The 47,132-nt window shown below is 42.6% G+C and carries 51 protein-coding genes and 1 rRNA gene; 35 read left to right on the top strand and 17 right to left on the bottom strand.

The window, feature by feature from the left end:
• Window positions 1–453 precede the first annotated feature (453 nt).
• From BMZ06_RS15485 to BMZ06_RS15460, 6 genes are all read left to right on the top strand, one after another.
• Window positions 454–1,641, top strand: a complete 1,188-nt coding sequence (locus BMZ06_RS15485) for a DEAD/DEAH box helicase (RefSeq protein WP_089753292.1) — start codon at window positions 454–456, stop codon at window positions 1,639–1,641.
• Window positions 1,642–1,798: 157 nt separating this feature from the next.
• Window positions 1,799–2,440 carry a methyltransferase domain-containing protein gene (locus BMZ06_RS15480; RefSeq protein WP_089753291.1) on the top strand — a complete coding sequence of 214 codons (642 nt, stop codon included), beginning with the start codon at window positions 1,799–1,801 and terminating at the stop codon, window positions 2,438–2,440.
• A 3-nt stretch (window positions 2,441–2,443) separates the two neighbouring features.
• Window positions 2,444–2,902, top strand: coding sequence for an S-ribosylhomocysteine lyase (locus BMZ06_RS15475; protein WP_089753288.1), 459 nt, complete (start codon window positions 2,444–2,446; stop codon window positions 2,900–2,902).
• Between the two features lie 21 nt (window positions 2,903–2,923).
• Window positions 2,924–3,841: a PLP-dependent cysteine synthase family protein gene (locus BMZ06_RS15470; RefSeq protein WP_089753286.1), complete on the top strand. Its 918-nt coding sequence runs from the start codon at window positions 2,924–2,926 to the stop codon at window positions 3,839–3,841.
• A 4-nt stretch (window positions 3,842–3,845) separates the two neighbouring features.
• Window positions 3,846–4,982 (top strand): bifunctional cystathionine gamma-lyase/homocysteine desulfhydrase, encoded by a 1,137-nt coding sequence (locus tag BMZ06_RS15465; RefSeq protein ID WP_089753284.1) that lies wholly within the window; start codon window positions 3,846–3,848, stop codon window positions 4,980–4,982.
• 205 nt (window positions 4,983–5,187) lie between these two features.
• Window positions 5,188–5,871 carry a TraR/DksA C4-type zinc finger protein gene (locus BMZ06_RS15460; protein ID WP_089753282.1) on the top strand — a complete coding sequence of 228 codons (684 nt, stop codon included), beginning with the start codon at window positions 5,188–5,190 and terminating at the stop codon, window positions 5,869–5,871.
• A 365-nt stretch (window positions 5,872–6,236) separates the two neighbouring features.
• Here BMZ06_RS15460 and BMZ06_RS15455 read toward each other — a convergent pair whose 3' ends face one another.
• Complete coding sequence (locus BMZ06_RS15455) at window positions 6,237–6,596, bottom strand: Lin0512 family protein (protein WP_089753280.1); 360 nt, start codon at window positions 6,594–6,596, stop codon at window positions 6,237–6,239.
• Window positions 6,597–6,814: 218 nt separating this feature from the next.
• On the opposite strand from BMZ06_RS15455, the gene BMZ06_RS15450 reads away from it, so the two are divergent.
• From BMZ06_RS15450 to BMZ06_RS15410, 9 genes are all read left to right on the top strand, one after another.
• Window positions 6,815–7,603, top strand: a complete 789-nt coding sequence (locus BMZ06_RS15450; RefSeq protein ID WP_089753279.1) for an ABC transporter ATP-binding protein — start codon at window positions 6,815–6,817, stop codon at window positions 7,601–7,603.
• Complete coding sequence (locus BMZ06_RS15445) at window positions 7,587–8,345, top strand: ABC transporter permease (protein ID WP_089753277.1); 759 nt, start codon at window positions 7,587–7,589, stop codon at window positions 8,343–8,345. Before BMZ06_RS15450 ends, BMZ06_RS15445 begins: the two co-directional genes overlap by 17 nt.
• A 21-nt stretch (window positions 8,346–8,366) precedes the next feature.
• On the top strand, window positions 8,367–9,374 hold the full coding sequence (locus BMZ06_RS15440; protein ID WP_089753275.1) for an aliphatic sulfonate ABC transporter substrate-binding protein: 1,008 nt from the start codon (window positions 8,367–8,369) through the stop codon (window positions 9,372–9,374).
• A 135-nt stretch (window positions 9,375–9,509) separates the two neighbouring features.
• Window positions 9,510–10,874: a sigma-54 interaction domain-containing protein gene (locus BMZ06_RS15435; protein ID WP_089753273.1), complete on the top strand. Its 1,365-nt coding sequence runs from the start codon at window positions 9,510–9,512 to the stop codon at window positions 10,872–10,874.
• A 229-nt stretch (window positions 10,875–11,103) separates the two neighbouring features.
• The gene (locus BMZ06_RS15430) at window positions 11,104–11,799 is read left to right on the top strand and encodes a CoA transferase subunit A (RefSeq protein WP_089753296.1); all 696 of its coding nucleotides are present in this window, start codon (window positions 11,104–11,106) and stop codon (window positions 11,797–11,799) included.
• Between the two features lie 14 nt (window positions 11,800–11,813).
• On the top strand, window positions 11,814–12,476 hold the full coding sequence (locus tag BMZ06_RS15425; protein WP_089753271.1) for a 3-oxoacid CoA-transferase subunit B: 663 nt from the start codon (window positions 11,814–11,816) through the stop codon (window positions 12,474–12,476).
• Between the two features lie 27 nt (window positions 12,477–12,503).
• On the top strand, window positions 12,504–13,280 hold the full coding sequence (locus BMZ06_RS15420) for a 3-hydroxybutyrate dehydrogenase (RefSeq protein WP_089753269.1): 777 nt from the start codon (window positions 12,504–12,506) through the stop codon (window positions 13,278–13,280).
• A gap of 22 nt (window positions 13,281–13,302) precedes the next feature.
• Window positions 13,303–14,481 (top strand): thiolase family protein, encoded by a 1,179-nt coding sequence (locus BMZ06_RS15415; RefSeq protein ID WP_089753294.1) that lies wholly within the window; start codon window positions 13,303–13,305, stop codon window positions 14,479–14,481.
• 30 nt (window positions 14,482–14,511) lie between these two features.
• Window positions 14,512–15,798, top strand: a complete 1,287-nt coding sequence (locus tag BMZ06_RS15410) for a GntP family permease (protein WP_089753267.1) — start codon at window positions 14,512–14,514, stop codon at window positions 15,796–15,798.
• A gap of 197 nt (window positions 15,799–15,995) precedes the next feature.
• Here BMZ06_RS15410 and BMZ06_RS15405 read toward each other — a convergent pair whose 3' ends face one another.
• On the bottom strand, window positions 15,996–16,808 hold the full coding sequence (locus tag BMZ06_RS15405; RefSeq protein WP_089753265.1) for a GNAT family N-acetyltransferase: 813 nt from the start codon (window positions 16,806–16,808) through the stop codon (window positions 15,996–15,998).
• Window positions 16,809–16,985: 177 nt separating this feature from the next.
• On the opposite strand from BMZ06_RS15405, the gene BMZ06_RS15400 reads away from it, so the two are divergent.
• Window positions 16,986–17,693, top strand: a complete 708-nt coding sequence (locus BMZ06_RS15400; protein WP_089753264.1) for an RsiV family protein — start codon at window positions 16,986–16,988, stop codon at window positions 17,691–17,693.
• 62 nt (window positions 17,694–17,755) lie between these two features.
• Here the strand turns inward: BMZ06_RS15400 and BMZ06_RS15395 are convergent, their stop codons facing one another.
• From BMZ06_RS15395 to BMZ06_RS15375, 5 genes are all read right to left on the bottom strand, one after another.
• Window positions 17,756–18,307, bottom strand: coding sequence for a GNAT family N-acetyltransferase (locus tag BMZ06_RS15395; RefSeq protein ID WP_089753262.1), 552 nt, complete (start codon window positions 18,305–18,307; stop codon window positions 17,756–17,758).
• Between the two features lie 249 nt (window positions 18,308–18,556).
• Window positions 18,557–19,261, bottom strand: coding sequence for a class F sortase (locus BMZ06_RS15390; protein WP_089753260.1), 705 nt, complete (start codon window positions 19,259–19,261; stop codon window positions 18,557–18,559).
• Between the two features lie 2 nt (window positions 19,262–19,263).
• Window positions 19,264–20,064, bottom strand: a complete 801-nt coding sequence (locus BMZ06_RS15385) for a DUF4397 domain-containing protein (RefSeq protein WP_089753258.1) — start codon at window positions 20,062–20,064, stop codon at window positions 19,264–19,266.
• Window positions 20,065–20,339: 275 nt separating this feature from the next.
• Complete coding sequence (locus tag BMZ06_RS15380; RefSeq protein WP_089753255.1) at window positions 20,340–21,461, bottom strand: amidohydrolase; 1,122 nt, start codon at window positions 21,459–21,461, stop codon at window positions 20,340–20,342.
• Between the two features lie 106 nt (window positions 21,462–21,567).
• Entirely contained in the window at window positions 21,568–22,473 is a 906-nt protein-coding gene (locus BMZ06_RS15375) for a TIGR01777 family oxidoreductase (protein WP_089753253.1), read from the bottom strand.
• 122 nt (window positions 22,474–22,595) lie between these two features.
• Here BMZ06_RS15375 and recX point away from each other — a divergent pair, with 122 nt between their 5' ends.
• Window positions 22,596–23,408, top strand: a complete 813-nt coding sequence (gene recX, locus BMZ06_RS15370; protein ID WP_089753251.1) for a recombination regulator RecX — start codon at window positions 22,596–22,598, stop codon at window positions 23,406–23,408.
• A gap of 852 nt (window positions 23,409–24,260) precedes the next feature.
• Window positions 24,261–25,022: an NUDIX domain-containing protein gene (locus BMZ06_RS15365; RefSeq protein WP_089753249.1), complete on the top strand. Its 762-nt coding sequence runs from the start codon at window positions 24,261–24,263 to the stop codon at window positions 25,020–25,022.
• Between the two features lie 41 nt (window positions 25,023–25,063).
• Here the strand turns inward: BMZ06_RS15365 and BMZ06_RS15360 are convergent, their stop codons facing one another.
• On the bottom strand, window positions 25,064–25,855 hold the full coding sequence (locus BMZ06_RS15360; RefSeq protein ID WP_089753247.1) for an HAD family hydrolase: 792 nt from the start codon (window positions 25,853–25,855) through the stop codon (window positions 25,064–25,066).
• Window positions 25,856–26,064: 209 nt separating this feature from the next.
• On the opposite strand from BMZ06_RS15360, the gene glcT reads away from it, so the two are divergent.
• From glcT to BMZ06_RS15345, 3 genes are all read left to right on the top strand, one after another.
• Window positions 26,065–26,907: a glucose PTS transporter transcription antiterminator GlcT gene (glcT, locus tag BMZ06_RS15355; protein ID WP_089753245.1), complete on the top strand. Its 843-nt coding sequence runs from the start codon at window positions 26,065–26,067 to the stop codon at window positions 26,905–26,907.
• A 240-nt stretch (window positions 26,908–27,147) separates the two neighbouring features.
• Window positions 27,148–29,184, top strand: a complete 2,037-nt coding sequence (gene ptsG, locus BMZ06_RS15350; protein ID WP_089753243.1) for a glucose-specific PTS transporter subunit IIBC — start codon at window positions 27,148–27,150, stop codon at window positions 29,182–29,184.
• Between the two features lie 24 nt (window positions 29,185–29,208).
• Complete coding sequence (locus BMZ06_RS15345) at window positions 29,209–29,475, top strand: phosphocarrier protein HPr (RefSeq protein ID WP_014642312.1); 267 nt, start codon at window positions 29,209–29,211, stop codon at window positions 29,473–29,475.
• A 389-nt stretch (window positions 29,476–29,864) separates the two neighbouring features.
• Here the strand turns inward: BMZ06_RS15345 and BMZ06_RS15340 are convergent, their stop codons facing one another.
• Entirely contained in the window at window positions 29,865–30,524 is a 660-nt protein-coding gene (locus tag BMZ06_RS15340) for an SDR family NAD(P)-dependent oxidoreductase (RefSeq protein WP_089753241.1), read from the bottom strand.
• A gap of 117 nt (window positions 30,525–30,641) precedes the next feature.
• On the opposite strand from BMZ06_RS15340, the gene BMZ06_RS15335 reads away from it, so the two are divergent.
• On the top strand, window positions 30,642–30,983 hold the full coding sequence (locus BMZ06_RS15335) for a YfhH family protein (RefSeq protein WP_089753238.1): 342 nt from the start codon (window positions 30,642–30,644) through the stop codon (window positions 30,981–30,983).
• Window positions 30,984–31,019: 36 nt separating this feature from the next.
• Here BMZ06_RS15335 and BMZ06_RS20795 read toward each other — a convergent pair whose 3' ends face one another.
• Together BMZ06_RS20795 and sspK are read right to left on the bottom strand one after the other, a co-directional pair.
• A complete protein-coding gene (locus BMZ06_RS20795) occupies window positions 31,020–31,163 on the bottom strand; it encodes a YpzG family protein (protein WP_158512348.1) in 144 nt (47 codons plus the stop codon).
• Window positions 31,156–31,329: a small acid-soluble spore protein K gene (gene sspK / locus BMZ06_RS15330; protein ID WP_089753236.1), complete on the bottom strand. Its 174-nt coding sequence runs from the start codon at window positions 31,327–31,329 to the stop codon at window positions 31,156–31,158. The genes BMZ06_RS20795 and sspK overlap by 8 nt, the downstream gene beginning before the upstream one ends.
• A 114-nt stretch (window positions 31,330–31,443) precedes the next feature.
• On the opposite strand from sspK, the gene BMZ06_RS15325 reads away from it, so the two are divergent.
• Window positions 31,444–31,710, top strand: coding sequence for a YfhJ family protein (locus BMZ06_RS15325; protein ID WP_089753234.1), 267 nt, complete (start codon window positions 31,444–31,446; stop codon window positions 31,708–31,710).
• A 46-nt stretch (window positions 31,711–31,756) separates the two neighbouring features.
• Here the strand turns inward: BMZ06_RS15325 and BMZ06_RS15320 are convergent, their stop codons facing one another.
• Window positions 31,757–32,764 (bottom strand): metal-dependent hydrolase, encoded by a 1,008-nt coding sequence (locus tag BMZ06_RS15320; RefSeq protein WP_089753232.1) that lies wholly within the window; start codon window positions 32,762–32,764, stop codon window positions 31,757–31,759.
• 60 nt (window positions 32,765–32,824) lie between these two features.
• Between BMZ06_RS15320 and mutY the strand changes: the two genes are divergently transcribed.
• Entirely contained in the window at window positions 32,825–33,913 is a 1,089-nt protein-coding gene (gene mutY / locus BMZ06_RS15315) for an A/G-specific adenine glycosylase (protein ID WP_089753230.1), read from the top strand.
• On the opposite strand, the gene BMZ06_RS15310 is transcribed toward mutY, so the two are convergent.
• On the bottom strand, window positions 33,903–34,127 hold the full coding sequence (locus tag BMZ06_RS15310) for a cytosolic protein (protein WP_089753228.1): 225 nt from the start codon (window positions 34,125–34,127) through the stop codon (window positions 33,903–33,905). The genes mutY and BMZ06_RS15310 overlap by 11 nt on opposite strands.
• Window positions 34,128–34,397: 270 nt before the next feature.
• On the opposite strand from BMZ06_RS15310, the gene BMZ06_RS15305 reads away from it, so the two are divergent.
• The 4 genes from BMZ06_RS15305 to BMZ06_RS15290 all read left to right on the top strand — a co-directional run bounded on the left by BMZ06_RS15305 (window position 34,398) and on the right by BMZ06_RS15290 (window position 38,127).
• Window positions 34,398–35,243, top strand: a complete 846-nt coding sequence (locus tag BMZ06_RS15305) for a C40 family peptidase (protein WP_089753226.1) — start codon at window positions 34,398–34,400, stop codon at window positions 35,241–35,243.
• Between the two features lie 126 nt (window positions 35,244–35,369).
• Window positions 35,370–35,552, top strand: a complete 183-nt coding sequence (locus BMZ06_RS15300) for a gamma-type small acid-soluble spore protein (protein ID WP_089753224.1) — start codon at window positions 35,370–35,372, stop codon at window positions 35,550–35,552.
• A 194-nt stretch (window positions 35,553–35,746) separates the two neighbouring features.
• The gene (ntdP, locus tag BMZ06_RS15295) at window positions 35,747–36,274 is read left to right on the top strand and encodes a nucleoside tri-diphosphate phosphatase (RefSeq protein WP_014642322.1); all 528 of its coding nucleotides are present in this window, start codon (window positions 35,747–35,749) and stop codon (window positions 36,272–36,274) included.
• Window positions 36,275–36,348: 74 nt separating this feature from the next.
• The gene (locus BMZ06_RS15290) at window positions 36,349–38,127 is read left to right on the top strand and encodes an ABC transporter ATP-binding protein (protein ID WP_089753222.1); all 1,779 of its coding nucleotides are present in this window, start codon (window positions 36,349–36,351) and stop codon (window positions 38,125–38,127) included.
• A 765-nt stretch (window positions 38,128–38,892) separates the two neighbouring features.
• On the opposite strand, the gene BMZ06_RS15285 is transcribed toward BMZ06_RS15290, so the two are convergent.
• The 3 genes from BMZ06_RS15285 to BMZ06_RS15275 form a co-directional block, all read right to left on the bottom strand.
• Entirely contained in the window at window positions 38,893–39,960 is a 1,068-nt protein-coding gene (locus tag BMZ06_RS15285) for an FUSC family protein (RefSeq protein ID WP_089753221.1), read from the bottom strand.
• A 327-nt stretch (window positions 39,961–40,287) separates the two neighbouring features.
• A complete protein-coding gene (locus BMZ06_RS15280) occupies window positions 40,288–41,583 on the bottom strand; it encodes a glutamate-1-semialdehyde 2,1-aminomutase (RefSeq protein ID WP_089753219.1) in 1,296 nt (431 codons plus the stop codon).
• A 203-nt stretch (window positions 41,584–41,786) separates the two neighbouring features.
• The gene (locus BMZ06_RS15275; protein WP_079478425.1) at window positions 41,787–41,873 is read right to left on the bottom strand and encodes a YjcZ family sporulation protein; all 87 of its coding nucleotides are present in this window, start codon (window positions 41,871–41,873) and stop codon (window positions 41,787–41,789) included.
• Window positions 41,874–42,127: 254 nt separating this feature from the next.
• Between BMZ06_RS15275 and BMZ06_RS15270 the strand changes: the two genes are divergently transcribed.
• From BMZ06_RS15270 to perR, 5 genes are all read left to right on the top strand, one after another.
• Entirely contained in the window at window positions 42,128–42,538 is a 411-nt protein-coding gene (locus tag BMZ06_RS15270; protein ID WP_089753218.1) for a potassium channel family protein, read from the top strand.
• A gap of 62 nt (window positions 42,539–42,600) precedes the next feature.
• Window positions 42,601–43,071, top strand: coding sequence for a thioredoxin-dependent thiol peroxidase (gene bcp / locus BMZ06_RS15265; protein WP_089753216.1), 471 nt, complete (start codon window positions 42,601–42,603; stop codon window positions 43,069–43,071).
• Between the two features lie 118 nt (window positions 43,072–43,189).
• The gene (locus BMZ06_RS15260; RefSeq protein WP_089753214.1) at window positions 43,190–44,143 is read left to right on the top strand and encodes a D-2-hydroxyacid dehydrogenase; all 954 of its coding nucleotides are present in this window, start codon (window positions 43,190–43,192) and stop codon (window positions 44,141–44,143) included.
• 3 nt (window positions 44,144–44,146) lie between these two features.
• The gene (locus tag BMZ06_RS15255) at window positions 44,147–44,704 is read left to right on the top strand and encodes a cob(I)yrinic acid a,c-diamide adenosyltransferase (RefSeq protein ID WP_089753211.1); all 558 of its coding nucleotides are present in this window, start codon (window positions 44,147–44,149) and stop codon (window positions 44,702–44,704) included.
• A 122-nt stretch (window positions 44,705–44,826) separates the two neighbouring features.
• A complete protein-coding gene (gene perR / locus BMZ06_RS15250) occupies window positions 44,827–45,270 on the top strand; it encodes a peroxide-responsive transcriptional repressor PerR (RefSeq protein ID WP_089753209.1) in 444 nt (147 codons plus the stop codon).
• Window positions 45,271–45,341: 71 nt separating this feature from the next.
• Here the strand turns inward: perR and BMZ06_RS15245 are convergent, their stop codons facing one another.
• Window positions 45,342–45,719, bottom strand: coding sequence for a YgzB family protein (locus BMZ06_RS15245; RefSeq protein ID WP_089753207.1), 378 nt, complete (start codon window positions 45,717–45,719; stop codon window positions 45,342–45,344).
• 130 nt (window positions 45,720–45,849) lie between these two features.
• Here BMZ06_RS15245 and BMZ06_RS15240 point away from each other — a divergent pair, with 130 nt between their 5' ends.
• Both BMZ06_RS15240 and BMZ06_RS15235 read left to right on the top strand, forming a co-directional pair.
• Entirely contained in the window at window positions 45,850–46,716 is an 867-nt protein-coding gene (locus tag BMZ06_RS15240) for a nucleotidyltransferase-like protein (RefSeq protein ID WP_089753205.1), read from the top strand.
• A gap of 349 nt (window positions 46,717–47,065) precedes the next feature.
• Window positions 47,066–47,132 (top strand): 16S ribosomal RNA (locus tag BMZ06_RS15235); the annotation flags it as partial.

The following is a 47,132-nucleotide window of genomic DNA, read 5'->3' as shown; positions in this document are numbered from 1 at the left end:
ACAGGACTTTTTCATCGTTATAGAATGATCATTATCCCAAGATTTTTTGTCATCAAGCTGACGATATCTTAAGTGATTTCGAGCTCCATATATCGCAAGGTCCGGAGGGGGACGATGTAGACTCCTGCGGGATGAACATGATCGGTGAGATCCCGCAGGGCTGTTAAGCCCGAGGAAGCTCAGCACAGAAGAGGTTCGACTAAGAACGCCACCTCGTGTGGCAACGTCGAACGACCCTGCGTCGTGCAGGGCCGGAAAGCGAAATCGTCCCCCGGAGGACCTAATTCTCACAAATGTCTCGAAATCAAGTCTTCAAGTAACGGGAGCTTAAACGTAATACTAACATTAAGTTTAAACAGAGCTTTTTAAAGAGAATTTCATTAAAAGGGCTCATAAATTATAGGTTTCAGGTACAATAATAGAAGAAGGTTATAATAGGAAGAAGTGATCGTAATGAAGGAAACATTTGAACAACTAGGGGTACGGAAAGATTTTATTGATAAATTGACGCAAGAAGGCATTGGGGCTCCCACTCCTATCCAGCAAGAAGCGATTCCCTCTTTAATGGATGGACGCGACGTGATTGCTCAAGCGCAGACAGGAACAGGGAAAACCTTTGCGTTTTTATTGCCAATTTTACAGAACATTCGTGTAGACGATGCGTCTGTACAGGCTGTGATCGTCACGCCCACACGGGAGCTTGCGCTTCAGATTACGGAAGAAGTACGAAAGTTAAAGACAGAGGATATGCATGTGCTGGCTGTTTATGGCGGTCAGGATGTAGCCAAACAGGCTCATAAGCTGGATGGACAAGCTCATATTGTCATTGCGACGCCCGGGAGAATGCTTGACCATTTACGTCGGGGAACGATTTCCCTTGAAGCGGTAAAATATATGGTCCTGGATGAAGCGGACCAGATGCTTGAAGCAGGCTTTCTTCCAGATGTACAGGATATCTTAAGCCAGACTCCTGAAGTGAAACAAACGATGCTGTTCTCAGCGACCATCACGACTCAGGTCAATCAGCTGGGCAAGAAAATCCTCAAGGATCCAAGAAGAATTACTGTACAGGAAAAGACCGTAACGTTAGAGGGGATTAAGCAGCTGGTCTATGAAACAACCGACCGTGCCAAACAGGATACCTTGATTCAGATTATGCAGGAACACCGCCCCTTCCTTGCATTGATTTTCTGCCGGACTAAACGCAGAGCAAGGAAGCTGAATGATGCCTTGTTAAGTCATGGGTTTGAAGCAGATGAACTTCATGGAGATTTATCACAGGCGAAACGGGAGAAAGTTATGAAGCGGTTCCGTGATGCTAAGATTCAATATCTAGTTGCAACCGATGTAGCCGCCCGCGGTCTTGATGTGGAAGGGATCACTCACGTATTCAATTACGACATCCCGCAGGATCCTGAGAGTTATATTCACCGCATCGGCCGTACAGGTAGAGCTGGAGGGAAGGGACTAGCGATTACGTTTGCTGCTCCAAAGGATCGCCAGGCTCTGCAATCGATTGAAAAAAGCATTAAACAGAAAATAGAACGTCGTTCTATTGCCAATTTATCCCCAGGTAAGGAAAAAGAATCTAAATCAGAACCACCAAAGAAAAAAACAAAACGCTCTCAAAGACGAAGATAACAGGAGATCCGCTCTTTCTACAGGAGGAGCGGATCTTTTTTGTCAAAAATAGGTCTTAAGACTATTCCGTTGAGCATCCCTCTGAAATATGATACATTAAATGTGTAATTCCGAGTTTGTTTATAGGGATTATGAAGATTAAGGGGATGGAAGAAAGATGGGCGTAGAATTTGTCGACCTATTTAACCAATGGGCGAGTTCATATGATGATACAGTGTCTGGAAATGATCCAGAATATAAAGAGGTTTTTGAGGGGTATGAGGATATGCTGGAACTTCTGGCCGGCCTTTCCATTTCTCCGGTTATGGAATTCGGTGTAGGGACAGCTAACTTGACTCGTAAAATGATCCGTCAGAATAAAGTTGTGATCGGTATTGAACCATCTTCTGAAATGCGGAGGATTGCCAACTTAAAGTGTCCAGAAGCAGCCATGTATGATGGAGATTTTCTTAATTATCCTCAGTTGATGACACCTATTCAGTCCATTGTCAGTTCTTTTGCCTTTCACCATTTAACGACCAGTGAAAAAATAGAAGCAATTCAGAAATTTGATGATAAACTGGAAAGTGAAGGTCAGATTATTTTTATTGATACGCTTTTTAAGGATGAAGCTCATAAACAAGCTTTAATCAAAGATGCGGAAAAATCCGGTCACTTGAATCTAGCGCAGGATCTACAGGAAGAGTATTACGGATATCTCGATGAACTGAAGGAAATGTTTTCTAATCAGGGATTTGAGGTATCATTTAAGCAAATGAATAAATACGCCTGGTTGATCCAGGCCAAAAAAGGAGAATGATTTATGACACAGATGAACGTAGAAAGCTTTAACCTGGATCATACGAAAGTGAAAGCTCCTTATATCCGCCTTGTCGGTGTAACCGAAGGAGATAAAGGTGACAAGATCTACAAATATGATATCCGTGTGAAACAGCCTAATCAGGAGCATATGGATATGCCGGCTCTTCATTCCCTTGAACACTTGATGGCTGAAAACAGCCGTAATCATCACGACCGTATTATCGATATCGGTCCAATGGGCTGCCAGACAGGATTTTATCTTGCTGTACTAAATGATGACAGTTATGAAAATATCCTTCAGGTGGTTGAAAACACGCTGAAAGACGTACTGGAAGCTAAAGAAGTGCCTGCCTGCAATGAAGTGCAATGCGGATTCGCAGCGAGCCACAGTTTAGAAGGTGCACAAGAGCTTGCCCGTGAACTGCTTAACAAACGTGATGAATGGACAGAAGTCTTTTAATAAACGAAGGGTGAGAGTGCGATGAGTTATGTCAGGAATGTTCAATCGTTAATCGGTCACACACCGATGATCGAGCTTACTCACTCGGACATCCCGAATCAAGCCCGTATTTTTGCTAAGCTTGAATTCATGAACCCAGGCGGTAGCATTAAAGACCGTCTGGGTTTAAAACTGATTGAGGATGCCTTGAATAAAGGAATGCTTAAACCAGGCGGCACGATTATTGAAGCCACCGCAGGTAACACTGGCATTGGAGTTGCCCTTGCTGCCGTAGGAAAAGGATACCGCGTTGTGTTTGTCACTCCTGAAAAGTTTAGTCAGGAGAAGCAGACACTTATGAGAGCTCTCGGCGCAGAAGTGATTAACACTCCCACAGAAGAAGGGATGCGCGGAGCCATCAAAAAAGCGGATGAATTGGTTAATGAAATCCCTGATTCATTCAGCCTGCAGCAATTTAATAATCAAGCAAATCCAGACGCATACTACGAAACGTTAGGACCTGAGATATACACAGATTTGAATGAAGAAATTGACATTTTCCTTGCTGGTGCCGGAACAGGTGGGACCTTTATGGGAACCTCCCGCTATTTAAAAGAACAAAATCCAGCGATCAAGACAGTAATTGTCGAACCAGAAGGATCGGTCATTAATGGAGGGAAGCCCGGTCCGCATGATACAGAAGGAATTGGCATGGAATTTCTTCCTTTTTATATGGATACCGCTTATTTTGATGCCATTCATACGATTCCGGATTCCGTTGCCTTTCAACGTGTAAAGGAACTGGCATTAAATGAAGGACTGCTTGTAGCCAGTTCATCCGGAGCAGCTTTTGAAGCAGCTCTGCGTGAAGCGGAGCAAGCTGAACCTGGTGCCAGAATTGTAACGGTCTTTCCAGATAGCAGTGAACGATACTTAAGCCAAGGGATATATGAGGAGTGAAGTTATGAGAAAGAAAACACAATTAATTCATGGTGGTATTACAGGAGATGAAAAAACAGGTGCAGTTTCTGTGCCGATTTATCAGGTTAGTACCTATGCGCAGGATGGAGTAGGAAAGCATCGGGGGTATGAGTATTCCAGGACCGGAAACCCGACTCGTTTTGCCCTTGAAGAATTAATTAAAGAAATTGAAGGCGGCTATGCAGGTTTTGCCTTTGGGTCTGGAATGGCGGCAATTACCGCTGTGCTTATGACCTTTAAGCAGGGAGATCATATTATTTTTACGGATGATGTGTACGGCGGAACGTATCGCCTGGTTTCCCAAGTAATCACCCGCTTTGGTCTAGAAGCAAGCTTTGTAGACACAAGTGATTCCAAAAATATTGAAGCAGCGATGACCGAACGTACGAAAGCATTATATGTGGAGACGCCGACGAATCCTTTGTTAAAAATAACGGATCTTAAGAAAACTTCTGAGCTTGCTAAAGCTCATAATTTAACCTTCATCGTAGATAATACATTCAGCACGCCTTATTGGCAGAATCCCATTGATTTCGGAGCAGACATCGTTCTGCACAGTGCAACGAAATATCTTGGCGGACATAGTGACGTAGTTGCCGGACTGGTTGTTGTGAACTCTCAACAATTAGCTGAAGAAGTTCACTTCGTACTAAACTCTTCCGGTGGTATTCTCGGACCGCAGGATTCTTGGCTGCTTATGCGCGGTATTAAAACATTAGGTGTTCGTATGGAAGAAATAGAAGAAAACACGCGGGCCTTCGTGGAGTTTTTACAAGGACTTCCAGAGGTAACGAACATTTACTATCCAGGTCTTACAGAGCACGTTGGTCATGATGTTCATCAGAATCAGGCACGCGGAAACGGCGGAATGATCTCTTTTGACGTAGGAAGCGGCGAAAAAGCTGATAAAGTGCTGCAGAATGTCCGCTACTTCACCCTTGCTGAAAGTCTTGGAGCGGTCGAAAGCTTAATTTCTGTGCCGGCTAAAATGACCCATGCTTCTATTCCGGAGGTTCGCCGGGGTGAGCTTGGTATAACTGATGGGCTTGTCCGCGTATCCATCGGTCTTGAAGATATTGAAGATTTGAAAGAAGATTTTCTTGAAGCTTTACGTAAATAATTCTAAAGAGTGCCGCCCATTGGGCAGGCACTTTTTTTGTCTCTTGATATTCAGTATTTAAGCTGAATACTCAGTAGGTTTCTCCTGGCATAGTCTAATTTAACGGTTGATGGGGCAATTGCGTTATAAATCACTTATTTGAATTTTGTATAGAGACCTGCTCATAAGCCAAACTAAGAAGGACTATGAAGCAGGAGTGGAAAGTATGGATTATGCACACTACAAAAAACAATTAGAAGAAAGACAATTGGAAATAGAGACACGTTTATTGGAACAGAATTCACTTGGTCTGGAGCGCGGATTTGCCAGTGACATGGCCTCAGGTGAGCTTTCGCAATATGATAACCATCCAGCTGACTCTGGAACCGAATTGTACGAAAGAGAAAAAGATATTGCTCTTTTAGGACATTTAAAAGAAGAGCTATCAGATATTCAATATTCCCTGAAGCAAATGAAAGCAGGAAAATACGGAATCTGTGAAAAAACAGGAAAACTAATTCCAAAAGAACGGCTGGAGGCACTTCCGACTGCACGCACTGTTTCTCAAGCGTCGTCCAATCAGGAAATGTCTGAAGATCGCCCGATAGAAGAAGAGGTTCTTGAAGACCTGGAGGCAAATTACGGAAGGGATTCAGATGATCCTGAATACAATGAGCAGAATGCTTATGAACAGGTGGCTTCCTTTAACCAGAGCAGCATGACTTATGATGACTCCTCTTTAATGGACAACCAGGATGGAACTGGGTATGTAGAAGAATTTGAACCTTTTGTATCTACAGATATGCATGGATACACGGGAGCTGATCGCGTAACCTTTGAACGCAATGTTCATTATGATAAGTACATGGATGATATGGATGAAGCGGAAGCAGAACGATCAGAAGACTAAGAAGAAGGAGGAAGGGCCGCCTAGCCTTTCCTCCTTTTATGTAAAAGTCACAACCCCTGATCCTGATATTGGTCTTTCATAAGAAATTATTTAAGTATAGGGCTGTGTACAGCAAGATTCGATTTCGAGATGTTTGATAGGAAGGTAGGTCCTCTGGGGAACGACTCGCTTTCCGCAGGCATGCGCTGAGCTTCCTCATAGCCCGAGGAAGCTCACCGTACGCCCATGGAAAGCGAGTGATTTCCCGGACCTCCAAACGCAGACTTATGTAACGGAAATATTTTAGATATATAAAGAAACTTTCATCTAGAATAAAAAAGAAAGGGAGCTTCCTCTAGTGGAAGTTCCCTTTCTTGTAGACCTATTTAGTAGCCGACTTCGATGGAAGTATTGACCATGTACATTTGATCGTTTTTATCGTCCTTATCTTCAAGAACAATCCCGCTCGTGGTTTTCATGCCGCCATCCATAACTTCAATCGTTACTTTACCATAAGGAATTGCTTTTTTCACTTCCTCATGATCCAGTTGATCATGATCGCAAGGCAGAGCAAGCTTCACGTTGGTTTTCATATTATCAAGCGATTTTTCGGGCAAAGCCTCACGTATTCCTGGCATAGAATTAGTGTGGATAGCATTTTTAATCGCACGCACTGCGGCTTTCGTAATGTTTTGACCATGAACGTCAATTCCCATTCCCGTTTGAACGAATAACATTTGATCCATGATTGATACCACCTTTCATACAAAGTGTTTATCCCATATTTAAAATTTGAAACCTTTACCAATTAATTTTTTTAAGTGGCGGGAAGATAACTGATTTTAAAAAATTCATTCATGAATTTTCCAAATCAAGTTGACACACTATTTCGAATATCTGTATAATCTAATACTATAATTAAAACATAGTAAGTTTATAGGAATTATTGTGTTAGGGGGCCGCCATGTTTCTACAGATCAATGATGTGAGTAAAACGTTTGACGATAAAAACCAGGGAAGCTTTGAAGTGTTTTCTGGAATCGATTTAAATATAGAACAAAATCAGTTCGTATCCCTGCTTGGTCCCTCCGGCTGTGGAAAGTCCACCCTCCTTTCCATGGTGGCAGGCCTGGAGAGTGTTTCAGATGGTTCGATTGTATTGGAAGGTCAGGAAATCAAGAAGGCAGGAACCGACAGGGGCATGATCTTTCAGCAGGCCTCCCTTTTTCCATGGCTGAATGTCAAAGAGAATGTGATGTTCCCTTTGAAAAGCATGGGATCTAAAAAAGAGGCAGAAGAAAAGGCGGATCGTTTTCTTCAGATGGTTCATTTGAGCCGTTTTAAGGAGAATTACACGCATGAACTATCAGGTGGCATGCAGCAGCGTGTGGCTATTGCTAGAGCTCTTGCTATGGACCCGAAAGTGCTGCTGATGGATGAACCGTTCGGAGCGCTTGATGAGCAGACACGTCACATTCTTCATGAAGAATTGATGAAGATCTGGGAAGAAACGAAGAAGACCATTCTTTTTGTGACTCACAGTATTCAAGAAGCAATTAAGCTATCTGATCGCGTAATCGTTATGGGAACGCGCCCGGGTAAGATCATAGCTGATTTCAATATTGACCTGCCGAGACCTAGAAGACGTGATGATCCTCAAGTCATTGAGCTTGAGAAAAAGGTAATGGGTCTCCTTGAAGTAGAAATTAATAAAGTCCTGAAGGAAGAGCTTAGTTATGAAAGTCATTCTTAAAAGAGTTCTATTTTTATTCGTAGTTATAGGAATTTGGCAGTTAGTCTATTCATTAGGTGTTTATGAGAAGATCGTCTTTCCCGGCCCTCTTCAAGTAGGTCAGGCACTGATCAAAGGGTTTACAACTGGAGATTTTCTAAATGCCCTGGGTGCAAGTTTCAGGCACTTATTCAGTGGACTTTCACTCGCTATCCTGTTTGGAACCATACTTGGAGTAATCCTTGGTAAATCAAAGCAGGCCGATGAAACAGCGGGAATGTATTTGATTGCTTTGCAAAGTATCCCAAGTATTGTTTGGGTGCCGCTTGCGATAATGCTGTTCGGTTTTTCAGAGTTCGCTGTCGTATTCGTCGTGGTATTAGGCGGAACTTTTGTCATGGCGCTGAATGTCCGTTCTGCGATTCATAGTGTTCCTCCGCAGCTGGTAAGGGCAGCGAGAACGATGGGAACCAATGGACTTTCCCTATTTTTCCGAGTGGAAATTCCATCAAGTATCCCTTATTTCATGTCCGGTCTGCGACTGGCCTGGGCTTTCAGTTGGCGTGCATTAATGGCCGGGGAGTTATTAAGTAATGGTCCCGGACTCGGATATTCCTTACGCTATGCGCAGGATTATGCCCGAATGGATCAAGTTATAGGAATTATTATCATCATTGGCGTTATTGGAGCTGTCGTTGACCAGCTTGTTTTTTCAAAATTAGAGAAAAATGTCATGAAACGCTGGGGTTTATTAAAAACATAGAGTGGAGAGGGGTAAACAAATATGAAAAGATTATTTTCTGTTTTCACGTTACTAACATTAAGTCTGATCCTTGCTGCATGCGGTGGAGGGGAATCCTCTAATGCAAGCGGAGACGGTGAAGGCAATAAAGAAATTACTATAGGCTATTTCCCGAATATTAACCACGTAGCCGGTATGGTTGCGGAAGAAAAAGATTTTTACTCAGAAACACTGCCTGATGGAACAAAAGTGAAATATCAATACTTCCCTGATGGTTCAGCTTTCATGACGGCTCTTGAAACCGGCGATATCCAGGGCGGTCTGGTTGGTCCGGGACCAGCGATGAACCATTTTACAAGCGGCGCTAAAATTAATGTCGTAGCAGCTGGTTCAACCGGAGGGACGGTAATTATGGCTAGAAACGGTGCAGATATTACCACTCCGGAAGATATGCCTGGAAAAACGTTTATCTCCCCTCGTGTAGGATGTACACATGACGTTCAATTCGAAACAATGATGAAAGAAGAGTATGGTATCACGTCAAGCCGTATTGACGGTCAAATGAAGCACGTAACAGGTAAACCAGCCACGTATGCGAGCTTATTTGAAAGCGGCAAAGTCGATGTTGCAACGGTACCTGAACCGTGGGCTTCCTCCATTGAAGAAGAAGGAACTGGAAAAGTTCTTGTGGATACACCAAACGTAGCTTACGGAGAAACTCTTCCTGCAGCAGTATTTGTAACTTCTCAGGATCTCGTTGAAAATAACCCGGATATGGTTGATAATCTTGTAGAAGCTCATAAAGAAGCAACGACATTCATTCAGGACAATCCAGATGAAGCGAAAACGATTGCGATTGAAAAAATTAAAGAAATTACAGATCAGGAGCTTTCTCAGTCTGTGATAGACAATGCCTGGGAACGTATCGACTTCACGTATGAAGTAGAAGAAGAAACACTTCAGAATTTTGCTAATTCATCTTATGAACTTGGTTTCCTTGAAGAAAAACCAAACCTGGATGGACTTGTCGATACAAGTTTTCTTGATTAATGAACCATATATATAAAACCGGAGTCCAATTGGATTCTGGTTTTTTATATTACTGAAATTGGATATATCGATTGTATGAAACCGTTAACATGGTAAAATGAACGGTAAATGAACGTTTACCGGGAGCGTGAAAGAATGCTTGAAATGATGGAAAATTATCGTGATGGAATATTGGAGACCATTTTCGGCAATGTGAATCACTGTATCGTAGTAGTGGATGACCAGGGAATGGTCTCCTATCTGAATGAAAGTTATTGCGAATTTCTGGAAGTGGACAAAGAAAGTGTCATCGGAAAACACGTGATCGAGGTCATTGAAAACAGTCGTATGCACCTTGTGGTAGAAACAGGAGAAGAAGAAATGGCGGATTTGCAATTTATTCGCGGCAACTATATGATTGCCCATCGTATTCCGCTTCGTGCTGATGGAAAAACAGTGGGTGCACTTGGTATGGTTCTGTTTCGAGATACCGAAGAATGGAAGAAGCTGAACAGTCATATCAGGGACCTCTTTCTTGAACTGGAATCTTACCGCAGCCAGATGAAGGAGCTGAACGGAGTCGATTATTCGCTTCATGACATGGTTACCAGTTCACCTGAGATGGGGGAACTGAAAAATAAGATTAAAAAAGTAGCACCGGGAGACGTATCGGTTTTACTCCGGGGCGAGAGCGGAACAGGAAAGGAATTAATTGCTCACAGCATCCACCATTTAAGTGACCGGCATATGAAGCCTTTTGTCAAAGTGAATTGTGCAGCTATTCCTGATCATCTCATTGAATCAGAATTATTTGGGTATCGGGATGGCGCTTTTACAGGTGCTAAAAAAGGTGGAAAGGCCGGAAAGTTTCAACTGGCTCACGGAGGGACTTTGTTTCTTGATGAAATTGGGGATATGCCGCTGCAGGCTCAGGTGAAGATTCTCCGAGTACTCCAGGAAGGAGAAATTGAATCCCTTGGATCCACCGCGCCGCAAAAGGTGGATGTTCGTATCATTACAGCCACTCATCAGCCACTCGAGGAGATGATTGCCGAGCAGCGATTCCGAGAAGATTTATTTTATAGAATTAATGTCGTCCCTATCCATATCCCTCCGCTTCGAGATCGTCAGGATGATATTCGCTTGCTCGCTAAATTTCTTCTCGAAAAAATAACAAAGCGGACAGGGAAGAGAGTCATCGATTTTGAGCCGGAAGTGTATGAGAGTTTCCAACACTACCAGTGGGCGGGAAACGTCCGTGAACTTGAAAATGTGATCGAAGCCGCGGTGTATTTAACAAATGAGGAATATATCGGCATTCAAGAGTTACCTGAACGCTTGAAAAGGGGGCATCTACCATCTAACAATCAAAAAAGTTTGAAAGAAATTATGGAAGCCACGGAAAAGCAGACGATTGAAAGAACACTGAATCTAGTCCAGGGAGATAAGGAAAAAGCAGCGGCTCTGCTCCACATTGGAAAGTCGAGTCTCTATGAAAAGGTAAAAAAATATGAATTATAAACCATTCCATATTTCTGGAAAGCCATTCCGGAATTCTGGAATGGTTCTTTTTTATGTCGTGTAAGGGTTTACATTTAGCGGTGGCGAACGTCGTACAAAATGAATTCCAATTATCTGGAATATTCTATGGTTTTTCACAATGACAAAAGGCGATTTTATGAACATTTTCGACATGTAGTAAAGTTGGCACGGTCCTTGCATGTATTTAGGGGGAAGGGAGATGAAGGATATGAAAAAAATTTATTCATCATTTGAAGAAGCTGTAGACCAGATAGAGGATTATTCGACCATTATGGTTGGAGGTTTTGGTTTAGTCGGCATACCGGAGAATTTAATAATGGCCTTAGTAGAAAAAAATGTTAAACATTTAACCGTCATTTCGAATAATTGCGGCGTAGATGATTGGGGACTCGGTTTACTCCTGAAAAATAAACAAATTGATAAAATGATTGGTTCGTATGTAGGAGAAAATAAAGAATTTGAACGTCAGGTTCTAGAAGGAGAGTTGGAAGTCGAGCTTACCCCTCAAGGGACTCTGGCCGAAAGGATTCGTGCAGGAGGAGCTGGTATTCCAGCATTCTACACCCCGGCAGGAGTTGGAACGCCGATTGCGGAAGGAAAAGAAACACGGATGTTTCAAGGGAAAGAATATATGCTGGTTACCGGGCTGACTGCTGATTTTACATTAGTGCGTGCGGCAAAAGGAGACCGTTTCGGAAACTTAGTTTATAACAAAACGGCCCGTAATTTTAATCCGGAAATGGCAACAGCCGGTGAAGTTACAATCGCTGAGGTAGAAGAACTCGTAGAAACCGGGGATCTAGATGCTGAACATATTCATACTCCGGGAATCTACGTGCAAGGATTAGTACAGGGAGAACAGGAAAAACGAGTCGAACGACTGACATTACGTCAAGAAGCCTAAAAGGAGGAGTTATTATGGATAAAGCAGTAGTAAGAGAACGGATTGCACGGCGTGCTGAACAGGAAATTGAAAGCGGTTTCTATGTAAATTTGGGGATCGGCATGCCAACGATGGTCGCGAATTATATTCAGCCGGAAAAAGAGGTTGTACTTCATTCTGAAAACGGGCTGGTCGGCATCGGACGCTCACCTTATGAAGAAGAAGTAGATCCTGATCTGATTAATGCCGGCAAGGAAACGGTCACAGCTTCGAAAGGGGCATCTTATTGCAGCAGTGCTGAGTCCTTTGCCATGATTCGCGGGGAACATCTTGATTTAGCTATTCTTGGTGGGATGGAAGTTTCGGAAGATGGTAACTTAGCGAACTGGATGATACCAGGAAAGATGATTAAAGGCATGGGCGGAGCTATGGATATTGTCCACGGAGCTAGAAAAGTGGTCATTATAATGGATCATGTGAACAAATATGGAGAACCGAAGATATTAAAGCAGTGTAAGCTTCCCCTGACCGGTAAAGGCATTGTTAACCGTATTATCACCGATCGCGCTGTGATCGACGTAACGGATGAAGGTCTGACCTTAGTGGAGGTAGCCGAAGGGTGGACGGTAGATGACGTAGTAGCATCTACAGAACCATCACTGAAGCTCAGTGAGCATTTATCATCAGCTACATTTTAAATATTTTTCTCAGGGGGATGATTCAAAATGGTAAAAGACAAAGTTGTATTTATCACAGGAGCCGCCAGCGGTATTGGTTATGAAATTGGAATGGAATTTGCAAAAAATGGAGCAATAGTCGCTTTGAGTGATGTTAATGAACAGAAAGTAATGGAAGCTGCGGCTGAAGTTACCGACGCAGGCTATAAGGCCATCGGGCTGACGTGTGACGTGACGAAAGAAAGTGAGCTTCAAGAAGCCATTGATAAAACTGTTGAGGAATATGGAAGATTAGATGTGCTGATCAACAATGCAGGATTACAGCATGTCGCATCCATAGAAGAATTTCCAACCGAAAAATTCGAGTTTATTACGAAAGTGATGCTGGTGGCTCCGTTTATGGCAACCAAGCATGTATTTCCGGTTATGAAAAAGCAAGGGTTCGGTCGGATCATTAATATGGCTTCTATTAATGGTCTAATCGGATTCGCAGGAAAGTCAGCTTATAATAGCTCAAAGCATGGCGTAATCGGACTGACAAAAGTAACGGCGCTTGAAGGAGCGGAACATGGAATTACGGTCAATGCGGTCTGTCCGGGTTACGTGGATACGCCACTTGTACGCAATCAGCTGGAAGATTTAGCAGGCAACCGAGGTGTGTCCCTGGAAAAGGTGCTCGAAGAAGTGATCTACCCGCTCGTCCCGCAGAAACGTTTACTTTCCGTACAGGAAGTATCCGATTATACATTGTTTTTGGCTAGTGACAAATCACAAGGAGTAACCGGCCAGGCTGTAGTCATTGATGGTGGTTACACCGCTCAATAATAAAATGGAAGGTGTGAAAAATATGGAGAATATTTATATTTTAGAAGGTGCCAGAACCCCATTTGGAAGCTTTGGAGGAGTCTTGAAAGATGTGGATCCGACTGACCTTGGGGTTACCGTCAGTAAAGAGGCTATAAAACGAAGCGGAATAACACCGGAGGACATTGACTTCACGGTTATGGGGAATGTCATTCATTCAGCTAACAATGCGCCATATTTAGCTAGACATTTGGCTTTAAAAACCGGTATCCCTATTCAAAGTCCGGCTTTCGCCGTAAATCGGCTGTGCGGATCGGGCATGCAATCGGTGATTTCAGCAACTCAGTCCATCCTTTTAGAGGAAGGATCAGCAGCGCTCGTTGGTGGCACGGAAAGTATGAGCTTAGCTCCACATGCGCTGCGAGGCAGTCGCTTTGGGACGAAACTTGCAGTTCCTAAAATAGATGATACTTTATGGGCAGCTTTAACCGACGAGTATATCGGAGGAGGAATGGGAGTTACTGCAGAGAATCTTGCGGAGAAGCACAACATTTCCCGGGAACAGCAGGATGAATATGCAACGGAGAGTCACAAGCGTGCAGCAGAAGCGCGCAACAGCGGCAGGTTTTCAGAGGAGATTGTACCCGTAGAAGTTAAGTCCAAAAAATCGACTGAACTGGTAGATACGGATGAACATATTCGCGAGGATACAAAACCAGAAGTCCTGGCCAAATTGAAACCGGCTTTTAGAAAAGAGGGAACCGTTACCGGTGGTAATGCAAGCGGGATCAATGATGGAGCCGGAGCAGTTGTAGTAGCTGGCGAAAGGTTTGTAGAGGAAAAAAATCTGAAACCGGCAGCGAGGATTGTTTCCTGGAGTGTGGCTGGAGTTGAACCTGAATATATGGGGATTGGACCGGTACCTGCTATTAAACAGGCGCTGAAGAAGGCTGGACTGACGCTTGATGATATGGCATTGGTGGAAGTAAATGAAGCATTTGCAGCCCAATACCTTTCTGTAGAGAAGGAATTAGGATTGGATCGCAGCCGAGTAAATGTAAACGGCGGAGCCATTGCCCTTGGACACCCAATTGGGGCAAGCGGTACACGTGTGCTATACAGTTTAATCAAAGAATTACAAATCAGAAATGAAAAATATGGGGTCGCTTCCTTATGTATCGGCGGCGGCCAGGGCATCGCCATGGTTGTTGAAGCCCAATAAAATACGTATATCAGGGAGGGAGGAATCTTTATGTTAGGAATTTTTCTAGGTCTCGTTGTATTGATGGTTCTTGCCTATGTGGGATGGTCTATTATCTGGGTAGCACCAATAGCAGCGGGTATTGTGGCATTAACTGGGGGACTGGATTTACTTGAAGCTTATACAGACACCTATATGAGCGGGTTTGTTAATTTTGCCAAAGCGTGGTTCCCCGTGTTTATGCTTGGAGCTATTTTCGGTAAATTGATGGAAGACACAGGAATGGCTCGTTCTGTTGCGGTTGCATTAACCAAAGTAATTGGAACGAAGCGTGCCATTCTGGGAGTGCTGGCTTCGGCGGCCGTATTAACCTATGGAGGAGTCAGCTTATTTGTTGTAGTCTTTGCTGTGTATCCTCTGGCTTTGTCTTTATTCCGCGAAGCAAACATCAGCAGAAAATTAATCCCGGCTACCGTAGCCCTTGGTGCGTTCACTTTTACCATGACAGCTATTCCGGGAAGTCCGCAAATACAAAATCTGATCCCGATGGATTATTTTAATACAGATCCGATGGCTGCTCCCGTGATGGGGATTATAGCGGCCATTATCATGGCTGCGGGTGGATACTTCTATCTACGCTTTCAGGAGAAGAAATTGACGGACAAAGGTGATATATTTACTGAACCAAAAGATAAAAAAATAGTGGATGTAGATGAACAGCATAATCCTAATTTCTTATTATCGTTATTACCTTTACTTACGGTCTTAATTACGCTTAACGTTTTTAAATGGAATGTTGTAACCGCTCTTATTGCAGGGATTGTCCTAATCATGCTTCTGAATATAACGAAGTTTAAAGGATTTGTACCTTCTATCAACGCAGGAGCAAGCGGCTCAGTTATTGCCATCATCAATACAAGTGCGGCTGTTGGGTTCGGAACAGTCGTAAGAGAAGTGCCAGGATTTGAACGACTAACTCAAATCCTTATGGGTGTAAAAGGGAACCCGCTAATTTCAGAAGCCGTTGCTGTAAACGTGCTTGCCGGTGCAACTGGTTCAGCTTCCGGCGGGATGGGAATTGCACTGGAAGCACTTGGCTCGAAGTACTATCAAATAGCTATGGATACGGGGATTAGTCCGGAAGCTTTTCACCGGATTGCTTCATTATCTTCAGGAGGTCTCGACGCGCTGCCTCACAACGGAGCCGTCCTTACGTTGTTTGCCATTACGGGGATGACGCATAAAGACAGCTACAAAGATATCTTTGTAGTAGCCGTGCTTATACCAATTATTTCGGTAGCGGTAGTCATTCTGCTAGCTTCGATAGGAATTCTGTAAAAACTGAATAAAAAACGGAGCGCCAGGGTTCGTATCAGGCTGCCGAGAAACTTCGGCAGCTTTTTTAATGATTGAATTTTAGTTTCAAGTTAGTTTACTTACTTGCTTTCCTTGGAGGTCCTTTCTCCACACAATCCCTCGCTATCGGTTCTTCAAAATCCGCCTTACCAAAGAAATATGAGATAGTAAGTGGTACCTCAGTTAACTTGTTCTTCGGGGTGAAACACGTGCATCATCCATTTGCCAATATCCTCAAACCCCAATCGTTTATAGATACTTCCAGCCGCAGGGTTATCGTAAAAGAGGCAAAGCATCTTTCCTTCGGCTAATAATTCCTGGCAAATCTTTGTCATACATACACTCGCATACCCTTGTTTCTTGTGGTCTGGGTGGGTGCAGACGCCGACTACCATGGCGGACATGGAATTCTCAGCTGTCGTGGAAGCGCAAGAAAGCACCTCACGATCACTTTTAATAAAATAAGTCCGTGCAGATCCATTTTGAAGGCCTCTTTTCATGCTGTCCTCACGGCTGTTATCCATTTCAAATTCAGGAATGAGACTGTGAAGCTGAGTGATTGAGGGAATATCACCTATTTTGGCACGCTGAACATTTCCCGTGTTTGCTGTTTCATCCAAATAAGCTGTTGTCTCACACTTGGCATAATATAACGTTCTCGTTTTTGGTGCTGGATGATGAATATGAGAAAGAATCTGGCTGGTTATGGATTGCAGGCCTGACAGCTGCATAAAGTCTGAATCATCATTGATGATTTCTGCAAAAGCCAGGGCATCGAATTCTCCTTCTGCATAGCAGATATAGTTGTTATGGTACTTTAATAAAATGGCGATTAGCTGCTCGCTTTCATTAAATTCGCCCCATAGTTTCTGAAATTCCTGATCATAACCGAAGTTCTCAATATCTCCGATAATGAATAAGTTTTCCGCAGGTCTTTTCGCTAATAATTGCTGGCAGGCTTGATCATCAGCTTCATACAGTCTTCGTACCAACTTGGGTTCCCTCCTTTTTGTAAATTGTTATTTATTGTACCAAAACTTTCTAAAAAAACAATGTATTCTTATGACTAACCATTTTATTTTTATGTTTGTAAAAAAATCAGAAGCGGCTTTTTTTTTCTTTAGTTTTCCGTAATTGGGTCACACTAAAGAGTATAGGAGGAATGAGCTTTGAAACAGGTTTGGATAATTATAATTGCAGCTATGTTTATCGTCAGTGGTTCAAACATAGGAGAAGCAAAAAGTCACTATAAAATAAAACATAAAGATCAAATCACGACTGACTGGGAAATACACGTGGATTATCCTATATTTGATCAACTTGAGGATAAGGATTTACAGCAGGAAGTCAATACGAGAATTGTCCAAAAACTTGAAGATACGTTCCGGGATGTACAGAGGGGGGCGAGCGACTTGATGGGTATGCCTGTTCTTTATTATGAAGAAACAGGAGTGTATAGAGAGAAGGACCTTTACTCGGTCGTCATGACCTCTCATATTTCGCGTGGAGAACAATACAACTCCACAGTTACCTCGGTAAATTTTGAAAACAAGGATCATGGAAAAGTGGTTCCGTTAAATAAAATGGTTGATATGGAGAAGTTAAATCAGCGCGTTCAGAAAGTCATTGCTCAGGAACCAGATACCTACAACAAAGAAAAATTCACTAAAGTAAGAGATAACACGGCTTTTTACGTCGCAGATGATGAATTGTTTTTGATATTTAACAAATATGAAATTGCGGCAGGCGTGCATGGTACACCTGAGATTCAAGTTCCTTTAAACGGGATAGAGCTAGAGCAGGCTGATGAAACGAACGCTCCGTTTCCTTCCTTCACGTTAAATCATCCACAAACTATTCAAGCAAAGAACAGCTAGCCATTAGACTTATCCACTTTATCCACAGAATCATATAGGAAATGAAAAAGCATAAGCGCTGCTTATGCTTCTAACATTTCCTCATTTTGTTCTTGTTCTCCGTAGTAGTGGAACATATATTGTTCTTTTGTAATCACAAATAAATCATAGATATCTTCCTTACGATTTACCCAGGAATGGACATCAGGATAGGAATCGTTTCCTAAGGATACATAAGGAATTTTAAGAGCAGCTTTCATGGATCTTACGTTAGTTCTTCTAATCTTCATGAAAATCGCTTCAATGCCCAGCTGGAAGAACACTTCTTCAAAAAAAGCTTCTTTAGCTATCTGGTTGTAGCCTTTTCCAAAATAAGGCCTGCCGAGCCAAGTGGCAAGAAAGCCCATTTGCGAGTCGATATCAAAAAGGTTAATGGTTCCGATCGGCTGTCCCCATTCATCAAGGATGGTACGTGAAATTAATTCACCCCGATCTTCTGCTTCAATGGTTTGCTTCGTCAAAAAGTAAAACTCGTCACTCGACGAAGCTTTATGACGGACATAAGGGAAAACTTCTGGGTGGCTCATCAATTCAAAAAGGACCGGGGCATCATGTAAATCACGTTTTTTCAGCATAAAAAATCCCTCCTTGATTAAAGGAGGGTGATCTAAACCGCGCGGGAAAATAACGCTGAATAGTAGGCTCAGACCACCCTCGAATTTTTATCAATTGCTCACAAAAATTCGGGGTGGGAATCGAACCCACTAGAACCAGGATATCCCCTGGTGGCGCACCATTTGCCTTCCCTAGCTAATACAGCATCATCTAAATTTATAATAATCGATTTTCTTGAAAATGTGAACGAAAACTTTGTAAAATCCACATTAATTTTTTGGGGTGGTTTTTGAACTGGAAAGCGTGGTATAAACCGCCAATCTTTCCGTGTATTCTTGCGCTTCATCGTCGTAAGGACCCGTGCAGGTAATTAGGTTTAATGCCTTCTCGTTGGTAGGGCCGAACAGTTCACGGATAGGGGACTCGTCTAATGGATGAGCCACGACTTTTTGGACCGTATAAGTCAGCTTTTCTCCATCTTTGCCTTCTACGTAAATTAAATCTCCTGCTTCAAGTTCTTTTAAATCGTAAAAAACAGCTGGACCGTTTCGTCCATCTACGTGACCGGCTATGACAGAATTACCAGTAGCTCCAGGTTTCGTGCCGGGTTCAAACCAGCCTACTTCTGTCACACTGTCAGGGACAGCCATTCCGCCTTGCTCAGTGTATCCCTGTGGTCCAACGGGAGCATCCACATCGATGGAAGGGATAGTTAATCGAACAGGAACAATGCCTTCTGCTACATCCGTGGGGGCTACAACCGCTGGCTCATAATTTTTTTCGATAGGAGTCGCTTCCAAAATATCTTCTGAGTGGGTGCTTGCTTTATTATCCATCGTTTCCGCTTGAATTGGTGTTGGGGAAGGTGAATTAGAAAGAACCCTGGTTTCCTCAGAGGGTTCATCTTTAAGCAGTTGAAAGCTTAGGATAAATACGAGGAAACCCAGGGTTATAGGATATACAAAACGTTTCATGATTAGGCTTCAGATCGTTTACGGAAAACGAAGAATCCAGCACCCACAGCCAGGACTCCGAATGCAGCGGCAAGCATCATGGCATTAGAACCAGAGTCAGCTGTTCCGCCAAATCCTGTTTCCGGCATTTCAGAAGGCATAGCAGCGGAATCTTGAAGGAGCAGAACTTCAGGACTGTCGGCTGTACCAACCGCAAAAGCACTATACACTTTACCAGCTTCTACCGTCGTTCCAGATAGGTCAATTAGTTGAGTTCCATCAGTTGTACGAACTTCAAGGTCGTAGGATCCAGGCTCTAATTCTTTATAATCGGTTACCATTGGGAATTCAGCACCTGCAAATAGGGCTTCTCCGCCAATTGGGCCTACATCAACTGCTGGAGCTCCAGGAATGAAGTGGCCTACACGAACTTTAGCCATTCCTTCTGTTGCTTCCTTAGAATCTTCAATGGCTTTCAATTGAAGGTTTTCTAAGGTATCAATCGCAGCAGCGGTATATGCTTTACCAGCTTCTACCGTTACATCTGCAGAAATGACAGCGTCCTGTTCACCTTTTGTACCGGCTGCATAAATTTCTACCGTATGTTCTCCTGCAGGAAGTTCCATGTAATCTGTCGCAGCTTTAAATTCTGCACCTTCCACAACAGCATTTCCATCTACGTAAACATCAACAGCAGGGGCGTCAGGAGAAGCATGAAGCACACGAACCATAGCCATTTCTTCATGATTATCGGCGAATACAGCAGGTGCAAATACTCCCAAAACCAAGACAAAAGCAGCTAAAGAGGATAGTAGTTTTTTCATTTTTCCACTCCTTAAGATTTTTTTATATAGAATTGCCGTTGAGTGGCAATTTATATCGAAGAGGTATGACAAACCTTAGCAAACCTTGTACAATTATTATACATAAATCATATACACTATTTTGCTAATTTTCAAACTAATTGATGTACTCAATGTGTTTTACTGAAAAGTCTCTATTAAATCTCCATGTTAATTATTAAAGATAAGCTCCCGATGCTTTAATGAAGAAAACATAAAAAAACACCGGTATAATCTACCGGTGTTAGCATTTGCTGCTATTCTTGAAAATATACCATTTTTCCATCAATCATGGTCCAGATAGGCTGAGATAGGTATTCAAAAGGATGGCCGCTCCATAAAACTAAATCAGCGTCCTTGCCTTTTTCAATGGAACCTACACGGTCATCCACTCCCAGGTTCTTGGCAGGGGTGATAGTAATTCCCCTTAGAGCATCCTCAATTTCCATTCCTTCACGAGCAGCTAGGGCTGCGCATATATTCAAATATTGGATTGGTGTATAGGGGTGATCGGTAGTAATCGATACTTTTATGCCGTGATCATGCAATATCTTATAAGTCTGCCACGTTTTATTACGCAGTTCGATTTTAGAGGCGCGGGTGAAAGTAGGACCTACCGAAACCTGTAAATCTCTAAAGGCAAGCTGGTCTGCGATCAAGTGGCCTTCTGTACAATGTTCAATTCTGAGATCCAGATTGAATTCTTCTGCGAAACGAACGGCTGTCATAATATCATCCGCGCGGTGCGCGTGGATTCGGACCGGGATTTCTCTGTTCAAGGCTTGAAGAATGGGCTTGACTCTTAGGTCAGGTTCCGGTTCTTTCATAGCCGCATAAAACGTTTCACGGAGTTTCCCCATTATTCCAAGACGTGTAATCGAGGCATTTTTTGATTGAGAGTGGATCCGCTTAGGGTTTTCGCCGAGCGCCAGTTTTAAACCGGCTATTTCTTTAAGGATCATCCCGTTTATCGTATGCCCGACCGTTTTGATGACCGCTGTCGTGCCCCCGATCATATTCGCACTTCCTGGCATAATATGCGCGGTGGTTACACCGGCTTTTCGAGCAGAGAAGAAGGCGGGGTCTAAAGGATGGGCGCCATCAATCGCCCGCAAATGCGGAGTAATCGCTTCAATAGTTTCATTGGCATCACTACCTGCCCATCCTGTACCTTCGTCATACAACCCTAAATGGGTATGAACATCTATAAATCCTGGATATAAATCCATTCCTTTTCCATCAATATACTCGGCTTGCTCTGGCAGAGGAATATCCTTGCCGTAGTCATTAATTTTTCCATCCACAATGTGCAATTTCCCGTCTTTAATGGAAGGAGACGTGACAGGATGGATGGTAACATTCGTAATAACGGTATTCATTCGACATACAGCCTTTCAAATAGTATTACTAGTTATTATACTGGAATTTATTAGTTTAGGGCACAAAAAGAACGAAGCTTTTCAAAACTTCGTTCTTTTTGTCGCCTTATTGTTGCACAATGGACTGAAGGGCGGGCTTTAAATCAGGGTATTTAAAGGTATATCCATGAGCAAGAGCTTTTTTAGGAATAACTGACTGACCGTCTAATAGTAATATACTCATTTCACCGAGGGCAGCTTTTAGAGCGAAAGAGGGGGCAGTCATCCAATGAGGGCGATTCATGACTTCACCGAGTGTCTTTCCAAAATCCTTATTTCTTGAAGGATTCGGAGCCGTACCGTTCACGGGACCTTGTAAATCAGAATTGTGAATAGCGAAATCAATCAGTCCGGCAACGTCATCTACATGAATCCATGACATCCATTGTTCGCCTGAGCCTACATTTCCGCCGACCATTAGTTTGTAAGGGATCATCATTTTAGGTAAAGCCCCTTCTTCACCCAGGACAATGCCAAAGCGTACATAAACGGTTCGGACGCCTTTATTCTTAGCTTGAGAAGCGCGTTCTTCCCATTCAGTAACCACGTTAGCCAGGAAGTCATTTCCGGGTGTTGTCGTTTCTTCCGTAAAGGTCTTCGTTTTGGAACGTCCATAATAACCAACAGCGGAGGCATTTACGAGAACCTGAGGTTTTTCAGGAAGTTGATCAATCAGATCGAGAACACCTTCTGTGGCTTGGATACGGCTGTCGAGAATCGAGCGTTTTCTTTCCTCAGTCCAGCGGCCGCTGTTTAAGGATTCTCCCGCTAGATTTACGATGGTATCAATCTTAGGCAGGTGTTTTTCAGGATGATGCTCATCTTTTAACCAGCCTACATGGGTGATTTGACTCGTATCCTGATGCTTCTCAGGACTACGGGTCAATATGTAAACGTTGTGTCCATCTTCAGCTAAATGCCTGGCTAAATGACTGCCTACAAAACCTGTGCCTCCGGTAACAGCTATGTTCATAAATAATTCCTCCTTTGAATTGTGTTCCCATTATTTTACTAAATGGTTTCCATAAAAGCGATTGTTTTCGCTGAACGGTAAATCAAAATCATGCTAAACTATGAAGAAAAGGGAGAGTTAGGATGGCAAAACTTACAAAGATTACGACTCAAAAGAAAAATAAAGGGCGCTACAATATCTTTTTGGATCATGGTCAAGGGGAGGCTTATGGATTCAGTGTCAGTGAAGAAATTCTGATCCAATACCGCCTTCAAAAGAATATGGAACTGGATGAATCAACCATTCAAGCGATGATTCAAACAGACACGATCCATAAATCCTATACCCTTGCCATCAACTATTTAAGCTATCGAATGCGTTCAGAAAAGGAAATTAGAAATTACTTAGATGAGAAAGAGGTAGATGAGGAGCACATTGATGAGATTGTCTCCAGATTATATAAGGAAAAACTGCTTGACGATCAGGAGTTTGCGAACTCACTTGTACGCACACGCGTATTGACCTCAAGCAAGGGCCCGCTTCTTGTGAAAAAGGAATTGATTGAAAAAGGGGTACAGGCTTCTCAGGCAGACGCTGCTCTTGAACACTATCCTTTCGACGAACAATATAATAAGGCTATGAAATTCGCAGAAAAGAAGTTAAAAAGTGATAAGAAAAAATCCGCTCGCCAGCAAATTCAAAATGTCCAGCAGACGCTGATGCAAAAAGGCTTTAGCGGAGATGTTGTAAAAGAGGTATTATCTGACCTCCCGGAGGAAGAGAGCGCAGATGAGCAGTGGGAAGCGGTCGTTTACCAGGGGGAGAAATTACTCCGCAAATATGGCAATAAAACTGAAGGGTATGAATTAAAACAAAAGATCAAGACTGGTTTATATCGTAAAGGGTTCTCGTTTGATCTAATTGAACGGTTTTTAGATGAATATGTGGAAGAGTAATTAAAGAAAGTCAGCGCCGGCGCAGGTGCTGACTTTTTAACTGAACTTGTTCGTTAATTTTACATGAGTAAATTATTCAACAATAGGGGCTGATAGTTGAAGACCAGGCTCCCCTTACTCGTTGAGCAGACGCTTTCGTAGAAGATTTCGAGCTCTACACATGGCAAGGTCCGGAGGGGGACGATGAAGGCTCCTATCTTATAAGCGGAAGCACCTTGGTCAGCGGCGTATGGACTGGACATTCAAATGTGGAGGTGCCTTGCTCAGCCTCGACAAGCTTAAGAACGACCATGAAAGGAAGTGCCCTCCTTCCTATCATGGTTGGACTTAAGAACTCGAGAGGCTAGGCACCGAAACTAGCATGGAGCTGGCGGAGATAAAGGAAACACGAAGAGCGGAGTGATTCGATGTTGACTTATCGCACAGAAGTGAGGGAAGTCTCACTAGACGCTAGGTGCTGCAGCTGGATAGCTCACGCTGACGTTTATATTATGAGTTATGCTTAACTCTTATAAAAGTGTAAGAGTGGGATGAACATGATCGGTAAGATCCCGGAAGGCGAAGCCTGAGGAAGCTTACCACAAGGGATGTTCGACTAAGATCGCCACGTCCTGTGGCAACGTCGTACGACCCTGCGTCGTGCAGGGCCGGAAAACGAAATCGTCCCTCGCAGGACCTAATTCCACAAAAGTCTCGAAATCGAGTCTTCAAGTAACGGGAGCTTTACTATAAGAATTACTTTAGATATTTAATTGAGAGCATAAGAAAAAAGTACCTGATTAACTTAAAAATAATTTTCGTGTATACTATTTAAAGGTGATAAAAGTACTATGAGAATAGGGAGGACGACTTATGATTTATAAGCGTTATACATATCAGATAAAGCCTGAACAATATGAACCGTGCACACGTTTTTTTCACGAATACATACTACCTGCTCAATTAGGACATGGAGCACGACTAATCGGGAGGTATGTGACAACAACGCGCGATGAAATTACTTCTATATGGGAGTATGATTCCTACGAGGACTACGAAAGGATCACGGAAAACGTGTATGCTTCCGAGCTTTACCATATGGCCTCCCAGAGAAAGGAAGAATTAAGTCCGATATTTGAACACCTTAAGGAAGACTTTATTGAAAGTACTGGAGATTATCATTTTACTAAGCATATTGTATCGGTTTCTGCTTATATCACCAATAAAAAGGGAGAATTGCTGCTTGTAAGAAATGAACATCGGAATGATACGTATGAAATGCCGGGCGGAAGAATGGAGAAAGGTGAAAGTCTGGAAGCGGCAATCCGAAGAGAAATTCTTGAGGAAACTGGTATTTATGCTCAAATAGACGGAATAACAGGCGTTTATCACAATATGACCCAGGGGATTGTGTGTATTGTTTTTAAAGGAAAGTATGAAAGTGGTCAATTAAAGATCCAGCCTGGTGAAACGGAAGAGGTCATGTTTCAGGATTTAACAGAAGTAGATTTAACGGACCTGGTAACCAGAGATCAATTTATAACCAGAATTAAAGATGCCAGAGATAGCCAAGGAGTAGCGGTTGAAAGTTACTATGTAAAACCGTATGAACTTCTTCACCGAATGGAAGAATAATAAAAGCTGCTGACCATAGATAAGTCAGCAGCTTTTATACTTTATAATAATCCTTTTTTCTCTAAATCTTCAATCGCTTCATGCACATGGTCTACAATGGTATTGGCTCTCTCCTGCACCTCTTTATGAGCCGTTGACATGACATAGTTATGAGGCGTAAGTGCGAACATGGCCAAGTCATTGAACGAATCTCCGACGCAGGCAATTTCATGAGGCTGGATGTCCAGTTTGGCGATCAAGGAATGCAGACCGCTTCCTTTATTAATAGACTTTGGCATTATGTCTACACACGTTTCATGGGAGATGAAGCTATCCGTGGTCTCGCCAAAAGCTTCATGAATTCTTTTATAAGCTGCGGTCACATCGTCTTCCTTCCCGTGAAGAGTGATTTTCGATGGAGCGATGGTTGTACCGAACTGATCGGCCATTTGTGGTTCGACAATAATATCGTGAAACAACTGTTCAGAAATCTTATCAATCCATTCATTGTGTTCCTTCGTAAATGTCTGATCAGAAGTTGAAACGGTCTTTATCATAGGCTCTTGTTCAATGTGGTCCATAACCTTTCTGGCCAGATCGCCTTCAAAAGTTTTAGAATGAATGTGTTCATCCGATTCATTGTAAACAAACGCTCCGTTTTGACTAATACGATGTCCCGGCACTTTGAGACGGTTCAGCACTTCTTTTATTTCGTGGTCCATGCGTCCGGAGGCGACCGTTAGAGGAGTACCTTGTTCGACCATCCGTCTCAGCGCATCTATATCTTCGTTTTTAATATAGTGGTCCATTCCGAGTAATGTCCCATCAAGATCACTGACAAACAGTTTAATCATGGATGAGGCTCCTTTCCTTTATCCTACCTGTAATACTTTTTTACACCCTAATGATTGTACATGACGTAAGCGCTTTTAGACAAAGGAAAATATCCGAACGATAGTGATCTTGTAAAATAAACATAAGAACTATAGGATAGAGAAACAGCCACTTGAAACCGTTTTTATAATAGAATTGAACTATTAGGATTTTTAGGAGGGAGGATAGAATGGAGCAGAACGTAGTCATTAAGAAAATCTTAAACAATAATGTGATTATTGCAGAACATCCTTCCTATGAGGAAGTCGTATTGATTGGAAAAGGGATTGGATTTAATCGAAAAAAAGATGATTCGGTTTCTTTCAACAAAGCGGATAAGACCTTCCTTTTAAGTAATGAGAAGGAAAAACAGCAATATGTTGATCTGGTTCCCCACATCGACGAAGAACTCATCGATTTTACGAATGATATCTTGTTTCATATTGAAAAAAGGATGGGGGAAGAGCTGAATCAGCACATCCACGTGGCTCTAACGGATCACTTAGCTTTTGCAATTAACCGGGCCAAGAAGAACATGCAGTTTTCGAATCCTTTTCTGCAGGAGATTGAATCGCTTTATCCTAAGGAGTACCAAATTGCAATGGAAGTCGTAACCATGATTTATGACAAACTGGGTATACAATTCCCGGAAGGCGAGATTGGATTTATTGCTCTTCATATTCATAGTGCGGTCACAGATAAAACGCTGCGGGAGATTAATCGTCATAATCAGCTGATCAACCAGTTAGTTCAGCTGGTCGAAGATACGATGAAGGTTACGATTGATAGGAAAAGTATTGATTACCACCGCCTGGTACAGCATTTGCACCGAGCAATTGATCGCGTTCATCAGGGAGAAAGTGTGGGCGAAGAAATTAAACTCGCAAACATGTTGAAAGAAGAATACCCTGTGTGCTATAATTTAGCTTGGAAGTTGATAAAAGTGATGCAAAAGTGGCTCAAAAAGCCAGTAGATGAATCAGAAGCTATATATCTCACGATTCATTTACAACGATTAACCCATAAATCCTAACGTTACGTGTTACTGATACGATCAGGCATGAGTATCGGAAGATTTCGCGGTTATCATTAAGGGTGAAGTGTACCCAATGGTAGCTGATTGATCTTCTATACTCATGCCTTTTTTATTGCTCTTTTGGAATGATGCCGCGTCCTATGTGACGCTTTCATTTTTAAAGTAAATGTAACCGTTTTATCTGTTAGGAAGCGAAGCCAGTTTTGGATCACAATTTATAATTAAGGAGGAAATCACATGTTCAAAAATGCTTTTGGAACGTTGCAAAAAGTAGGTAAAGCCCTTATGACACCTGTAGCTTTGCTGCCGGCTGCCGGGATCCTGCTTGCTTTTGGTACAAGCTTTGCTCAGGACAGCTTTGTTGAAAAAGTACCTTATTTTGGAACCCCGTGGGTCCAAACCTTGTTAGAGGTTATGGCCGAAGCGGGTGGTGTAGTTTTTGATAACTTACCGCTTTTATTCGCGGTAGGGGTTGCGATTGGATTAGCTAAGGGTGACGGGGTTGCCGGATTAGCCGCTATTATTGGTTACTTAATTATGAACGTCGTTATGGGTGTACTCGGGAACGTGGACGCCGATATGACCTCAGACCCTGCTTATGCAGAAGTCCTCGGTATTCCGACCTTACAGACCGGGGTTTTCGGAGGTATCATTGTCGGTATACTCGCCGCATTTTTGTATAATAAGTACTTTAATATTGAGTTACCTCAGTTTTTACGATTCTTTGCAGGAAAACGATTTGTGCCGATTATCACAGCATTTACGTCTTTATTCTTAGGAATTATTATGCTTTGGGTATGGCCATTTGCACAGACTGGATTAAATGGTTTGTCCCACTTAATGCTTGAAGGAAACCAGACGATTTCGGCTTTCTTCTTTGGATTAATTGAAAGATCATTAATTCCGTTTGGTCTTCACCACATTTTCTATTCACCATTCTGGTTTGAGTTTGGCAGCTATACTAATGAAGCCGGGGAGATCATTCGCGGTGACCAGACGATTTTCTTTGAACAGCTGAAAGATGGAGTGGAATTTACGGCAGGAACATTTATGGTTGGTAAGTTCCCGTTTATGATGTTCGGGCTTCCAGCTGCAGCACTTGCTATTTATCACACGGCAAAACCTGGACGTAAAAAAGTTGTTGGCGGTATTATGGCTTCTGCTGCGTTGACTTCTTTCTTAACAGGAATTACAGAGCCGATTGAATTTTCCTTCTTGTTCGTAGCTCCTGTCCTATTTGGTATTCACGCGGTGTTTGCCGGTCTTTCATTCATGACTATGGAAATCTTAGGAGTGAAAATCGGTCAGACCTTCTCAGGCGGACTGATTGACTTTATTCTATTTGGAGTTCTTCCTAACCGTACCGACTGGTGGTGGGTCATCATCGTTGGGCTAATCTTCTCTGTCATTTACTACTTTGGTTTCCGCTGGGCGATTCTTAAGTTTAACTTAGCAACGCCGGGCCGCGAAGATGAAGCAGATGACGAGGAAGACCAGGGCGAAGTAGGAGATCTTCCGTATGAAATTCTGCAAGCTATGGGTGGTCAGGAAAATATCTCCCATTTAGATGCTTGTATTACACGACTGCGCGTTTCAGTAAATGATAAAGAGAATGTCAATAAAAATAGACTTAAAAAACTTGGCGCTTCCGGGGTTATGGAAGTAGGAAACAATATTCAGGCGATCTTCGGTCCGGTTTCCGATACGCTTCGCGGACAGATGCAGGACATTATTGATGGCAAGACGCCTCGTTCCCGTGAAGATGTCGCAGAAATTGTAAATGAGGAAAAAGCCGCTCAAGCCCCTGTTACAAAAGGTGAACTTAACTTTGTAAGTCCGATAAAAGGGAAAGTTATGCCGATTACAGACGTGCCTGATCAAGTATTCTCTGGTAAGATGATGGGGGATGGCTTTGCAATTGACCCGCAAGATGGTAAGATAGTTTCGCCGGTAAACGGTAAGATCCTTAATATTTTCCCTACCAAGCATGCCATAGGGTTAGAAGCCGAGAACGGAATGGAAATTCTTGTTCATATCGGAATCGATACCGTAAGCTTGAAGGGAGAAGGCTTTACAGCACTAATTTCCGAAGGCGATGAAGTGAAACAAGGCCAGGCGATTATGGAAGTGGATCTAGATTACATTAGAAACAATGCTCCATCCGCTATTACGCCGATTGTCTTCACAAATCTAGCTGAAGGACAAGAAGTACGTGTTAAAGCCTCTGGTGAAGTTCAGCATAACGATCCAGATATTATTGAGATTACAAAATAATTATTTTAAAAAGGAGATATCGTCATGAAGGAACATTCTATGAAAATAACAGCAGCTGACGGCGTACATGCTCGTCCGGCCACAGCACTTGTTCAAGTAGCTGGAAAGTATCAATCTGAAGTAAACCTTGAATATAAAGGAAAATCCGTTAACATGAAATCCATTATGGGTGTAATGTCATTAGGTATTCCAAACGGTGCAGAGATTAAATTCACCGCTGAAGGTTCTGATGAAGACGAAGCTGTAGAAGCAGTTGCAGCTAAAGCGAAAGAAGAAGGTCTAGGCGAGTAAGACCTAATAAATGAAGGAAGAAGCTGGTCCATTGGGCCGGCTTCTTTTTTGGTTGAACCTGATTTTTATCTTTACGTGTGGGGAAAGGAAGATGACTTAATCTCGAGGTAACGCACGGCGCAATTGAGGTAACGCACGGCGCAATTGAGGTAACGGACGGCCCGATTGAGGTAACGCACGGCCCGATTGAGGTAACGGACGGCCCGATTGAGGTAACGGACGGCCCGATTGAGGTAACGGACGGCCCAATTGAGTAGCCACACGGCCCGAATGAGAAGCCTCACGGCACAATTGGAGCTTCTCTATTCACGTTAAAAACAATGATTTAACATTGCCAAATACAAAAATAAATAAAAAACCCCGCAAGAATGCGAGGTAGCTCAGACGATTTACTGGTCGATAATAATTTCTTTTCGTCCATCATCTTCGTTATAAATTTGTTCAGCTACGCCTTCCGGTCCTTTTAGCTGATCGGGATTAGATACGTGAGTGGATTCTTCCCAGAAAGGTGTATTCATTCCGCCCATAAAGACTGAAGTGGCTGTCAGAGACTCATCTTCCCATTCTTTTTGCAGGCTCTCTGTAAATCCTTTCACAGCAAATTTACTGGCACAATAGATACTTTCATTTTTCTTCCCGCGCAGCCCGGCAGTAGAGATGATATTCAATACTCGTCCATTAGTTTCTTTCAGCTTAGGATAGGCAGCTTGAGTCACTAACATGGTTCCGCGGACATTTGTCGTCCACATGTCGTCCATTTGCTTTTGGGTGTACGTATGAAGTTCACCGAAAATTCCAAGCCCGGCATTATTGATCAGTACATCTAAATCTTCGACCTGACGTAATGCTTCTGAAATAGAGGCTGGTTCAGTCACATCACAGACGATAGCCTCTGCCTGTCCTCCTTTTTCTTCAATTTCGTTCTGTACAACTAATAATTTTTTCTCTGTGCGCCCGGTAACGATGACTCTGTATCCGGCAGCTCCGTACTGGTTGGCCAATGCCCTGCCTAGTCCTGATCCAGCGCCAGTGATAAATACGGTACTCATGAACCTCTCTCCTTGATTTTCTTTTGTATATCATTATTCATTGTGAAGAAACCCTGATAAAATGTAAAGAAAGGCGTAACATCCTTTTAGTATGTAAGGTTTTTGAGGAGGAATAGAATGGAACGTCGATATAGTGATATGAGTCAGGAAGAATTAAGGCAGGAAATAGCTGACTTGACGGAGAAAGCACAGAAAGCTGAACAATTCGGCATGGTTAATGAGTTTGCGGTGCATGAGCGTAAAATCATCATGGCTAAATCATATATGATTAACCCGGAGGAATTTGGTCCGGGAGAGCTTTATGAAATTGAAGGCGATCCTGAAAACACCTTTTATATTCAATATATGAATGGAGTATTCGCATGGGGGTACCGCCGTAATCAGGCCGGCGTTAAAGTAACGGAAGAATCAGAAGAGGCTCTTCCAATATCCATGTTAGGACAAAAAATAGAGAATTAATAAAGCAGCGCGCGATCACTCGCGCGCTGCTTTTAATTACATGCGTTTTTTTGCTTGAACTTCGGTAATGATATCAGACTGCGTTTGTTCTGTTTCGCCATTTACTTTATTACTTAAGTGCTTAACCCCTCTATGAGCGTAGAAAGGTGATGCACTTGGTCTAAAGTTTTTCTTACCCACGGCGATTCCTCCCGACTTGGTTAACATCACGATCTCTGGACTTAGCCGCCCGCTCTTGCGGCTGGTTATTAATGGTCCCGTTTGGACGTAAAGCGAGCATATCGCTTTGATCATCCGGTGAGTGTGTCATTTTTATATTCGGAAAGTTTTTAGACTTATTACGCATTGGATACCCTCCTGTTGTCCCTTTGTGGGGGACAATTATAGTATGTGCTGATGCGTAGTAAGTATGTGATACAATGAGGTTGTAATCCTTGGTAAAGTTGAGGTGAATCACACAATGAATGAAATATTTGAGCGATTAGCTGATCAGCTCTATTATAAAAACGGGCATATGACGATAGAAGAAGCGAGAACCTGGGTGGAGTTATTATGGGAAGATTTTGATTCCACAAGGGCAAAGGCGGGGTACGATTATCAAGGAAAGCAAGTGACTGAACAGATTGTCACCCGCTGGATTGAAAACTATGGACCCAAGCTTCATGAATATATCGCCACAAATCCCAAATATCAGGATCTTTTTGAGAAAAAAAGACGCATGCATTGATAAAGCAAAAGCCGTGCTGTGATAAGCACGGCTTTTACGTTGATGTCTAACCTTTAGACTGGGGAATAGGACTAACCTTGTCCTGAAGTTTTTCTTCCGTAAACACCCATCCCGTGTAGGAATTTAATATCTTTAAGTCATCATCTCCATGTTCGTCATCAATCTGAGCAAGGGCAACGAACGGATAGCGGCCTTTGGAACGATACCGCAGATCAATGAAACGTACCTCTGTGTACTCATCAAAATAGGTGATTTCATAGCGATACACAGGAGAAAAGGATAAAAATGCTTTGATGTTATGATCGGTTAAAGCTTTTTGTACTACAGGATCCTCATAATCAATCGGTTTATTTATGAATTCATCCAGTATGGTGATGTGTCCATTTTCTGCACGGCCTACATAATAATTCGTAGGGGTCGTAATGGCAATTCTCCAAATGTTCTGCTGCATGGTCGGAGATGTAGCGATTTGTTCGACCTCATCAAAATTTTCTTTGATCAATCGAACCATTTCCCGTTTGTCAAAATACCGTTTCACATAATAAACGGCAATGACGAAATAGATCAGGAGCCACATCAACCCGGGATCCGCACCAAGATTCCAGGCTACAATCCCGGCCAGATGCAAAATGAAAATATACGGATCAAAGGTGTTGATAAATCCATAGGCAACCCATCTTTTGGTGAAGGGCCGGTAAGCCTGAGTTCCATATGCATTGAAAATATCCACGAAAACGTGCAAGATAACAGCTAGGAAAGTCCATAACCATAGATGCAGAAAACTCACTTCAGGGGTGAATAAATAGATGAGGCTCGGAATACTGAGTCCCCACAGAAGGACTGCAGGAACGGAGTGGGTGATTCCTCTATGGTGTCTGATATAGGTTGCATTATCTTTTAACTTCAATACAGTATCACAATCGGGGGCTTGAGAACCGACCAAGGTCCCGATTAATACGGCATTGAATAAAGCGGGGTCGGATTGGACAACTGGATCGAGTGTAGCGATCCCTCCGAGTGCCACACCCATGACCACATGTGTGCCGGTGTCCATGATGATTCCTCCTTTGGGCCAGCCATTCTATTAGTAGTTTATCACGAAGGAAGTTGATCCATGAAAAATTTAGAAAGAGTCCAGCAAATTATGCAAAATTTTGATCGAGAATTATTTAGACAGAACCTTATTCAATGGTTTAGAAATGAACAACGGGTTTTACCCTGGAGAGAAAACCAGGATCCTTACCGTGTGTGGGTATCAGAAATTATGCTCCAACAAACCCGTGTCGATACGGTCATTCCGTATTTTAATAACTTTTTAACGAAATTCCCAACGTTAGAAGCCCTGGCAGAGGCGGACGAACAGGAAGTGCTCAAGGCGTGGGAAGGTTTAGGATACTATTCCCGTGCTAGAAATCTGCAAAACGCAGTAAGAGAAGTTGTTGAGGAGTATCAAGGAGTGGTCCCTTCAGAACCGGAGGAAATCGCAAAGTTAAAAGGTGTCGGCCCTTATACTAAAGGGGCAATATTAAGTATTGCCTATGACAAGCCTATTCCAGCTGTAGATGGAAACGTCATGCGGGTATTATCCCGGATTTTGCATGTGGAAGAAGATATTGCGAAGGCAAGTACAAAAAAATTATTTGAAGAACTCATAACAGAACTGATTTCCCATGAAGATCCTTCTTCATTTAATCAGGGTCTTATGGAGCTTGGGGCATTAGTATGTACTCCGAAAAGTCCATCGTGCCTGCTTTGTCCGATTCAGGAGCAATGTCGTGCTTTTGAACAGGGGATTGAAGAGGAACTGCCGGTTAAATCCTCAAAGAAAAAACAAAAGAAAGCCCCTTACATGCTGCTGTTGATTCAAAATGAGCAAGGAGAAGTCCTCATTGAACAAAGACCCTCAAGTGGTCTCCTCGCTTCATTATGGCAATATCCCATGTTACCACTTGGGGATGTAGACCGGGAATCAGCACCACATTGGTTTTACGGGGAATACGGTTTAAAAATAGAGTTAAAAGAAACGAAACAAACCATCAAGCATGTATTTTCTCATTTAATTTGGGAAATGGAAGTCGTAACAGCGGAAATCATCGGTGGTGAACTTGACCATGAGCGAGCCCGCTTTGTAACCCTGGATGAAAGGAACGACTATCCATTCCCGGTTTCTCACCAAAAAGCTCACAAATACATTAATTCATAAATGTAGAAGCGTCGCTTGTCCAAACAGCTTCACGCTGTTTAAGACCTCCGCGGCGCTTAATTTCTTCATTGATTTCCCTTAATATGGTTACTCCTTCAGAGTTTAGATACGGAGCGGTTTGAGATAAGGCATAATGAAAATATCCAAGCTCTCCATCTTGCCAATCCTGCTTTGATTCCATGGATAAACGCGAAAAATCTCTTCCTTCATACAATTGAAATCCCTCCTCGATTTACTTTATGTCTGATTGGACTACTCATACCCGTTAATATAAGGAATCTGTGACTTTAGACACGTGTGAGTGAATAGTTAACACATTTGTAATAGAAATGTAACATTGGTTTGCCGCCCTAGTAGTACCAAAGGTTCATGATAATTTGTCGTACTTTGTTTCTGGTTAGGACTATTTACTTTTTTGTCAGAATTGTGAATAATTAGTTTCAGAAAGCAGATAAAAAATTACATATGAACAGAGGGATGAGGAATGGATAAAAAAAGATGGGCAGCGGCTGTCTGCGCGAGCATGGCAGGTGCCGTGCTTTGGAGCACAGCTGTATTTGCAGAAGAGACTCACCAAGTAGAAGCGGGAGATACCTTATGGAGGATAAGCCAAAAGTATGAGGCATCCGTTACTCAACTTAAATCGTGGAATGATCTTTCATCCAATGTCATTTATTTGGGGCAGCAATTAATTGTCGATAAGACAAACACCTCAACCAGTGGTGACTCAGATTCCACATCATCTTCAGGCGCTCGTACATATACGGTTAAAAGCGGCGATTCTTTATGGGCAATTGCAAATAAGCACGGGATGTCTGTATCAGCATTAATGAATTTAAATCATCTTTCCAGCACAGCGATTTATCCCAATCAAAAATTAAAGGTAAGTGAAAGCTACTCACCTGAAGATTCGGTTTCTTCATCCAATTTGACCATCCCAGAACCCGTATCCTCCTTTTCAAGTACAAGTTTGATCCAGGAAGCTAAGAAGTATTTAGGGACTCCTTATCAGTGGGGAGGAGAGTCACCTTCAGGCTTTGATTGCAGCGGTTTTCTGCAGTACGTTTTTGCTAAAGAAGGAATCCGTATTCCGAGAACAGTGGCTTCAATTTATGCTCATTCCAGCTTAGAATCCGTGAACCATTCTAATCGTCAGCCGGGAGACCTTGTTTTTTTTGAAACGTACAAACCTGGAGCTTCTCACGCAGGAATATATCTTGGAAATAACCAATTTATTCATAGTGGATCTACATACGGCATATCCATTGCCACTCTAACCAGTAATTATTGGTCGACCCGCTATATCGAAACAAAACGAATAATCAATTAACAGCTTGGCACCAAAGGCGCTTCTCCTAGAAGAAGCGTCTTTTTTCATGGAGCTGAAAAAAATAATTTATTTTTAGAATGAAAACAGAGAGATGTGTACACAATAATCTTTGCGGAGGTGATAAACATGGCTAAGCAACCAAAACAAAACAAAACAGCTGCTGGTACAGACAAAAATCACGTTAAACAACAGAACCAACAAGCTGCTCAACAAAATCAGAACCAACAATATGGTGCTGAATTTGCATCTCAAACGGATGCTCAACAAGTACGTGAGCAAAACCAACAATCTCAGGCTAAGAAAAAATAACCTGATTGATGGTTAAGGCTTGTCCAGGCTGTTTTATTAGCCTGTATCAATCCCCCGAATAAGAGAGGCCGCCAATTGGCGGCTTCTTTTTTTTACGTGAATTATCATAGAGGTTAATTATTTTCATTCCTTTCCAATTGTAGTTATAATAGACAGAAGGCATGATCGGACTACAAAAGGGAAGGGGGATCAACATGCCCGGCCCAGAAGCAGGAAAGCGGATTGAAATTCAAAGTTACAAGCATAATGGATATCTCCATCGCGTTTGGGAAAGTACCACGGTTCTGAAGGGAACCCGCCATGTCATTATTGGTGCAAATGATCGGACGACTGTCACCGAGAGTGATGGGCGAAGATGGACGACACGTGAACCCGCGATCTGCTACTTTCACTCCAAATACTGGTTTAACATTATCGGTATGCTGCGAAATGATGGAGTATATTATTATTGTAATATCAGTTCTCCCTTTATATATGAGGATGAAATGATTAAATACATTGATTACGATTTAGACATTAAAGTGTTTCCGGATATGACCTATAAACTTCTCGATGAGGATGAATATGAAATCCACAAACGCAGAATGAATTATCCTCATGTGCTGGACCGTATATTGTATAACAACGTAGATATACTTATTCGCTGGATCCGCCAGAGGAAAGGGCCGTTTTCACCGGAATTTATTGATCAATGGTATGAACGCTATTTAACGTATAGGTAACGTCAGATGCGCACTTCTAGATAAGTGCGCATCCTTGTTGTTTGTAAGGTAAGGAAAGGAAAGAAGGTGTTCGTTTGGATAGTATTAAACGCTATTTAAAGTTTGTAAAACCCTATAAGGGAAAGATTATCCTCACCGTCCTTATAGGTGTCGTAAAGTTTTCGATTCCATTATTAATGCCGTTAATTACAAAATATGTGATTGATGATATTATCAACGCGGATTCGCTAGCCCAATCTGAAAAAATAGATCAGCTGCTATGGCTGATGGGCGGGGCTTTTTTCGTGTTCATGATCATACGCCCGCCTATTGAGTACATTCGTCAATATATGGCGCAGTGGATTGGGAGCAATATTTTGTATGATGTCAGGGAAAAGCTGTTTGACCATATTCAACGGCTAAGCCTGCGATTTTATTCAAAAACAAAGACCGGCGAGATTATTTCTCGTGTGATTCATGATGTGGAACAAACCAAAACGTTTGTCATTACCGGCCTCATGAACATTTGGCTCGATATGTTTACGATTGTAATTGCTATTATTATTATGCTTACGATGAATGTTTGGCTTACTCTTGTGTCGATTGCCCTTTTCCCTTTGTATGGATTTGCGGTCAAGTATTTCTATGCGAGACTCCGCCATTTAACCCGTGACCGTTCCCAGGCACTGGCTCAGGTACAGGGCCACCTGCACGAACGCGTTCAGGGAATTCCGGTGACGCGAAGCTTTGCACTCGAGAATTATGAACAGGATCAATTTGACGTGCAGAATAAAAACTTTCTTGATAAGGCCATTACGCATACGAACTGGAATGCTTACACGTATTCTGTGACCAATACCATTACGGATCTTGCTCCATTACTTGTTATTGCCTTTGCGGGTTATCAGGTTATAACTGGTTCATTAACTATTGGTACAATGGTTGCTTTCACCGGCTATATGGAACGTGTCTACAGTCCACTCCGCCGCCTGGTTAACTCTGCGACCGTTCTTACTCAATCGATTGCCTCTATGGACCGTGTGTTTGAACTCGTGGACGAAAAATACGACATCGTGGATAAACCAGGGGCCAAGAAACTGGAGAAAGTAAATGGCGACGTTTCAGTTGAAAATGTTTCCTTCAAATACGACGAAGGTGAACCGCTTGTACTGAATAACGTCAGCTTAGATGTAAAACAAGGAGAAACGGTTGCTTTTGTCGGAATGAGCGGTGGAGGTAAGTCCACCCTGATCAGCCTGATCCCCCGTTTTTATGATGTTACGGAAGGAAGAATCATGATTGACGGTATGGACATTCGAGATGTAGAAGCCCGTTCCTTGCGAGATAAAGTTGGGATGGTGCTGCAGGATAATATTCTCTTTAGTGAATCCATCTCCATGAACATCCGTATGGGGAATCCTGACGCTACGGATGAAGAAGTGATCGAAGCGGCTAAAGCTGCGAATGCTCACGAATTCATCTCGAATCTCTCAAATGGGTACAACACACTGGTTGGGGAGCGCGGTATCAAACTATCCGGCGGGCAAAAACAACGGGTAGCTATCGCTCGTATTTTCTTAAAAAATCCACCTCTCCTCGTGCTGGATGAAGCGACCTCAGCCCTTGATCTGGAAAGCGAAAGTCTTATACAGGGTGCTTTAGAACGCCTCGCTTCTGATCGTACTACCTTTATCGTAGCTCACCGCCTTTCAACCATTACGCATGCGGATCGAATTGTGTTAATTGAAAACGGTGAAATTGTAGAAGTAGGTTCTCACCGTGAATTAATGAATAAACGCGGAAATTACTACAATCTATATCAAATGCAGGAGCTGGATGATAAACCAGGCTCCAAGGAATATTTACAAACTTAAAAGATACCATTGAAAAAAGGCTGAATCCTTCAGGGTTCAGCCTTTTTTGTAATTACTGATTGTGCTTGTGACGGTACTTTGAAATAATGACACTATTATGCGGGGCAGCAAAGGTTGTTCAAGAAGGGGGAGGAGAAAGGATGAGCATCGAAAATATTCTTATAGGAGTTGGATTAGTTTTCTTATTCATCTTCATCTTTGCCATATCAGCTGGGAAAAAGTAACGCAAGGCGGTATGCTGATTACATAACACTCTCTTAAAAATTTAGTAATCTTCAACTAAAGGGCCGGTTACTTTAAGACTCAGTTTCGAGATATTGGTTTACGAGGAAGGTCCTCCGGGGGATGATTCGCTTTCCGCGGGCATGTGCTGAGCCTCCTCGAGCTAAAGCTCTCCGGGGTCTCACCGATCATGTTTATCCCGCAGGAGTCTTCATCATCCCCCTCCGGACCTAGCCAAATCAGATGTTCGAAACCATTTAAGAAATCCCATATGTACTAAGAAATTAGACCATGTGATTTTGCAGCTGTTTTCAATATGTAACAATCGCAATAGCCTGTCATAAAAGCATGTAATACAGATTAAGAAGGAGAAAGTTTCTCTTCTAGAAAGGTCCATCTAACGTAACGGACCCAATTTATCTCGAAACTGAGTCTTCAAATAACAGGAGCTTTATTTTAAACCCACCTTGGAGTATTAATGGAGTGTACATAAAAAAGCTCAGGGGGTAAGATCCTCTGAGCTTTTAGTATGTGCGTTCGTCTTTATTTATCTGTGGTTTGAATATAATCGTCCTGGTGGTGGCTTTGGTAACTTTTTAGTAACCTTTTCAACTTCTCCAGCTGGTAGTGATATTCCATCAACTGTGAAGCTAAAGGCAGGAATACCAGCTTGTCAGGATTATTGGTTTGTTCATAGACATGCATCAACCGCTCCACCAAGAGAGGAATATTTGGCTCCTCAATTTGACGCAGCCCTTGTTTATGGGTGCGTTTAATTCTGCCTTTCAAGCTGAGAACCAGTTTTTCATGAGCATTAATAAGCTTATCGAGTTCATCCACGAGAGCATCCTGGAAATCTTCCGGAATCTGCTCAATTTTATGATCCAGTCTGTAAAAAGCTTTCAGTACATCAAAGGATTTCTTCGTAGTCGTAATTAGCTGACGGAAAAGCACAAGTTTCCTTCCTTTTGAAAAACGTCTTCCTTTAAAATAGGTTCGTTCTTCGGAGTATAGAAGGTACGTATGGTCTGTCCAGCGCATTTCATCCTGAATACGGACGATCTCATATTTTAAGGCAGGTTCATCGGACAGCTGCCGGGTAGTTACTCGGAGCCACTGGAGAATATCCGTCGTGGCCAGGTCGATTTTCTTGAATAGCCGGGTTTCATAACGCGGCGGAAGAAACACAAGGTTCACGATAAACGCAGCTAAGATTCCTAAGATCATTGAGGAAAAACGAGAAGTCGCAAAGTACATAAATGTCTGATCAGTAGAGTCCATTAAGGCAATAACAGCCACAACTGCCAGGGCGACCGTGTTTTCATTCATTTTTAAAGTGGTTGTGAACCCAATGACAAGTATAATCGCAAACCCAACCACAAAGGGATCGTTCCCAAGGGTAAATACGGCAACTACCGCAATAAGGGCTCCAATGGTATTTCCCTGAAGCTGTTCAATTATGGATTGGTAGGATCGGTAAATAGATGGCTGGATTGAAAAGACAACGGCAATGGCTGCAAGCAATGGGGAAATAAATCCAAAAAGGTTCCCAATGTATAAAGCTATAGCTACAGCAAGGCCTGTCTTCATCATACGTGCGCCGAGTTTCATAGCAGGCATCTTCCTTCAAATAAAAATAAACAATGAATTTATTATAACGCATATTATGTAAAATCGTACCCGTATTTTATCCAAAAATAAAGAGAAAAAAGATTGGAAGCAAAAGAAGAAGCTAATGCGACTAATCGCATTAGCTTTAAAGGGGGCTCTAGTTCTCACCAGAACCATGAAAAGGGAAAGAAATGAAACAAAGATCATAATTCAGTAGAGTTTTCAGAATTATAAATCTATTCTAGCATGATAATTTAGAATTTTCAATTAATTATCAAAGATTTATATAAAAAAGTTCCGGAGAAAGGACTCCCCGGAACTGCCGATCTATTCTTTACTCATAATCTCGAAAGTGCGGTCCACCGCTTGTAGCGTCTGGTCAATATCCTCATCCGTATGGGCTGTGGTTAGAAACCATGCTTCATATTTAGAAGGGGCCAGATTGATACCTTCCGCAAGCATAAGTTTGAAGAAACGGGCGAAACGTTCGCCGTCTGTGTTCTCAGCCTGCTCGTAGTTTGTAACCTCTTCGTCTGTGAAGTAAACGGTTAAAGCACCTTTTAGTCGATTGATCGTTAGCGTGATGCCGTATTGGCGGGCGCTTTCTATTATGCCTTTTTCTAGTTTTTCACCGAGGCGGTCCATTTCTTCATAGACGCCTTCTTGCTGAAGAACTTCTAAGCAGGCAATTCCTGCGGACATCGATGCAGGATTACCGGCCATTGTTCCGGCCTGGTAAGCAGGTCCTAAAGGAGCGACTTGTTCCATAATATCAGCCCGGCCTCCATAAGCTCCGATCGGTAGGCCGCCTCCAATGATTTTGCCCATGGCTGTCATATCGGGTTCAATGTCGAGAAGCTGCTGGGCACTTCCGTAGGTGAAACGGAAGGCAGTAATTACTTCATCATAAATGACAAGAGAACCGGCTTCATGGGCAAGTTCATTTACTTCTTGAAGGAAGCCTGGCTTAGGTTCAACAATACCGAAGTTTCCGACGATCGGCTCGACAAGCACTCCGGCGATCTCATCACCATACCGGGCGATAGCTTCTTTAAAAGGTTCAATATCATTGAAAGGAACAGTGATGATATCCTGAGCGATTGAAGCGGGAACCCCGGCTGAGTCAGGTGTACCGAGTGTTGACGGTCCTGAACCGGCAGCAACCAGTACAAGATCAGAGTGGCCGTGATAACAGCCGGCAAACTTAATGATTTTATTTCGTCCAGTATAAGCACGGGCCACGCGAATGGTTGTCATTACCGCCTCGGTCCCTGAATTTACAAAACGAACTTTCTCTAAAGAGGGGATTGCTTCCTTAAGCATTTTTGCAAACCGATTTTCAAGTACGGTCGGTGTACCGTAAAGTACTCCGTTCTGGGCAGCCTTTGTAATTGCCTCCGTTATGTGAGGGTGGGCGTGTCCTGTAATGATCGGACCGTAGGCACCTAAGTAGTCAATATACTGATTCCCGTCCACATCATAAAAGTGTGAACCTTCTCCTCGGTCCATGTAGACGGGGGTGCCGCCGCCAACACCCTTGTAAGCACGGGACGGCGAATTGACACCGCCCACGATATGTTCGGTTGCTTCTGTGTATAATTGTTCGGATGTTTTTATATTCATAGTTACCTCCTTACTGACATTCAGTACTTATTGTAGCATGGACGCCTGGAATGTAGGGATGGGCTGCACAAAAAATACCCTTCCTATAATGGAAAGGGTATTTTAAGCATGGTTAAATGATTAACCGCCGCTCGTGTGCGTAAGGAAAAAGCACCTCGCTAAATCACTTATGGTTTTATCCGGTGCTTTTTACTGGAATGATTTTAGTATACGAACGCTGCACCAACGATGATTAGAAGGATGAAAAGAACAACAATCAGCGCAAAGCCTCCGCCATATCCGTAACCCATTCACAATTCCCCCTTTCCGCTGTTTACTGTATCTTATGCTGCAATGAAGAAGAGGGGTGTGCATTCGCCCGGTCTCTAAAATAAACAAACGAAACCCCTAAAAAATGGCACCTCAGGTCATCCAGATTCTGGATGACCTGAGGTGCCATTTTTTAAGGGTTCATTGAGGTGAGCGTGGAGGCGGCATAATTGGAGGCTTCTGGACATAGGTAAACAGTAGAATACTGCTTGTCTCTCTAGGGGAGGAGTGCGTCATGATTATTATTGCTATTACTACGGTAAGCTTGATTTTAATCGCAGGCAGTCTGCGTCAAATATTCGCTTCCCTCGAATTCGAACATAAGATTTTTTCTTTTCAACTATTTCTCTCCATATTGCTTCTTTATACGATCGTTATGATTGGATTTGCGATTATTTATGTTTCTTTGATTGAACATGGGGTAATGGTGTACCAGGAGGGCGGTCAGTTTGAACTTTTACATTGGAAGGAAGAGATAGCAAGAAGTATGTACTTCAGCGGAGCAACCTTATTCACAGTAGGGTACGGAGAAATGGTACCAGTCGGTGTCGGACGCTGGATTGCTATTCTTGAAGCCATGATCGGTTATTCACTGCCGGCTGCTCTCGTTGCCAAGGTATGGCAGCACTATAAGATTGAACATTGAATTGGAAGTTTACATTCGTATAGGGTACGCTAGATATATAAATATTTTTAGGAGGGTTACGTATGACAATTGAAAAAGGAAAACAAGCACCTGATTTTACATTGCCAGCTAACAACGGGGAAAACGTATCATTATCTGACTATAAAGGAAAGAACGTCGTACTGTACTTTTATCCGAAAGATATGACTCCAGGCTGCACGAATGAAGCCTGTGATTTCCGTGATCACCACGAGAGCTTCGCGGATTTGGATGCCGTTATTCTAGGCGTCAGCCCGGACCCTGTAGAATCTCATAAGAAATTTATTGATAAGCATGATCTCCCATTCTTACTACTTGCGGATGAAGAGCATCAAGTAGCGGAAGATTACGGCGCATGGGTTCTTAAGAAAAAATCAGGCGAAGAGTATTACGGCATTGAGCGCTCTACTTTTATTATCGATAAAGAAGGTAATCTTGCAGAAGAGTTCCGCAAAGTTAAAGTAGAAGGACACGTAGAATCCGCGCTTACTTACATTCGTGAGAATCTTCAATAAAGACCAGGGAAAGCCATAGCCGGAAAATCGGTTATGGCTTTTTCTAAAAAAGCTTTAATTTTGAGTTGGTCAGGAAAAACAATTACTATAGAAGAAAGAGAGGAAAGGAAGTGAGAGGATGAAGGTTGTTTCAGCGATTAAAAGGGTCCCTGAAGATATACAGACCAGACTGAAAGAAAACTTTAATGAAGTGGAATTTCTTTTCTGTCACGGAATCGAAGAAGCGGAACGCTATTTAAAGGAAGCTGATGTATTTATTACATACGGGGAAGATTTGAATCCGGAACGCATCAAACAGGCCCGCCAGTTAAAGTGGATTATGGTCTTATCTGCCGGTCTTGATAAAATGCCATTCCAGGAAATTCAACAGAGAGGGATTCTTGTCACGAACGTCAGGGGAATCCACGCCGAACCAATGGCTGAGTACGCGATCTCCATGCTTCTTCAAGTCTCCAGGAATGCGAAGGCCTACGTGGAGTTTGAAAAAAACCACGAATGGAACCGACGAATGATCAATCAGGAAATCAGCGGCCGGACGATGGTTGTTCTGGGGACAGGAGCTATTGCCCAGGGAGTGGCAAGGCTGGCTCAGGCTTTTCGAATGAAAACCATTGGTGTGTCCAGATCTGGAAACTCTAAGCCGCATTTCGATGAAACGTATAAAGTGGAAGAGCTTCACCAGGTGCTCGATCAGGGAGAATACGTGGTGGCTGTGCTTCCAAGTACAAAAGATACGCAATACTTATTGAATTTAGATCACTTTAAAGCCATGCCTGACCATGCTATCTTTCTGAATATGGGAAGAGGCGACCTGGTTCAGTCGGACGTCATTCTTCAGGCTGTGCAGAATTCTTATATTGCTCATGCTGTCCTCGACGTGTTTGAAGAAGAGCCGCTGCCTGAGGACCATCCCTTCTGGGAAGAGGAAAAAGTAACGATTACGCCTCATACATCAGGCCAGTCTCCCGGGTATGTGCCGCGTGGCTTTGAAATATTTGAAGAAAACCTGCATACTTTTTTAAATAAGAAGGGCGAATTGAAAAACAAAATCGATCCAAAGCGGGGGTATTAAATCATGCGTATTTATACAAGATCGGGAGATAAAGGACAAACATCCTTAATTTACGGCAATCGTGTGGCTAAAAATGATATAAGGGTTGAGGCGTATGGCACGTGTGATGAAGCTAACTCAACGATTGGGCTTGCGCTGAGTCATCTGACGAAAGAAGACTGGGCAGATAAGGAATCGTTCCTTGAGTCCATGCAAAGAATTCAGACCATCCTTTTTCACGTAGGAGCTGAACTTGCCACGCCAAAAGGGAAAGAAGTAAAGTGGCAGGTAAAGAAAGAACATATCGAAGAATTAGAACAGCAGATTGATAAGTGGGACGAGGACCTGATGCCACTGAAGAATTTTATCCTGCCATCCGGACATTCAGCTTCAGCCGGTCTGCATCTGGCCCGTACGGTGGTAAGAAGAGCGGAACGTTCTGCGGTCGCATTAGAAGAGGAATTGGTTAATCCACTGGTTGTTTCCTATTTGAATCGTCTGTCCGATTTGCTTTTCGTAGCTGCAAGATACGTCAATCAGCAGCTGGGTGGTAAAGAAACCCCGCTTGACCCAGATGTATAATTTAATTAAGCAGGCGAGACGGCTTTTTATTGACAATAGATTTACAGACAGGTTACACTAATTATAAGGATTCTAATTTAATAATATTATAAATCAAGAATCAGTTTATGAAAGCGAGGTGCATGGCTGTGTCTGATCATCGATTGCAAGAAGCGGTGGATACACTGAAAGGTTCAGGTGTGCGAATCACTCCACAGCGTCATGCGGTGCTTGAATACCTACTGAATTCTATGACTCACCCAACAGCTGATGAAATTTATAAAGCGTTAGAAAGTAAATTTCCGAATATGAGTGTAGCGACGGTTTACAATAACCTCCGCGTATTTAAGGAAATCGGGCTTGTACGTGAACTTACGTACGGAGATTCATCAAGCCGTTTTGACTGTAATACTTCGGATCACTATCATGCGATCTGTGATTCATGCGGCAAAATTGTTGACTTCCACTACCCAAGTCTCAATGAAGTTGAATCATTAGCTGAACAGGTGACCGGATTTGATGTAAGTCATCATCGCATGGAAGTGTATGGAACGTGCTCTGAATGCAAAACTAATAACACTCACTAAAACTGGAAGCCCTGAGCTTCCGGTTTTTTTGTGCAAAAAAAGAATCCGCTGCTTAGAGCGGATTCTTTTCATCAGGTTTCATGCTGAGTCTTATTCTTTTTATATCGTTTAGAATTATATTTCTCGTCAAACTCTTCGCCTTCTAACGATTTATCCATGGTCAGCGGCTGGTTGCAGTGCATGCAGGCATCTACACGTCCAAGCATTTTGGTAGGCTTCTCACAGGACGGACATATAATTTGAATGGTCCGGGTGGATAACATGCCGATCCAGAAATACACGAGTGTACTAAGACCAACAAAGCCCATACCCAAAATCATAAAGAGAGCCATCAGCCAAGTTGTTTCTTTGAAAATCAATCCTATATACATAACGCCGATTCCGCCGAAAATTAACCAAAAAGCAAAGGAACGAATCTTATTAATTTTACTGCTGTATCTTAAAGCCACGCGTGTTCCCTCCTTACTATCTACAAGGTAGTATAGCACATTTCATCCATTGATTATATTTAGAAAAAAGGAATTTGCCAAAAAGTATCGAATAAACAAAACAAGCTGATATAGAATGTGGGGGACCAGAATGAAAGACGTATTACGTCCGATTTATCAAGAGAAAGCAAGTCAAAGCAATACACTAGGGGTCTTAATCCTAGAAAAAATGAAACCCATCAGTCCAGTGACGGACAATTTTGATGTCATTTTGTTCAACATTGTAAAGGACGCAGAAGAACTATGGTACGTGAAGCATTACGAATTCGAAAATAAATCAGCAGCTATGCACACGGTAGATGAAAAACTTTTGCATCACTGGATTGATACAAGTTCGTATCGCCGTGCCGTGGAATGGGTCATTAACGGCACCGTTATTTTTGAAAGGAATGAATATATCACCGAGTTAAAAGAACAGCTCCGAACGTTTCCGCAGGGGAAGAGGGATCTGAAAAAGGTGATCGAATTTGCTAAATTAATCCGGAGCTATAGCGAGGCCAAAGATCTTTATGAATCTGGACATTATCTGGATTCCTTCAGCCGGATGGTTCACTCGCTTCATTATCTAGCCCGCCTTTCGATTATTGAAAAAGGATTCCACCCTGAAGTTACTGTTTGGAATCAAGTGAAGAAAATCGAACCTGAAATCTACAAGTTATATCAAGAGTTAATTGAAAGTGGAGAACCTACTGATAAAAGAATCCATCTTATGATCATAGCAGTAGAACATTCCATTAGTAAGCGAGCGGAATCCAGTACGCAGCATTTATTAAGCCTTATGAAGGAACAAGAAGAACCCTGGTCATTCGGAGAATTAAAAGTACACCCAGAGATACAGGAATATATATTGGACTTATCTTCAATGATCGAACACTTAGTAGAAAAGAATATTATTGAAGTCGTCTTACAAGAAACGAAAGGAGACAATATCTTTCACCGAACCTATAAACCCTCATAAACCACTGCATTCTGCACATGTTATCCCTTTCTTTGCTGGATTTAATAAAGAAAGGGAATTTTTTTGCCGAAAGTTGTTGACGGTTCATAACATCCCATGCTATATTATTACTTGTCGCATTAAGACAGAGCGGCAAGCCGGCAACGGCAAACAAAAAATCATTTAAAAAAGTTGTTGACTTAAACGAGTCACGATGATATGATTATTAAGTCGCTGTTTTGAAGCGGCCAACCAAAACTTTTGATCTTTGAAAACTGAACGAACCAACCAGTACGTCAAGATATTCTTTCATTATAGAAAGAATTCAAACAAGCACATTCGGTGTGCAAAGAGCTAATCAATCTCAACTTTTATGGAGAGTTTGATCCTGGCTCAGGACGAACGCTGGCGGCGTGCCTAATACATGCAAGTCGAGC

The organism is Halobacillus alkaliphilus (assembly GCF_900113125.1).
Classification (GTDB): Bacteria; Bacillota; Bacilli; order Bacillales; family Halobacillaceae; genus Halobacillus; species Halobacillus alkaliphilus.
Note: the sequence above shows the minus strand (reverse complement) of the source record. Positions and strands in the feature narration are given on the sequence as shown.

Bases quoted from the DNA above. Each gene is read 5' to 3' on its own strand.
- BMZ06_RS15485 (WP_089753292.1), top strand. From the start codon at position 454: ATGAAGGAAACATTTGAACAACTAGGGGTACGGAAAGATTTTATTGAT.
- BMZ06_RS15480 (WP_089753291.1), top strand. From the start codon at position 1,799: ATGGGCGTAGAATTTGTCGACCTATTTAACCAATGGGCGAGTTCATAT.
- BMZ06_RS15475 (WP_089753288.1), top strand. From the start codon at position 2,444: ATGACACAGATGAACGTAGAAAGCTTTAACCTGGATCATACGAAAGTG.
- BMZ06_RS15470 (WP_089753286.1), top strand. From the start codon at position 2,924: ATGAGTTATGTCAGGAATGTTCAATCGTTAATCGGTCACACACCGATG.
- BMZ06_RS15465 (WP_089753284.1), top strand. From the start codon at position 3,846: ATGAGAAAGAAAACACAATTAATTCATGGTGGTATTACAGGAGATGAA.
- BMZ06_RS15460 (WP_089753282.1), top strand. From the start codon at position 5,188: ATGGATTATGCACACTACAAAAAACAATTAGAAGAAAGACAATTGGAA.
- BMZ06_RS15455 (WP_089753280.1), bottom strand. From the start codon at position 6,596: ATGGATCAAATGTTATTCGTTCAAACGGGAATGGGAATTGACGTTCAT.
- BMZ06_RS15450 (WP_089753279.1), top strand. From the start codon at position 6,815: ATGTTTCTACAGATCAATGATGTGAGTAAAACGTTTGACGATAAAAAC.
- BMZ06_RS15445 (WP_089753277.1), top strand. From the start codon at position 7,587: ATGAAAGTCATTCTTAAAAGAGTTCTATTTTTATTCGTAGTTATAGGA.
- BMZ06_RS15440 (WP_089753275.1), top strand. From the start codon at position 8,367: ATGAAAAGATTATTTTCTGTTTTCACGTTACTAACATTAAGTCTGATC.
- BMZ06_RS15435 (WP_089753273.1), top strand. From the start codon at position 9,510: ATGCTTGAAATGATGGAAAATTATCGTGATGGAATATTGGAGACCATT.
- BMZ06_RS15430 (WP_089753296.1), top strand. From the start codon at position 11,104: ATGAAAAAAATTTATTCATCATTTGAAGAAGCTGTAGACCAGATAGAG.
- BMZ06_RS15425 (WP_089753271.1), top strand. From the start codon at position 11,814: ATGGATAAAGCAGTAGTAAGAGAACGGATTGCACGGCGTGCTGAACAG.
- BMZ06_RS15420 (WP_089753269.1), top strand. From the start codon at position 12,504: ATGGTAAAAGACAAAGTTGTATTTATCACAGGAGCCGCCAGCGGTATT.
- BMZ06_RS15415 (WP_089753294.1), top strand. From the start codon at position 13,303: ATGGAGAATATTTATATTTTAGAAGGTGCCAGAACCCCATTTGGAAGC.
- BMZ06_RS15410 (WP_089753267.1), top strand. From the start codon at position 14,512: ATGTTAGGAATTTTTCTAGGTCTCGTTGTATTGATGGTTCTTGCCTAT.
- BMZ06_RS15395 (WP_089753262.1), bottom strand. From the start codon at position 18,307: ATGCTGAAAAAACGTGATTTACATGATGCCCCGGTCCTTTTTGAATTG.
- BMZ06_RS15390 (WP_089753260.1), bottom strand. From the start codon at position 19,261: ATGAAACGTTTTGTATATCCTATAACCCTGGGTTTCCTCGTATTTATC.
- BMZ06_RS15385 (WP_089753258.1), bottom strand. From the start codon at position 20,064: ATGAAAAAACTACTATCCTCTTTAGCTGCTTTTGTCTTGGTTTTGGGA.
- BMZ06_RS15380 (WP_089753255.1), bottom strand. From the start codon at position 21,461: ATGAATACCGTTATTACGAATGTTACCATCCATCCTGTCACGTCTCCT.
- BMZ06_RS15375 (WP_089753253.1), bottom strand. From the start codon at position 22,473: ATGAACATAGCTGTTACCGGAGGCACAGGTTTTGTAGGCAGTCATTTA.
- recX (WP_089753251.1), top strand. From the start codon at position 22,596: ATGGCAAAACTTACAAAGATTACGACTCAAAAGAAAAATAAAGGGCGC.
- BMZ06_RS15365 (WP_089753249.1), top strand. From the start codon at position 24,261: ATGATTTATAAGCGTTATACATATCAGATAAAGCCTGAACAATATGAA.
- BMZ06_RS15360 (WP_089753247.1), bottom strand. From the start codon at position 25,855: ATGATTAAACTGTTTGTCAGTGATCTTGATGGGACATTACTCGGAATG.
- glcT (WP_089753245.1), top strand. From the start codon at position 26,065: ATGGAGCAGAACGTAGTCATTAAGAAAATCTTAAACAATAATGTGATT.
- ptsG (WP_089753243.1), top strand. From the start codon at position 27,148: ATGTTCAAAAATGCTTTTGGAACGTTGCAAAAAGTAGGTAAAGCCCTT.
- BMZ06_RS15345 (WP_014642312.1), top strand. From the start codon at position 29,209: ATGAAGGAACATTCTATGAAAATAACAGCAGCTGACGGCGTACATGCT.
- BMZ06_RS15340 (WP_089753241.1), bottom strand. From the start codon at position 30,524: ATGAGTACCGTATTTATCACTGGCGCTGGATCAGGACTAGGCAGGGCA.
- BMZ06_RS15335 (WP_089753238.1), top strand. From the start codon at position 30,642: ATGGAACGTCGATATAGTGATATGAGTCAGGAAGAATTAAGGCAGGAA.
- sspK (WP_089753236.1), bottom strand. From the start codon at position 31,329: ATGCGTAATAAGTCTAAAAACTTTCCGAATATAAAAATGACACACTCA.
- BMZ06_RS15325 (WP_089753234.1), top strand. From the start codon at position 31,444: ATGAATGAAATATTTGAGCGATTAGCTGATCAGCTCTATTATAAAAAC.
- BMZ06_RS15320 (WP_089753232.1), bottom strand. From the start codon at position 32,764: ATGGACACCGGCACACATGTGGTCATGGGTGTGGCACTCGGAGGGATC.
- mutY (WP_089753230.1), top strand. From the start codon at position 32,825: ATGAAAAATTTAGAAAGAGTCCAGCAAATTATGCAAAATTTTGATCGA.
- BMZ06_RS15305 (WP_089753226.1), top strand. From the start codon at position 34,398: ATGGATAAAAAAAGATGGGCAGCGGCTGTCTGCGCGAGCATGGCAGGT.
- BMZ06_RS15300 (WP_089753224.1), top strand. From the start codon at position 35,370: ATGGCTAAGCAACCAAAACAAAACAAAACAGCTGCTGGTACAGACAAA.
- ntdP (WP_014642322.1), top strand. From the start codon at position 35,747: ATGCCCGGCCCAGAAGCAGGAAAGCGGATTGAAATTCAAAGTTACAAG.
- BMZ06_RS15285 (WP_089753221.1), bottom strand. From the start codon at position 39,960: ATGAAACTCGGCGCACGTATGATGAAGACAGGCCTTGCTGTAGCTATA.
- BMZ06_RS15280 (WP_089753219.1), bottom strand. From the start codon at position 41,583: ATGAATATAAAAACATCCGAACAATTATACACAGAAGCAACCGAACAT.
- BMZ06_RS15275 (WP_079478425.1), bottom strand. From the start codon at position 41,873: ATGGGTTACGGATATGGCGGAGGCTTTGCGCTGATTGTTGTTCTTTTC.
- BMZ06_RS15270 (WP_089753218.1), top strand. From the start codon at position 42,128: ATGATTATTATTGCTATTACTACGGTAAGCTTGATTTTAATCGCAGGC.
- bcp (WP_089753216.1), top strand. From the start codon at position 42,601: ATGACAATTGAAAAAGGAAAACAAGCACCTGATTTTACATTGCCAGCT.
- BMZ06_RS15260 (WP_089753214.1), top strand. From the start codon at position 43,190: ATGAAGGTTGTTTCAGCGATTAAAAGGGTCCCTGAAGATATACAGACC.
- BMZ06_RS15255 (WP_089753211.1), top strand. From the start codon at position 44,147: ATGCGTATTTATACAAGATCGGGAGATAAAGGACAAACATCCTTAATT.
- perR (WP_089753209.1), top strand. From the start codon at position 44,827: ATGGCTGTGTCTGATCATCGATTGCAAGAAGCGGTGGATACACTGAAA.
- BMZ06_RS15240 (WP_089753205.1), top strand. From the start codon at position 45,850: ATGAAAGACGTATTACGTCCGATTTATCAAGAGAAAGCAAGTCAAAGC.